This window comes from Oscillospiraceae bacterium CM (genome assembly GCA_022870705.1).
In the GTDB taxonomy this organism is placed as follows: domain Bacteria; phylum Bacillota; class Clostridia; order Oscillospirales; family Oscillospiraceae; genus Sporobacter.
This window is the reverse complement of the sequence record CP072107.1, coordinates 344,711-402,381: the sequence shown is the minus strand read 5'-3', so window position 1 is coordinate 402,381 and position 57,671 is coordinate 344,711. Positions and strand designations below refer to the sequence as shown.

The following is a 57,671-nucleotide window of genomic DNA, read 5'->3' as shown; positions in this document are numbered from 1 at the left end:
AGATGCGCATCGAAAACGGCATGCTGTGGGATCCTAAGTATTACACACTCATCTGGGACAGCCAGCTTTTCATGTATAATTACCACAGCAAGCTCGTGGCGACGCACGCCTATTCCTCAACCTGGTGGCAATGGATTTTAGATGTTCGCCCCATTCTCTATTACCTTGACACGTCCATGGGCGGCGGCCTCAAGTCGGCTTTTGCTGCGTTCGGCAATCCCGTTGTCTGGTGGGGTGGCATTTTAGCCGTCATTGCGATGGCCTATCAGGCCTTTGTCCGGCGGGACGGGAAAGCCCTGTTCATCCTCATCGGCTATCTGGCCCAGCTTGTACCCTGGCTGTTCGTTTCACGGATTGTCTTCATTTACCACTACTTCCCCAGCACCTTATTCCTTGTCCTCGCCCTGGCACATGTTTTTAATACGATCTGGGAGCGGGCGCAGGGCCGGTATAAGCTTGCCGTTTTTGGTTACACCGGTTCGGCCGTTTTGCTCTTCACCGCGTTTTATCCCGTTTTAACAGGCCTTGCCGTCTCAAAGCTATACACAACCTTTTTCCTCGAATGGCTGCCCACCAAGTGGCCGTTTTAACAATTATCATTTTCCGGAGGTGCTTTTATGCTTGCTCTCGGCTGTGACCACGGCGGCTTTTGCCTGCTGCGCGACGTGATGGCCTATCTCGACGCGCACAATATCCCCTATAAGGACTTTGGGACGTTTTCGGAAGACAGCTGCGATTACCCTGTGATCGCCGAACCTGTCGCGCGGGCCGTGGCGGACAGGTCATATGAAAAAGGCATCCTGATCTGCGGTACCGGGATCGGTATGTCGATAGCGGCCAATAAAATTCCCGGCATTCGGGCCGCGCTGTGCGGTGACACCTACTCGGCTGAGATGACGCGCCGGCATAACGACGCTAATATTCTAGCTCTCGGCGCGCGTGTCATCGGTACCGGCCTTGCCCTGAAAATTGTGGAGACGTTTCTGGAAACGCCTTTTGAAGGCGGTCGCCACCAGCGCCGCATTGACATTCTCCGCACGCTGGAAACCGGGAAGTGAGGCCGTCGCATGAAGCGCAATTACCCAAAAACGTATAAAAGCCACCGCCTCTTAAAAATCGTCATCGTCGTGGTCGTCTCTTTACTGCTTGTCTTTGTCATCACTACCGTCTCTCTTTTTTTCGGCCTGCGCCGCTATATCGTCTACACGCCGGACGGGAACCTGCACCTTGAAATCCCCTGGCTTGACGAGACGACAAGCGCTCCCTGACAGTCGGCGCCGGTTGACATATTCCCTCAACAAAAAAACAGACGCATGATAGCGTCTGTTTTTTCTAATCTGGGGGCTGTCACGTTTTCTTGACGAAACGCTCGCCGCATTTTGGGCAGGTGATCTGCATTTTGCCCTTCCCGCGCGGCACGCGCAAAAGATTCCGGCAGCTTGGGCAATGGAAAAACTTATGTGTTCTGCGGCTTTTCAGCCGTTGGAAAAACACTTTTATTTTCTGCTTGATCGGCCAGTAATACCGGATAAACCTGTCGTTTTCGGCGCGGCGGCGGACGATGTCGCGAGAGAGCATGCGATAAACAACGAGCGCCAAGATGAAATACGACAGAAAAACAAGGATGGAGAGATTGACAAAACGGGATATAAGGCTGATGACAAGCGCTAAGAGGATCATCGCCGTGTTGAGATGATCCGGGCCGTATCGCCCTGCCATGAATTTTCGAAGAAAGTTCATGATCACGTGTATTCCTCCATCAAAGCTCTGTCAAAATTATAGCACGGCCTGCGCAAAAAGATATCCGTGTCACAGTAATTTTACAACTTTCAGTAGGTAAAGCTGCTGCCGCCGATAAATTCGCGCAGGATGGAATCAGCCGGGATGGCCGCGTCGTCAATCTCCTCAAAGCGGGGGAAGGCGTTCATAACCTGGTCAAGCTCCTTGAAATGCTCTGTCCCTTCGTCCACCTTGTCGAAAACGCCGCGTGAAAACCGTTTCATAACGGATATTTCATAAGGCAGGGCAGAGTCAATTTTCAGATCAGCGGCGTCTTTAAAGGGAATAATATTCAGCTGCTCGCCGCGGCGGACATTTTTCCACATCTGCAGCGTAAATTCCGGCTCGGCGCCGCGGAAAAAAGCGTCGCGGACAAGCCGCCGGACGAGGCGAAGCCCCGCGCCTTCAACGATCACATTACCGTTATCGACTATGTCCGTCATGGTACTGACGTAAATTTTAAAAGCATTTGGATGCTCAAATGTGATACAGTCGTTCAGCGCGTGAATTCCTTCAAAAATCACCATCTCATTGTGATTAAGCTTCATTGGCACGACACGGCCGTCAATGCGTTCCTGTTCCTGAAAGCTGAAATGCGGAATGGCGATTTCCTCACCAGCCGCCAACTGCGCAAAATGCTTGTTCAACAGGTCCATATCCAGGCATTTCGGAGACTCATAATCGATCTCGCCCTCCGGTGTCTTCGGGGCCGTTTCAGCATTAATCGTCAAAAAGTAATTATCCAGCGAGACGTTGTGGGCGGTGATACCAAGCTGTTCGAGCGCGTTTGTAATCTTCTTGGCCGTTGTCGTCTTGCCGGAGCCGGACGGGCCGGATAACAGAATAATCGGGCTCCTGCCGAGATTCTGGGCGGCCACCTGTGCCGCCGCCTCAACACTTTTGTTGAAGGTTTCTTCACAGGCATTGATGAATGCCGACGGCGCGCTGCTGATTTTACTGTTGATGACTGACAGTTCGTAACCCATATTACTCCGTTTGCCGCGGTGCGCAAGGCGCCCCGCGTCTGCCGCTTTACCGGCGCGCGGCCCGCCGAGTTTTACAGGACGGATGGCCAGGCCGTACGATAAAAAGCCTCAATGCGGCTTTTGTCGGCTGCCACGCGTTCCTGATGATCAATATATTCATATGGATATTTATAGTTGAATATCCGTTCGATCCGGCCTGTCTCCGGGCGGACAAGCTTGGTCACGCCGCCGCCGCCGAGCGCCAGTATGGTGCAAAGCTCCTCCATGATAAGGATGTTATAAAGGCTTTCCATACCGGGGCGGCACCAGCCGACGTTTTCAAACCCACCCGACATAAATTTCTGCCGGTATAAGTAATACGGGCGGTATCCGGCCCCGCGCAGCGTTTTTTCAGCATAATCAAGCATCCCGGAAACAGCGCCTGCCCCCGGTATCGACGTCTGCTCTAGCGTCACGCGCGTCCCCTTTTTCAGCGACAGCGTGTGAACCGTTACATTTTCAGGCGACAGCGTCAAAACGCTGTCGAGCGATTCACGGAAACCCTGTTCCGTGTCGCCGGGCAGACCGGCGATGAGATCCATATTGACGGCGTCAAACCGGGATTTTCTTGCTTGCCGCATGGCCTCCAGCACGTCTTCTGAAGAATGACGGCGGCCAATAGCGTGCAGGACGTCGTTTGACATTGTCTGCGGGTTAATACTGATGCGCCCGGCACCGTTGCGGCGCAAAACAGACAGCTTTTCCGGTGTGATTGTGTCGGGCCGCCCCGCTTCCACCGTGTATTCACGAACGCCAGAGAGGTCAAGCGACCTGCCTAGCGTCTGCATCAGCTGCTCAAGCGCTTCCGGTGAGAGCGTCGTGGGCGTGCCGCCGCCGATATAGACGGCAATGATACGAAGGCCAAGCGCCCGCACCGTTTGTGACAGCGCATTGATTTCATGCATCAGCGCATCCAGAAACGGCACAATCAACTTCATTGATTTTTCAACGCTGTGGCTGACAAAGCTGCAGTAATGGCAGCGCGTCGGGCAAAACGGGATGCCGATATAAAGCGCTACGTCCTTCTCGCATAACGTTTTTTTGACAAGGAGGGCTGCCCGCGCCGTATCAATGCAGAGAGAGGCCCGCTCCGGCATAGCGCCGTATTCCCGCGTATAGACACCGCGAATGTGATGCTCGGTTCGTCCGCTTTCAAAGAGGGCCGTTGCCAGCTTCCCCGGTCTAATACCAGTCAGTGCTCCCCAGACGGGGCTTTTTCCCGTTTCGGCCGTTGCCGCTTTAAAAAAAGAGAGCTTAATGATTTTTTGGAGCAACCGGTCGGTCGTCAGCTTGTCGGTCAGTAAAGCGCGCCTAGCGCGGGATGTCCCTCGAAAACGGCCCTTGTCCGAAACAATGTGCGTCACGGCAACGGCATACGTCCCGCCGAAAGTGAGCGTCACGCAAGCCGACAGGCCGGAAGGCTCCGTCGCGTCATAGCGCGGCTTTTCCGCCGGATACATCATCAGTAAAATCTGCTCAACGGCGTATCGATAATCATGGCCTGTCAGCGTCAGCGTCATGGGCGGCCGTATTCCTCTTTGGCATATTTCATATACGTATTAAAAGCGCGCTCCCGCACAAGCGTTGTTGCGTCCATATGACCGGGATAGACCTCATAGTCCCCCTCGAGCGCATAAAGCCGGTATAAAGATCGCATGAGCACTTTGACGTCGCCCTCCCCTAAATCTGTTCTGCCGCAGCTGTCACGAAAGAGCGTGTCGCCGGTGAATAGGGCGTTTTCACAGCGGAGTGTGACGGAGCCCGGCGAATGGCCGGGCGTCTCCATAACGGAAAAAACGAGACCGCCGACCGTCACCGTGTCGCCTTCGCCATAAAACAACACGTTATCGCTGACCGTCAGCTTAAAGATGTCGCCGCCTTCCGGCAGCGCATCGCGGCGGCAGACCCAAATGGGCGCGCCCGTCTCCTCGGCGATGGCTTCGGCGGCCAGCTGATGGTCAAAGTGGCCGTGCGTCAGCAAAATAGCCGACACCTGCAGCCGGTTCGATTCAAGGTAATCAAGAATGATCGTCGATTCATCACCCGGGTCGATCACCGCACATTTGAGCGTCGGCTCGTCGGTTACGATATAGCAGTTTGTCTCAATCTGACCGACGGTCAGTGTTTTTATCAGCATTGTCAGGCTCCTTCGAAATTCGTAAGTTAATTTGCAGCTGTGTCCAGTACAAGCGTCACAGGCCCGTCATTAACGGACATAACGGCCATATCGGCACCGAAAATGCCCGTTTCGGTCTGATAGCCCGCCTGTCGGCACTGCGCAATAAAATACTCATATAGCGCCATAGCAATATCAGGCTTTGCCGCACCGGAAAAACCCGGCCGGCGGCTTTTGAGGTCGGCAAACAGCGTAAACTGTGAAACGACGAGCAAGCCGCCGCCGACTGCGGAGAGATTTAAGTTCATTTTTCCGCGGTCATCCTCAAAAATCCGAAGTCCCGTGATTTTATCGGCAAGGCGCGCGGCTTCATTGGCCGTGTCGTTTGGCGCAACGCCAAGCAATACCAAAAGCCCTTTGTCAATCCGGCCCGTCACGGCGCCGTCAGCGGTGACGGACGCCGAACTGACGCGTGTTACAACAGCGCGCAACACTCATCCGTCCTTTCCTCAGCCGTCACCGCGTTTGATTTCAATGACTCCCGGCACGGTTGCCAGGCGCGCGATGGCCGTATTCAAATCGTCACGGTTTTTAACCTCGATGACAATCGACACCGTTGTGACATCACCGACATCCTTGGCCGCTATCGATGTCATCTTAATTTTCAGGGCGTTTAAAATCGTCGTCACGTCGAGGACAACGCCGCTGCGCTCTCTGACAACTAAATAAAGCACTGTTGAGTAAACGTCCGTCTCCGCGTTGGCCCAAGCGACGCGTACCCACCGCCCAGACTCGTCTGGCTCTTCAATCGATTTAAGATAATTTTTACAGTCTTTGCGGTGCACGGACACGCCGAAGCCGCGCGTGATAAAGCCGATAGCCTCGTCGCCGGGTACTGGCGCACAGCACCGCGCGAACTTGACAAGGCAGTTGTCAATACCCTCCACAAGGATGCCGTGAATCGGCTTGAGCTTTTTATCCGGCCGCGCCTCAAACGATAAAGGATCCGTCTCATCCTTTTTCTTGACGCGATCCATTGTGCGCAGCTCGTCCCGAATCCGGTTAACCGCCTTTTGCGATGTGATACCCCCGTAACCAATGGCGGCGTACAGCTCGTCAAGTGACGCGAAAGAAAGCTTTTTAAGAAGCTTCGGCAGCACATCCTCGCGCATGATATCCGCCATGGGCAGCGCCACGCGCTTGAGCTCGGACTCGAAGGCCATTTTGCCGTGCGTAATATTCTCTTCGCGCTTTTCTTTTTTAAACCACTGGCGGATTTTATTCCGCGCTTCCGGGCTTTTGACGATGTTCAGCCAGTCACGGCTTGGCCCTTTGGAGGAATTTGAGGTCAGCACCTCGACAATATCGCCATTTGCGAGGATGTGGTTATAGGGCACAATGCGCCCGTTGACAATGGCCCCCGTCATCCTGTTGCCGACGGCCGAGTGGATATTATAGGCAAAGTCAATCGGCGTTGCGCCTGCGGGCAGGTTAATAACGTCACCGCGCGGCGTGAAGACGAAGACCTCATCGGAAAACATATCAATCTTCAGTTCCTGGAAGAAGTCCTGCGCATCAGTATCCTGCTGTGTTTCTAAAAGGCGCCTGATCCAGGCAAATTTCTCTTCATCGGCATTCTTGCCGCTGATACCCTGCTTATACTTCCAGTGGGCGGCGATACCGTATTCCGCCGTGTGGTGCATCTCCCACGTGCGGATCTGAACCTCAAACGGAATGCCTTCGCTGCCGAGGACCGTTGTGTGAAGGCTTTGATACATGTTTGGCTTCGGCGTGCCGATATAATCTTTAAAATGGCCGGGAATCGGGCGGAACATCTCGTGAATATAGCCGAGAACATTGTAGCAATCGGCAATATCGCCCACGATGACACGGAAAGCGTAAAGGTCCAGCACTTCCGAGAGCGTTTTGTTCTGGCTGTACATTTTGCGATAAATGCTGTAGATATGCTTAATGCGCCCATAAACATCACAAGAGATGCCGTTTTCATGGAGGCGGTCGGCAATTCTTTGCTGAATGGACTGAATAAACGTCTCATTTGAAATGCGGATGCGGCGCAGGCCTTCCTCAATCTCCGCATAACCGATGGGGTCGAGGTAATAAATTGACCGGTCTTCAAGCTCCCATTTGATTTTCTGCATACCAAGGCGGTGTGCGAGCGGCGCGTATATCTCCATTGTTTCAAGGGCTTTTTCTTTTTGCTTGTCCGCCGTCTGATATTCCATCGTGCGCATATTATGCAGCCGGTCGGCCATTTTGATCAGGATAACCCGGATATCCTTGGCCATCGCCAGAAGCATTTTGCGCAGATTTTCCATCTGCTCTTCTTCCTTGCTCGTATACGTCACGCGGGAGAGCTTCGTCACACCCTCGACGATGTCGGCAACACTCGCACCGAAGCGCTTGGCAATCTCCTCATGTGTGACACCGGTGTCCTCGATACAGTCATGGAGAAGCGCTGCAATAATCGCCTCTTCGTCAAGACCCATTTCGGCAATGATCGCGGCGGCGGCCAGCGGATGGGAGATATAGGGCGTGCCGTCCTTGCGCTGCTGCTCCTGATGGGCATTTTGGGCAAAATCGTAAGCAGCCCGGATGCGCGCCAAATCGGCAGCCGGGTTGTTTTCCCTGATAATCGACTCAAAATGCCGATATTTTTCCTCGAGTTCTTCCATCATTAGCCCAACTCCATATGCGGCCGGATATCGAGAACATGCAGCTGAACACTCCGCCAGGCGCGGTATTCATTAACCTGCGCCTCGAAAGCGAGGTCAACAAGCGCCCCACGGCTGACACTCAGATCATCGGCCGACGTGCCGAAAAGAATACAGTCAAAGACCTTGCCGTTCTTCAAAACACGCATTTTTGTGTGCTTGCCGCCACCGACAGGCGTTACCGAGGTCAGCGTCGCCGCCCGCAGGCAGAAAACCGGCATCAGAAACCCATTGCCAAATGGTTCAAAGCGCTCAAGTGCCGTGATATTTTCAAGCGATAAAAGCTCGGGCTTGATGACCTCAAAATCAATAAAGAGCGACGAGACGCATGGCTGCGTCACCATCTGGCTATATATGGCCAGCAATCGCTCGCGAAAGGCGTCAATATTTTCTTCGGCAATCGTGAGCCCAGCGGCCATTTCGTGGCCGCCGTAGTTTTCCAGCAGGTCGCTGCAGCTTTCTAGCGCTGCATACATGCAGAATCTGCCGATGCTGCGGCAGGAGCCACGGCCCATCCCGTCGTCATCAACGCTGATCATGATGGTAGGATAAAAAAACTGCTCGGCAATCCGCGCCGCCACGATGCCCATAACGCCCTGATACCAGCCCCTGTTTGCCAGTACCACAGGGCCAACCGGGCGGGATGCCGCCAGCGCCGCCTGCGCCTGTTCAAAGATATCCGCTTCAAGCTGCCGTCGTTCACTGTTGAGGCCGGTCAATTCCGATGCCAGTCGGTCGGCCTCGTCTTCACTCTCCGTCAGCAGCAAATCGACGGTCAAAGATGTCCGCCCCATTCGACCGGCCGCATTCAGACGCGGTGCCAAATTATAGCCAATCATGGAAACGCTGACGGCACGGCTTTCCAATCCAGCCACCCGCATCAAGCGTCGCAGGCCTGGTCGTGTTTTTTTGTTCAGTGCCATCATGCCACGTCGGATTAACACGCGGTTTTCGCCGACGACGGGCATCACGTCGGCAATCGTACCGATGGCCACAAGATCGCCGTATGTCTCAAGCAGATACTCCATGCTCCGGCTTTTTTCCAGCGCACAGACGAGCATAAAGGCAACACCGACACCTGCAAGTGATTTATTGGGAGACGGGCAGTCCTGCTGCTTGGGGTCAACGACGGCAACGGCCTGAGGCATCTCGCTTTTACAGGCATGATGGTCTGTAATGATGAGGTCAAGCCCAATTGAACGGGCGTAATCGGCCTCGCGGCAGGCCGTAATGCCGCAATCGACCGTAATAACAAGCGTCACGCCGCGCGCAGCCAGCGCGTCCAGCGCGGCGGCGTTCAAGCCATATCCCTCGTCCATGCGGCCGGGAATATAAATTTCAGCCTCAACGCCTTTTGCGCGGAAAAAGCTGGCCAGAAGGCAGCTGGACGTCATGCCGTCAACATCGTAGTCGCCATAAATCGCGATATGCTCGCCGTTATTAATAGCCTTTTGAATCCGGTCAACGGCGCGGTCCATATCCTTGAGGAGAAATGGGTCTGCAATCAGGCTGAAGTCATCGCACTGGAATGCCTCAGCCTCTTCGGTCGTCGTGATCCCGCGGGATGCGAGGGTGACGGCGACAAGCGGGTTTAAACCGCTTCGAGTCATACGGGCGGCGACCGCTCTGTCGTACCCTTTTATCTCCCACTTTTCGAATTTCATAGTAAACCACGAACCATTCCCGTTTGTATCTTTCAACTATATCAAAATATGACATTTTAAACAATAGAATTCTTAACGGTTTTACAGCTGTTTTTCACATCGCCCTCTAAGAATTTGCTAAAAAACAGGCAAAATGCCGACACTCAAGCAGCCATCCAATTAAGCGTCCGTATTGTACGCCCTGTTTGTCTGTGTTATAGTTAGGGCAACGAGCATAAATTTTGACGGAGGACGTCGGACATGGCTGAAATCACGCCGATGATGCGGCAGTATTTTGATATAAAAGAGCAAAATACAGACTGCATCCTCTTTTTCCGTCTTGGCGATTTTTATGAAATGTTTGGGGACGATGCGCTGACGGCGTCGAAAGAGCTCGATTTAACGCTCACCTCACGCGACAGACGGACGGAAGACCCCGACGAGCGGATACCGATGTGCGGCGTGCCATACCACTCGGCTGAGGCATACATCGCGCGTCTCGTCGCCAAGGGGTATAAAATTGCCATCTGCGAGCAGATGGAAGATCCGGCGCTTGCCAAAGGGCTCGTCGATAGGGATATTGTCCGCATCATCACACCGGGGACGCTGATTGAAACGTCGATGCTGGACGAAGGGCGGTCAAATTATCTGTGCGCCGTCTGCGTGCTACACGCGGAAAACGCCGTCTGTTATGCCGATGTGTCGACCGGTGAGATCGGTGTTTCGTTCTTTGACGGCAGCGACACCGCCCATGTGCTCAACGAACTGAGCGCGTTTTCGCCGGCTGAGGCCGTTTTAAACGTCGGCGCTTATGATAACAGCGATATTTTAAGCCTCCTGACCGATAAGCTTGGCTGTCTGGTGCAGCAGAGCGAGGCGCGATTTGATTTTATGCAGGCTGCTATGCGCCTTTGCGCACAGTTTAACGTCTCAAGTCTGGACGCGCTTGGCCTTGGCGGCAGCAGTGCCGCCGTCAGCGCCGTCGGTGCCTTGCTGTCGTATATGACGGACACGCAGAAAACAGACCTCTCCCACCTGAACACCTTACGTATGAACACCGCCGGCAAATTTATGGAGCTCGATCTTCAAACAATCAGAAACCTCGAGCTTGTCGCGTCGCAGAAGACTGGTGAAAAGCGCGGCAGCCTCCTTTGGGTGCTCGACAGAACAAAAACGCCGATGGGTCGGCGTCTCCTCCGAGCTTGGGTTCTCCGCCCGCTTTTGCACACGGCGGAAATCAAACGGCGGCAAGCCGCCGTTTGTGAATTGTTTTCAGACACCGTTACCCGCTCGGAACTTCTGAATATCCTGCGTGATGTGGGCGATATGGAGCGCCTTGTCGGCAGAATCACCTACGGCAGCGCGGGTTGCCGGGATTTAAAGGCTCTGGAATCAGCCCTCCGGCACCTGCCGTCTATCCTGTCGCTTTTGGCACCCATGCACACGCCGCTTTTAGCGGAGCTTCGAAAAATTGATAACTTGGCCGACATTGAAAGACGCATCCGGGAAACGATTGAAGACGAGCCGCCGTTTTCCGTCCGGGAGGGCGGTTTTATCCGGCGGGGCGTCAGCGAGGACGTTGACTATCTGCGCGGGCTATTAAAGGACAGTACGGGCGCGATGGCCGCCATTGAAGCCAAAGAGCGTGAGCGAACCGGCAAAAAGCTCAAGGTTGGTTACAACAAGGTCTTCGGCTATTACATTGAAATTCCGCGCTCAGCCTCCGACAATGTCCCAGATGATTACATCCGAAAACAAACACTCACAAGCTGCGAGCGCTTTATCACGCAAGAGCTCAAAGAGCTTGAGACGGCGCTTTTAACGGCGAAGGACAAGCTGTCCGCTCTTGAATACGCTCTTTTCGAAGATTTGAGAACAGCCGTTGCCAAAGAGGTCGGGCGTCTTCAGGCCGCGTCTTTTACCGTCGCCGCCGTTGACGTTTTGTGCGCGCTCGCGGAAGTGGCCGTTAAAAACAATTACTGCATGCCGGAGACAGACGTTTCCGGTGTGATAAACATTCAAGATGGCCGTCATCCCGTCGTTGAGAAGATGCAGACGGAAACACTTTTCGTGCCCAACGATACGCATCTCGATACGGATAACGCGCGGACGCTGATCATCACGGGCCCGAACATGGCCGGTAAATCGACATACATGCGCCAGACGGCCCTCATCGTTTTAATGGCGCAAATCGGCTCATTTGTGCCCGCCAAAAGCGCCCGTCTCGGGCTTGTTGACCGTGTATTCACGCGCATCGGTGCCTCAGACGATCTCGCGTCCGGCAAGTCGACCTTCATGGTGGAGATGACTGAGGTCGCCGAGATCTTAAAGGCAGCGACAAGCCGAAGCCTTCTCATTTTAGATGAAATCGGGCGCGGCACATCCACGTATGACGGGATGTCGATCGCCCGAGCCGTTTTAGAACACTGCGCCGACAAGAAAAAGCTCGGCGCAAAAACGCTTTTTTCTACGCACTACCATGAGCTGACGGTTCTGGAAAATGAGACGCCCGGCGTTAAAAACTACAACATATCGGCCAAAAAACGTGGTGGGGACATCATCTTTTTGCGAAAAATCGTCCCCGGCGGCGCGGACGACAGCTATGGCATCGAGGTCGCCAGTCTTGCCGGTGTCTCGGAGAGCATCATCCGCCGTGCCAAAACCGTCCTGTCCGACTTAGAGGCACAAAATGGCACGAAGACGCAAGCCACCGTCTCAGAAAACGACGATCAGCTGTCACTGTTGGATATGGCAGGCAGCCAAATTGCCCAATCGCTGAAAAAGACCGATTTAAACACGCTGACACCGCTTGAGGCGCTCAATCTCCTGTATGAACTGAAAAAAAATCTATGACGGCCGTCAAAAGGATGATATGGTGAAGCAGCAGTTTGTATCCCCGATGTCAACATCTGAACGTGTGCTCGGTCTTGGATATATCCCCATTCACGTCTTCTTCTTGCCGTGGCTTCTCAATTACACCTACACCAATGTTCTGCGAAACATGAACGTTGTGCTGACCGGGCCGAGCATCGATCTCATTTATTATATCGTCAGCTTTCTTTTTATTTTATTTTTCCTGTTCCGCTTTATGAAAGCGTCTTTTTTGACCTTTCTGGACGATTTTTTAAAGGGGCTTTTTTCGGCGGCTGTCGGCATTTTGTTCAGCTTTATCCTCATGGGCCTAATCTCTCTGCTGCTGCTTGTTTTTAACTTGGAGGGCGCAAACCCAAACACGGCGCAGGTCATCAGCCAGACGCGCCAGAACGCCGGTACCATCATCCTCATTGCCGTTGTCCTCGCGCCGATCGTGGAGGAAACGCTTTTTCGCGGCGCGCTTTTCGGCACGCTGCTGGAAAAAAACAGACTGCTCGCCTATATCATTTCCGCACTTTTATTTGCCGTCTATCATCTGTGGCAATACGTCTATACAACAGGCTTTGACTGGAAGATGCTTTTATATGTTTTGGAGTATCTGCCGCCGGCCCTTGCCCTGTGCTGGTGTTATGAGCGCACCGGCAGCGTATGGCCGCCTGTTTTGCTGCACGCAGCCATAAACCTCGTCTCAGCCCTTATCCTGCTTGATTGACGCATCCAATCTGCCGTGTCTATACGTAAATAAAAAGATTCTTCGTTTCGAAACAGGAAACGAAGAATCTTATTATTATTTATAGTAACGGCTTACAGCCGTTTTTTTCTGTCTTCATCCTTACGCATAAAAAGTGTGATTGCCGATGGTCATCGCATAAGGTCTCGTTTTGGCGGCCCAGCAATTCTTGGTGCTGGCGAAGTAGAGGGCATTACCCGCCGTATTCCCGCCATCCAGAACAATTTTTGCCGCGATGATGCTCTCTGCCGACGGCGTGTTGTAGATCGCACCGGAATATGCCGGGGTGAACTGGACGCCACTGCGTCTGTCGAAGATAACATCATGGATGGTGCTCGGGAATTTTGAAGAGGCGACACGGTTCATGATGACACCGCCAACGGCGATTTTTCCGGTCATGCTTTCGCCCCGCGCTTCCGCGTTAATAATGCGAGAGAGCCATTTCAGGTCGGTCTCGTCATAAAATTCGCTGCCGGGCTTAATCGCGCCGGTGCCTTTCGTCACAAAGACTGCTTGTGTTGCCGCATCCCAGGAGACTGTTGCGTCAAAGGCTTTGGCGAGAACGCGAACCGGTGCCATTAGACTGTTGCTGATGATAAAACAGCCCTTCGGTACAAAGAGGTATCTGCCGTTTGCTTCGATATAAATGCTGCCCGCCGTCGCTTTTAAAGTGAGGCCGGGTGCTGTGACGGTGGCGGTGCCGCTGTCCCAGGTGACGCTGTCTGCACCCATTGCCTCAGAGAAGGCGCGGACGGAGACATACGTTGTGGAAGCGACGACAAAGGGGTCTGTGCCAAGCTGGGTCGGCTGCCCGTCAATATAGAAGGCGGCGCGCTCCGGTTGTGTGTCGGGCGTTATAACTTCCGCCGACGCCAGTGACATGGATGTCAGAAGTGTCAGAATCAGAATGCCAGACACGAGTAGGTGCTTTTTCATGATAATTACTTTCCTTTCGTTTTTACCAGGCACCGAGAGGAAGTGGACGGCACCTGATATCCATGCCCGGCGCGAATGAGCGCCGTCACAGAGGTTGATTGTGATGCACACGGGATTTTAGATTTCAGCTTTCGCCGAGATCCCGTCTGTGCGGTTTATCATCAAAAACGTCAAAGACGTTTTGATTACACAAGTGAAATAATATTAACCGAGCCGTTTTCTTTAAAATAATCGGCTTCTCTCCGATGGCAGGAGAACAGAAGAATCTGCCGCTCGTTTGACAGCCCAAGGAGATAGTCGAGGGCAAGTGCCGCGCGCCGGTCGTCAAAGTTTGACAGCGCGTCGTCAAGAATCAGCGGCGCGGTCTTGCCGCTTGGCATAATGAGTGCGCTGACGGCAAGGCGGAGCGCTAAGTAAATCTGATCGGCCGTCCCGGCGCTCAGCGCCAGAACATTGCGGCTGACTGCTTCATCGGCCGTTCTGGCCGACGCATCAAGCGCCCGGTCAAAGGCCAGCTTTTCATACCGTCCGGCCGTCATCTTGCTGATAATCGCACCGGCTGTTTCACTCAAAAGCGGCGAAAAGCGTGTCTGTAGCTCGGCGTTAGCGCGATGGAGCGTCTCAACGGCGAGCGTCAGGGCTTCATACTGGGCCCGCTGTTCCGAAAGGGCTGACTCGGCCGCAATTTTGTCGCTCCCGAGTATCAAGGGGTCTCCCAAGGCGCGCGTTTCGCCGAGCATCATGTTATAGCGGTTTGTGAGGTCTGATAAACGCTGAGAGACGATCTGGAGTTCATTTTGCAGCGCCGGTCGGGAGTACTCCGGTTTCGCCATACCATCTATGAGGGGGGCGGCCTCTCTCGCCGTGCGGCCGGCGGCCAGTGTGTCGGCAACGCCTTGCGCGGCGCGCCAGGCAGCCTCTGCGGCACTGCGCTTTAATAGGAGCGCTTCAACGGCTGCCAGCGTCGCCTCCGCGTTGTCAATAGCTGCGTCCGGCGACAGGGCACGAAGCGATTTTAAGAGGCTTTCACGCACAGCGTCCAAAGAAGCCTCGGACGCCAGTACGGATTTCTCGGCGGCTACAACGTCTCCTTTTGCCTCTTGGCACCATTTGACCGTTTCGTTATAGCGGTTAAATTTGCTTTCGAGTTCCGAAGCTGATTGGACGCCGTAAGGCTCAAAGAGGGCCCGGCGCTTTTTCTTCAACCCATTTTCTCGGGCATAGAGCCAGATGAGCAAAATGACGCCGATAATCCCCGCCAGAGCGGCTGCCCATCGCAGGGGGCCGGGAAGAAAAACCGCAACGAGTGCGCCTGCCACTGTCAGAAGCCCCAGCAGCATAACGCCAAGGCGTCGCGCGGCATGATGACGGGGGGTGCGCTCAAAGGCCGCAGCCGCGTCGACATCGGCGGCACCACCACGCGCGTTAAAGGGGTCTTTTCGGCATTCTGCCTCGGCGGCAGTCAATCGGGCCCGCGCTTCATCAAGTCGCAGCCGGTCGTTTTCCGCCACAGCTTTTAAAGCTTCGAGGGCTTTTAAATCGCCGCGGACGGCGGCAATCGCTTCCGCCGGGGCTGGTCCGGCGCCACTGAGCGCCCGGACGCTATCATCAAAGGCCGCTTTGGCGCTTTGGAGCTTTTCCGATGCCTGTCGAAGGGCTTGAGACGCGTCAAAATCGTCCCATGCTTTTAAGGCATTTTTGAGCGCGGTCTGCCGTTTTTGAAGGTTTTCGGCCTCAAGGCGCGCATCGGCGGCACGTTCCAGATTTTCTTCAATCCGTGACAAGTTTTTGTCGAGCGCCGATATCTTCTCTTCAAGGGCCGGTATGGTACCGGATTTATTAAAACGGCGTTTCCTCAGCCATTGGCGCAAGCGCTCGTCACTTTCGCTGAAGGAATCTGTCTCATCGCCGGTTGTGACAAGGGCTGAAATGCGCTTTTCAAGTTCCGGCGTCTGGCCGATGCGCATACCGGCCTGTGAGATAAATGCGCTGCGCTCAAAGACGGCTTCGCCGACGCCTGTCAGCGTCTCCCCAGCCGTATCGGGAAAAAGGCCGGGAAACGGTTCGTTTGTTCCCGTAAAAACAGCAGAAAAGTCTTTCATCGGGAGTCTGCCGCTTGACGTGCGCTGGATTGTGACGGCCCGGCCGTCAATCTCAAGTTCCATCGTCCCTTCCATGGCTGTGCCGCTCCAGGGGCGGTAGCGCGTCTTGTCGGAGAGATATCCCGCCTTGTCGCGGTCGGCCGTTTTCAGGCCGTACAGCATCGTCCGGATAAAAGCGCACCATGTGGATTTTCCGGATTCGTTCGGCGCGTAAATGATATTCAGCCCGTCTTCTAAAAGAAGCTTTTTATTCTGTAAAAGCCCAAACGAGGCAGATAATCGTTTGATAATCATACCGGCTCCTCCCCGTTATTGAGGGCTGATATGCCATAGCGCAAAGCACGCAAGATGGTATCTTTCGCCGGTTCGTCGGCGGCATCATAGGCATTTTTGAGTTCCCGCAGGAAAATGCCGCGCAGAGTGTCGTCCCCCGCCGAGGCCCAGATGTCACGGGCGGGTTTTGTCATATTTTTAATCGCCAGGTCAAAAAACCGTTCAGCCAACTGGCTTTTGAGCGTCGCCAGATCAATTATCCTGTCTGTTGCGCCGGTGAGGATCAGCTTGTATATATCGCGGCTTGTCTCGTTCGGCAAAGCGCTAATAACGGCCTCCTTTGCGTCAAGCGCCCCTGTGAGGTCAACTGTTTGGATTTTATAAGCTCTGCCGCCAAGCGGCTTGAATCGGAGATCACAGCCGTCCTTTGACACGCTGCCGAGAATGACGCCTTTTTCCCCCGTCTCATCAAAGCCTCTCCCCTCCGGGCAGCCTGGATAGGCGTATGTTGTTTTTCCGGCCGTCTGAAAGCCGCTGAAAACGTGGATATGACCAAGCGCAAGATAATCAAGATTCGATGCGGCAATTTCCGCTTCGCGGATCGGGTTGTACGTATCACCGGCCGTATCGCCGTGCAGGGTCATAATATTTAAATAATCACTGTCCGGTGCTGTAAAACCGCTCAGAAGCGGCCTGCTGCACGTATCATTGAATCCGGCGCCCCAGACGCGGCAGCCAAGCTCCGGCAGGTCGACAAAGCGGATCAGCGGCGATGTGAAGATGTGAACGTTTTCCGGGAATCGGACATAGGCATAAGGCGATTTGGGGCAGTAATAGTCATGATTGCCCGGCGCAATAAAAACGTGCGCCTTCATGCGGGAGAACGCCTGCTGCAGAACCTCCTGCGTTTCATAGTAGGAGTTCGAGCTGTCCAACAGGTCGCCCGATAACAGCACGAGCGACACGCCCTCCTCTTCCGTAAGGTCTGCTATCTTGTCAAGGAGCGTGCGCTGCTCGCGGCGCCTGATCGCCGCCATCTCGTCTGTGAGCGCTTCGAAGGGTGAATCCATATGAAGGTCGGCGGCATGCAGAATCTTGACAGGCATCTCGTCACCTCATAAATGGTAACAATAAGTTACAAATTTTCGTTTCTTCGAGCTATTATAGAGCAATTGATTACAAAAAGAAACACTAATTTTGCCTCCCTTCCTAAAGTTTGGTAGGTTTGACACAAACAATGTGCTAAACGCTCTGATATGCCCCTGCCATTTTGTATAATATAGATAAATAAAATGGCCGTTATAACGGTGCCGCCGGGGCCCTTTCCTGTGGCCTCGCCGTTCTTAAACCACGAATTTTGGCACTAATTCTCTAAAAATACGGCTTTTTGAGGTACAATTTTACACTGTAATTTTAGCGCCCGCTCAAAAGGGCGGGCGCTTAGAACGTGTCGTTTTTTAAGGGCGTTATGCCGACGCGCCGGTGCTGGTGTATAGCTTATACAGGTATTTAAAGTCGGGCCGTCCGGCTGCATCCAGAAGTGATGCGTCGCGGTCGGCGTCCTCCCGCCTATTTTCATTGAGCGCCTCGATAATCGTGTCGGCGTCATATTTGCCAATGCCGTGACCGTAATAGAGCCCGCCGCCCAAGTCGATAACGTTTTCACCTTGCCACTCCGGTGTCTTGGGGTCGACGTCTGGGTTAGTAAAATAACGGCGGTCACCAGGAAAATAGTCCTTCTCCCGGTGCATCGCACCTGTCTCGCGCAGCGCGGCGCTTAAGTCGTGCCAGTTCATCAGCGTGATATTTTTAAAAGTTTTATTGAACGCATCTGGACCGAAAACCGCCGCCAGCGCTTTATAATAGATGATCTGGATGGCCGTGGCACATTCTGTTCCATAGTCCTGCCCGTTTTTGTAAATATCCGTGATGGCATCATACGGCTTTACGCCGCTCTTCAGCTCAAAGCCGCCGTCTCCGCGCCGTCTCCAGAAGGCCGGATTAGCTTTTGATTCTCTGAAAACTTCAAAGTCCATACCGCTTCTGCCGAGCTCGTCAGCTGCATTGATGATTTCGTGTCGCATCCGCAGCTCAAATTTCAGTTGTTCAATCGTGTCATAGTCATATGTCTCCGCGCTGGACAACATGGTGTTGAGGATATGACGTTCTGTACTGCCTTCGGGGTAGGTGTTCACAAAAGTGCCATCGAGCGGCTTGTGATCAATCATTATCATCAAATCGCCTCCGTCCGCTCTCCGGCGGCAATGACCTGCTCGGCCGTCTCTTTTTGTAGCCATACATCCCATAAGCGCATATCGCGACCGCGCAGCTGATAAGAGTAATCCGTCAGAATCTGCTGCTCGTCATCGTTTGCCTCTCTATAACGGCTCAAGCAGGCGCGCTCCGCCGTACTCAGCGGCTCCAGCGGTGCTCTGTACCGAGGGGAAATTTCTTTATTAAGGTATTTAGCTTCCCTGTCACAGCGCAAGTGGACGGGGTTTGTGATCTGCTGGAGGTGCTCTCCCGTCAAATAGAGATATGGCCCGTTTTGCCGGATCCAGTCGGTTACACGCCTGTGCAGTGCTCGTTTGTTCTCCCCGGGGTCGGCCGCCTCTACGTGCAAAATCTTTTGCGCCAGCGCCGCGTCCTTCGGGTTTGAGGAAAGCAGATAGTCGGCGATATGTAGCAGCGTTGCGGTATCCAGCGTCTGAAAAAAGCTCCAGACGAGGTCGTGTATGAGAAGCCCTTGTCTGTTACGCCGAAATATAAGATCGGCAACCAGTGCCAGCGCAGTCTTATCGTCAAATTTGATAATAAGAAGCGCCGCTACGTAGTCGATAACGGCATCAAACTCGTTTCTGAAGCTGGGGTCTGTCGGCTCGTTTTTGCCTGTCTCCAGCATCCAGCGCAATGTTAATTCAAGTGCGTCACCATCAGCCTCTTCCGCCGCCGTTCTCAGCCCAGAAAGGTTTTTTATTTTATCGGCGCAGAGCCCATAGGCAATCGCGTTGCGCCCGTTCAAATCACCGCACATATCGTGCGCGGCAACATCGCGCAGCAAGAGGAAAAATACCGGGAAAAGAAGGCTGTCGTCATCGAGCTGATTCAGCGCCTCCTGCTTATCATGACTAACAGCGTCATTAAAAACACGCCGGAGCAGATGAGTCCCGCCCGTCTGATAAGCCTTATTTAAATAGTTAAAGTCGTGGGTGCGCATAAAACTCCTGTTCTCCTTCAAATACCGAATAAAGTATCGGTTTAACATATATTATTGAGAACAGTCATTTTTGTTGCAGGCGACTCTTGTCTTATGTTGCAGATGCCTCTTGTCCAATATGGTGCGACCACCCCCGAACTTTTTGTTGATTTTGCCTCACCAGCCTTGACATTATGGATCGATTGTGTTAGTATTAAGTTCACCTCTTGCAAGAGTTAATATCGCGGAGTGGAGCAGTCCGGTAGCTCGTCGGGCTCATAACCCGAAGGTCGTAGGTTCAAATCCTGCCTCCGCAACCATATTGTGCAAGTAAAAAAGATAACTTGCCGGAAAGCCCAGAAACCGCAACGGTTTCTGGGCTTTTTCGTGTCTGCTTTTTCAAGTGCAAAAAAAAGATAACTCTGGCGGTTCCACCCCGTTGGTAGGGACTTGAACTAAATCCGAGGCATTTTTAAGCACTTTTTCGGAATGATTTTCCCGTTTATCCTCGATTGAGCAAAAATAATTTCTTAATTTTCTGTGTCTGTTTTGGTCTGTATCAAAATGTGATACAGACCAAAACATAATCAATACGTTTTTGAAGGCCGGCATTCAGTTATGAGTGCCGGCCTTTTTTGTTGTCAACTGAAAGGAGCAAAGCCAGATGAGCAAAGATAATCCAACCGCCTATTTCGATGAGCTGACCCAGCGCTTCCAGAGAGAACGCATCGCCTTCGCCCAACCCGAGGGCGACCGCCTCCCCATTCTCCTTGATGACCGAGAAATTGGTATTGTGACGCCCAGTGGATCAATGAGAGTTCGTGGTGAGTGTATTGATGATCCGGCAGTCAGTGACCTCTATCACCGTGCAGGAGCTGTAGCGGCGGAAGTGCATGAGTATATTGGCGGAGTTGGAGCAGGACGCGAAGCTCCATCTGGCGCTGGTCTATCGCGGCGTACAGGAAACAGCCGCAGAGTTTATAGCAGCGCAGGATGCGCTGATTGAGGAGCTCTACGCCGAGCCGGAGAAAGATACCGAGGAAAACTCGGAAAGTGAGGTCGCCGATCCTGCGTCTGAGAACACCCCGGAAAGCGAGGTAACTCAGGACAATGAACTTTAAGAAAAAGAGCATCTTCCACCGCGACGAGGATGACGATTATGAGCAGGAGGCGCAGGTCGAAAGCGGCGGTATTCTCGCCGTCTGGGGCAGCCCCGGCAGCGGCAAGACCGTCACGGCGGTCAAGCTGGCAAAGGCGCTGGCGGATAAAAAGAAGAATGTGGCACTGCTCATGTGCGACATGACTGCGCCCATGCTGCCTTGCATCTGCCCACCCTCCGAGCTGGAGTGTGAACGCTCCCTCGGCGGCATCCTCGCCGTGCCGCATATCACTTATGCGCTCATCAAGAACAACTGCGTCACCCACAAACGGATGTCCTACCTGACCTTCCTCGGCATGAAAAAAGGTGAAAACGAATACACATATCCGCCCTACACCGAACGACAGGCAACAGAGCTGTTGGACGGCCTTCGGGAGCTGGCTCCGTACATCATCGTAGACTGCGGCAGCTATATCGCCAACGACATCCTCTCTGCCGTTGCGCTGATGGAGGCCGACAGCGTTCTGCGCCTTGCCAACTGCGACCTCAAGTCTGTGGGCTACTTCTCCAGTCAGCTCCCACTGCTCAAAGATACCAAATGGGACGCGGACAAGCAGTACAAGGTCGCATCCAATGTGAAGCCACAGCAGGCCGCCGAGCATATTGGCAAGGTGCTGGGCTCTGTGTCCTTCAAGTTGCCATATTCGCTGGAGCTGGAGGAACAGTATCTGGCGGGAAGCCTTCTCTCCGACCTCTCCATGAAGGATAGCCTACCGTTCAGAAAAGAGCTCGACAGGATACTGAAGGAGGTGTTCGGATGTTAGGTCAGAAAAGAAATGTCTCTATGTTTACCCCGGCAGAGCCTCAGCCTCCCATGCGGGAGTATGCTGAACCCGCACCTGAAAAGATGCAAGCGCCTATAATTTCCAGCGAAATCATTGCACCCGAAGAAGATGCGCCCCCGGTCGTGACGAATCCCGTAACGACCGGCAGGGCGCATTCTTTGTTTTTCGCCCCGGAGGACGACAGCCGTGAGTTCTCTGACGTCTGCCGCGAGGTGCAGGGCTATATCGCCTCAAATTACTCCACACTCATGACCGGGGGCGGCACGGACAGCCGTGATCAGATCCGGCGCTATGCCGCAAAGTACATCCAGGACAAGCGGATCGCCGTCAAAGGGATGAGTCCAGACGAGCTGGTGGACGCCATCTATTCGGAGATGGCGGAGTATGGCTTCCTCACCAAATACATCTTCGGCCACGGCATCGAGGAAATTGACATCAACTCATGGCGGGATATCGAGGTGCAGTATTCAAGCGGCCTGACGGAAAAGCTCAAGGAACACTTCGACTCGCCCGAGCACGCTATCAATGTGGTACGCCGTATGCTCCATGCCTCCGGCGTCATTCTGGATAACGCCAGCCCAGCAGTCATCGGCACACTGACGCAGAATATTCGTATCGCCGCGCTGAAAACGCCGGTGGTGGATAAGGAGGTGGGCGTTTCCGCCTCCATCCGTATCGTCAACCCACAGGATATGGAGAAGCAGGACTTTGTAAACGGCGGGACAGCCACAGATGAAATGCTGGATTTCCTCGCCGCCTGTCTGCACTACGGTATTTCCATCTGCGTGGCGGGCGCAACCAGCTCCGGCAAGACAACCATGGCGAACTGGCTGCTAACCACGATCCCCAACAACAAACGCATTTTCACCATTGAGAACGGCTCTCGCGAGGTAGCCCTCATCCGTGAGGAAAACGGTCAGGTGATCAATTCGGTCGTCAACACTCTGACACGTGACAGTGAGAACGAGCGCCAGTGCATAACACAGATAAGCCTGCTGGACATCGCTTTGCGCTTCAACCCCGACCTCATTTTTGTGGGCGAGATGCGCGGAGCCGAAGCAAACGCGGCGCAGGAGGCTGCGCGAACCGGCGTCGCCGTTCTGACCACCATCCATTCCAATTCCTGTGAAGCGACCTACCGACGCATGGTCTCCTTGTGCAAGCGCGCCGTGGATATGTCCGACGCCACACTCATGGACTATGTCACGGAAGCGTACCCGCTTGTGGTTTTCTGCAAGCAGCTTGAAAACAAACAGCGCCGCCTTATGGAAATCATGGAGTGCGAGATCCTGCCGAACGGGACGCGGCAGTATAACCCAATCTTCCAATATCACATTACGGAGAACCGCTATGAAGATGGAAGATACATCATCGACGGTTGCCACGAACAGGTACAGGACCTGTCCCACAGCCTGCAAAAGCGGCTGATCGACAACGGTATGCCGCAAAGCCAACTCAATCAATTTATCAGAAAGGAGGCAGGCGGCGAGTCGCCGCTGACAATTCGCGCACCTAACCCGGTGAGTGACATGAATGAAACGCCCGCGTCCAAATCCGAATATAGAGGGGAGGCTGTTTGAACTTGACCACATTACTCTTAGTCGCCAGCGTCGGCATGATTGTCGGCGCTTTTCTTATCCTTCGCATTTCACCCATGGACTTCACGCAAGGCATATTCCAACGTCTGACCTCCGCACCCAAAAGCATCCGCTCTGAGATCAACGAAAGCACCCACCGCAAAAAGAAATCCTTCCTGCGCCGGGAAATTGAGGACGCGCAGACAATCCTAAAGGCCACAGGCAAGGAAGCCCGCTTCCCCATGATCTGCGCCGTGTCCTTTCTGTTGTTCGCTATCGGCGCGGGGATTGCCATCGTCATGGGCAACTTCTTCCTTGTGCCGGTGATGGCGGTCGGGATGATGTTCATCCCGTTTTGGTATGTGAAGCTGACTGCTGGCCATTTCAAAAAAGATGTGTCCTCCGAGCTGGAAACGGCACTAAGCATCATTACCACAGCCTATCTCCGAAGCGAGGACTTTCTGACTGCCGTGGAGGAAAACATCAGCTACCTGAACCAGCCGGTCTGCGGCGTATTTCAGAGCTATCTCACCCGTGTGCGAAGCATCGACCCCGACATGGAAGCCGCTATTGCCGAGCTGCGAGGCTCCATCGACAACGAAGTGTTCGGTGAATGGTGCGATGCGGTTTTGGCGTGCCAGTATGATCGTGGGCTGAAAACCACCCTTACACCCATTGTGGCCAAGCTCTCGGATATGCGGATCGTCAGCGGCGAGCTGGAGAACCTCGTGTTCGGCCCCCGCAAGGAGTTCATCACCATGGCGGCGCTGGTGGTGCTGAACATCCCTCTGCTCAAGTTCATCAACGCCGACTGGTACGCTGTCCTGATGCACAGCATCCCCGGACAAATCGTGCTTGCCATCTGCGCCGGAGCGATCTTTATTTCCTTCGCTTTTGTCGTAAAGCTCACGCAACCCATTGAGTATAGGAGGTGACGGGCGTGACATTTTTGCTATTTTTATTTGGATGCGCCCTCGCTGCCGGGCTGTTCTTCATCACAGCAGACATCCTCAAACTGCCCAAAATCTCCACCGAGAGAGCCCTGCTATCGGCGGGAAAGGCGGAAGCAAAGCGCATGAAGTCGCTGGATGCGCTGTTCCTCGGCTGGTCGATCAAGCTCTCGAAGTTCATCCACATGGACGAGTACAAGAGGGCTCGGATGGTTCGGACGCTGAACGCGGCAGGGCTGGACATGACCCCGGAGGTCTACACGGCATATACCATCATCAAGCCCTGTTCCATGCTCCTGCTAGTAATACCGTGCCTGCTCATCTTTCCGCTTCTCGCGCTGGTAGTCGTCGTTCTCGCCATTCTCGTCTACTTTAAGGAAACTCGCAAGGCGGACGAAAAGGTGGCGGAGCGCCGTGACAAGATCGAAGCGGAGTTGCCGCGATTTGTGGCGACGGTTGAGCAAGAGTTGGCGTCCAGCCGCGACGTACTGACGATTCTCGAAAACTATAAGCACCATGCTGGTGCGGAGTTTGCGGCAGAACTCGATGTGCTGACCGCAGATATGCGCTCGTCCTCCTATGAGGCGGCGCTGGTTCGCTTCGAGGGCAGAATCGCTTCGCCCATGCTCTCGGATATTACGAGAGGGCTCATCGGCGTACTGCGCGGCGATGACGGACGGTTATACTTCCAGATGCTCAGTCACGACCTCAAGCAGCAGGAGCTGCAGCGGCTCAAGGCAAAGGCGGCAAAGATCCCGCCGAAGATCCGCGTGTTCAGCTTTATCATGCTTGCGTGTTTCATGCTGACCTATGTGGTCGTCCTCGCCATGGTCATCCTTGATTCCATGACGCTGCTGTTTTAGGGAGGTGCGCTGTGCTGAAGAAACTGAAAGCCGGGAAACCCGGCGAAGGGTATATCGACGTGGTCGTGCTGATCCTCTGTGCCATGCTGGTGATTGGTCTTGCCGTGAAGGTGATGCCGGTTTACATTGCCAAGCACAATCTCGACACCTATGCAACAGAACTGGTGCGGGAGGCGGAGATCGCCGGTCAGGTCGGCAGCGCCACCAGCACCCGTGCCTCTATCCTTTCGGAACGCCTTGGGATCTCTCCGCAGGTCTCATGGTCCAGGACCGGACGCATCCAGCTCAACGAGGAAGTAACCGTCACTTGTAGAATCACGATGGACATCGGCTTCGGCGGGCTCGGCTCCTTCCCAGTGGAACTGGTGGCACAGGCGACAGGCAAAAGCGAGGTGTATTGGAAATGAGCAAGATCATGCCGTACCCACTCCGCATCGCCAAGTGTACCAAGAAAGCCATCCAGAGGCCAACAAAAAAGCAGTCGGAATCCAAAAACAACAAGCACTTTCTTCTGAAAGGCAAGCGCGGCGATGGGTTCCCTCTGACCATCGCTGTCACACTCTGCCTTCTGCTCATCATCTGCGGCATTTCCGAATACTTTCGGGTGACCATTATTGCACAGGGCGTTCGGGACGCCGTGCAGCAGTCGGTCATCAGCACCGTCAACGACAATTATGACGACGTCTACCACGCCGTCCGGGAGGGCTACGCAGCGGGATACTCGCCGACCGATGACGAGTCGTGGGAGGAAACCATTGATACCGGAAACATCTACGCGCAGCTTGCCGTAACGCTCGGCCTGACAGCCAACGGCAGCGACAGCTATTGCAGCTACGCCGGCGACGAGCTGGAGTACACCATATCCAACCTGTCGGTGACGCTCTCCAACAACGGTCTTGCCAGCGGGGAGAGCGAGGGCTATCTGGCGGACGCAACGCTGGTGCTGGAGGTGCCGTCCGGCTTTGCGGGAACAGTTTTGCCGCCTGTTCGGATGCTGCTCAAGGTACAGGCAAAATATATCCCAAAGTTCTAATAATTCTTTGCTTTTCCAATAGACTTCCGCACCCTTCTGTGGTAGGGTGCGAATTAGAGGGATATCCACAGAGATAAGAAAAGGAGGCAAAAACTCTATGAAAGATAAGACAAAACGCACATGGCTCATCGTGCTGGGCGTATTGGTCTGCGTGGCGCTGGCGATAACGATAGCAGGGCGATTCGCCTCACCGACGGCCACCGACCCTGAGCTGAATGGTGATACCGCCACAAGCACCGACCCCGTGGTAAATATCGATACGCCGGATAGCTCTGGCGTGAATGTACAGATCAACACCGGAAATCCAGTGACCGATCCTGCGGCCGGAGCCGACAGCGAGGGCACCGAGCAGACCATTCAGGCAGCGCCGGTCAAGCCCGACGCACCGGAGAATCCAACGCCTGTCGAGGACGACCACGGCGACGAGGATGTGCCGGAGTCGGAGCGCAACACCGAAACGCCACCCACCTACGCACCGGAGCAGACAACAGTGACCACTCCGTCCGACCCGCAGGGCGGCAGCACGAATGCAAGCGGTGCTGTGTATGTACCCGGCTTCGGATATATTGAAAGCAGCGGCGAGGGTACGGCAATCCAAGATGACTCAATATATGAGAATGGCAACAAAGTCGGCATCATGGACTAAAACCAGAAAAGCAACTACTTGGGAGCGCAGTCGAGAGGCTGCGCTCCTTCTGCACTCTAAGGAGGTGTTCTATTGAAACGAATACTATCAGCCATCCTCTGTGTCGTGATGCTGCTGTGTTTGACCGTTCCTGCTTTTGCCACCGGCGACCCGAACATTGATACGGGCGGCGGTGGCCTCGGCAACGGTTCAGAGGGTAACATCTGGTATGGAGATTCCGGCGTCCGGGTGACTATCGTGGATGCGGAAAGCCACACGCCAGTCTCATCATCTGTTGACCTCATTAAGCCCCCGGAGTATGTGTTGGCATGGAATAAATCGAACATCATTCACTTCGGAAAAGTCAGCAAACTCGAATATAATGCTGGCACAGGGTTAAGCCCTACCGTTGGAAGCTACACTTATATTGTTCCGTCTCAGACGCTTCCCAAAATAATCGCCACAAACAGTGGAACCGGAAGTATTGCTGCTATCAAGAGCTATTTTTGTGATGAACAGGTCTTGCGCGGTATTTGCAGCTACACCAATTTTGCCTATGAGGATCTCATCAGCGGCGATTATAAGCTGGTCATCGAACCGCTTGCTGCTTTTCTGTATCGCAGCGCGGCATTTGTCATGACTGCCACCGAAGCTGCGCTCTACGACCAGCAGGTGGGAGGCAAACTGAACGCATTGATGGGCAAGCTGACGCACAAAAACCTGCCCCTTGCGCTGTTTCTCGATACTTCTGACCTTGGATACCCTGCATGGAGCGGCAGCACAACGCAGAAAGTCAGCAACTCCGACATTCTATCTTCCCTCGGTATAGGCATCGTTCGATTTAGTGACGATATTGACCCCTATGTGCCCTCAGAGTTTGACTACGAATACCGCGTGGATACCGACGTCATCACCTCCGTGGAGGTGGGCGGTGGTCAGTCGGACCCGGACAACCCCGTCAGCGTCCAGTTTACCATTGAAGGAAGAACCTATACCGTGAGCGAGGTGTACTACCCGGAGGGCGACAGCCAGCTTGCGTGGGTAAAATGGCACACGCCCGATGAGCCGTGCGTGATCACCATTGGCGTATCGACAAGCGGTGGAGGCTGGACGCAAAGCACAGTAGTCTGCAATATCACCGACCTTGACGGTAACGACCCGCCGAACCCAATCGCCACTGACCGCAATGATGGATATTCGGCAAGCACCATGCCGACCAACGCAGAGGTCACCTCGACGAGCTGGGGCATCTGGTCTCCGTGGTGGCATGAATATTGGGAATGGGTCCCCAAATGGGAGAAGTGCTGGCACAGCTCTTGGGTAGATACATCCTATACCGATGCGGATGGCAATAGGGTCAGCGATGGCTATTGGGACGACTGGTATCATTGGGTGGACAATGGCTGGTGGGAGGATCACGGCTGGTGGGAGTTTGATTATAACAGCTATACTGCCAGTCTTACCGCAACCATGAGCATAACGCCTGACGACAAATCTCCCACTGCGACTGCCAACACCACCAAAAGCGGCTATGGCATACAGCAGAGCGTGAGCGCCAGAGTTCGCACCGACCAGTCTGCGGCAACCACTGCAGCGCAGAACGCCGTGACTTACTTCCCGGAGTTCGGCTACGAAACCTATTGGCGGCTACTGGACAGGACGCTCACCGGCAGAAGCTCAGAGTTTGAGTTCAAGACGAATCGCTACTCCACCTATAATCGCCGCACCCATTTCACGCCGCTCTGGTTCCCTGACGGAGCGTACACGCCCTATACATGGCTCCTCGACTGCTGGACGCCTGCGGGGATGCTCAGTATGAACATGACCGACAGCGTCACCATCCGGGGGAACTTGTGGGAGGAATGGCACATCGCCCCGGCAAAACCGTAAGCGCATCAACAAGGCCACCGAGAAATCTGTATCTCGGCGGCCTTTATTATTTAGGAAAGGTTTGAAATTTATGAAAAGCAAAAAGAAGCTCATCGTCGCAATCTGCCTTGTCCTTCTGGTCACTCTGTGCATGGCGACACCCGCTCTCGCTACAGGCGATGTTGCCGGAGCCATTGAGGGAACATGGAGCGATGCTTCCGAGCAGATCAAGCAGGTGGTCAACAATGTGGTGTTTCCAGCCATTGACCTCATCCTCGCAGTTTTCTTCTTCGCCAAGCTCGGTATGGCGTACTTCGACTACAGAAAGCATGGTCAGTTTGAGTGGTCAGGCCCTGCGATTCTGTTCGCCTGCCTCGTGTTTACACTGACCGCACCTCTCTATGTGTGGGATATTCTTGGAATGTGAGGTGACCCTCTGAATGAGTCATATAACACTGACTACCCGCAATGGAGATACGCGAGAACTGTCCCTGCCGCTCCATGCGGAAGAATTTATGGCAGGGTCGGTTTCGTACTATCTCGCCTACGGACAGGCGAAGGCGCATTTCGATACGCCGGACAAAGAACTTAATGAGGCGCTGACAGACCGCTTGCCCGAAGAAGTCGAGGGCGGCGTAAAGGAGTTGAGTCTGCTGGCATACATCCTCGACAGGAAAGATGCGGAATGGCTGGCACAGCTTAGAGACAACCTGCCGGAGAGTCCCGGCAGCATCGGTGAGCTCGTCCAAAGCGCCTACTCATCCTTCGAATGGGATCACCTGATGGAGCGTTACACGCGAAAGCTGAATCAGGATATTGAGAGCCAGCGCATGACCGGCGGCGAGCTCTTTGACCATGTTATGCAGTGCGCCAGAGAGAACGGCGACCTCGCCAATTTTGACGACATCTGCGATTATGTCCTGCCGGATGACCGGCACAAAGAGAAGCTGTGCAGCTATGAGTTCGATATGCTTCCAATCGTCAATTTCGGAGGCTCGGAGGGCATCTACATCGACTGCGGTCTGCGGGGAAAGTTTGACGAAAGTGGACGCGACTCCATCAGCGTCGGCACGATCAAGACACTTTCCGCCAATCTGGACGCCTGCAAGATTATGGGCGAGCTGTGCGGCGTGCTCATGTATCACGAAAGCAAGTATGTTAATGAGCACCTCACGCTGTTCGACTCCTCGGAGTCCATTGAGCGTATGCTCACGAAGCCGCTCCTGCTGGAACAGACGCAGGCAGAAGCGCTGCAGATGAGTGGTCAGCAGATGTGAATGGAGGCGCGGAAAGAGAGGTGATTTAGCAATTGTTTATATGGGATTTTCTGCTCGGCGACGTCATGGATCAGATCATCGATTGGGTCTACGGGCAGATAATTGGTTTTCTCGGGGACTTCTTTGCCCAAATGGGCAACATGGGTGTCGAGCTGTTCGAGATGAGCTGGGTACAGAGTATTGTGCTGTTTTTCTCTTATCTGGCATGGGCGCTCTATGGCGTCGGCCTTGTGGTGGCGACGTTTGAATGCGGCATTGAATACCAGAACGGACGAGGCAGCGTCAAGGATTCTTTGCTCAATGCCCTCAAGGGCTTTATGGCGGTTAATCTGTTTACCATTGTCCCGGTGAGGCTGTTCGAACTGTCCGTCAATTTGCAGACCAGTCTGACCTCTGGCATCACTGGTTACGGTAGCGGTATCGACACGCTGGCGACACAGATCATTGACAGTCTCAGTACGGCGGGAACAGCCGAGGAAGCGCTCAGCGCCGGAGTGTTCGGTGGGCTCGGTGCGATCACAAGCCCGATCCTGCTGCTGTTCATCATCATTATGATGGGCTACGCCGTGATCAAGGTGTTCTTTTCAAACCTCAAGCGCGGCGGCATCCTGCTCATCCAGATCTCGGTGGGCTCTCTGTATATGTTCAGCGTTCCCCGCGGCTATATGGACGGCTTCATTCAGTGGTGCAAACAGATCATCGGTCTGTGCCTGACCACCTTCCTGCAAGCCACAATTTTGGTAGCGGGGCTGATGGTCATACCCGACCACTGCCTTCTGGGGCTTGGACTCATGCTCTCAGCCGGAGAGGTGCCGCGCATCTGCGGAGCGTTCGGTCTGGACACCAGCACCCGCGCCAATATCATGAGCGCGGTCTACACCGCACAGGCGGCGGTCAACACGACGCGCACCATCGTGCAGGCCGCACCAAAGTAAAGAAACGGAGGCAATATGAAACTCATTTATATAGCGTCCCCCTACGCCGGGGACGTTGAAGTCAATACGGAATTTGCCAAGGAAGCGTGCCGGTTCGTGATGAGCGAAGGGCACGCTTTTTTTGCGCCCCATCTGCTCTACTCGCAGGTGCTGGACGAGGGTAACCCCGCCGACAGACAGCTCGGCCTAACTATGGGGCAGGAAGCTCTTTCCAAGTGCGACGAGCTGTGGGTGTTCGGTGAAACCATCTCCGAGGGGATGCAGGGCGAGATTGACGAAGCGCGACTGCTCGGCATTCCCACAAGATATGTGCAGACACAGAGTATGGCAGAAAGAGAAAGGCCGTTTGCGGGAAGGCATCCCTTCTGCTCCATGCGTTTGTAAGCTATGCTGACGATGGGAAGCCTTTTCGATGGGATCGGAGGGTTTCCCTTGGCTGCGGTACGCAACGGAATAATACCCTTGTGGGCGAGTGAAATCGAAGCCTTTCCCATCGAGGTAACACAAGTGCGATTCCCTGACATGGTTCATGTCGGGGATATCACGAAGTTGGACGGAGCAATACTGCCACCCGTAGACATCATTTGCGGCGGAAGCCCGTGCCAGGACTTATCCGTAGCCGGAGCCAGAGCAGGACTTGCCGGTGCGCGATCCGGCCTCTTTATGGAGCAATGCCGCATCGTAAAGGAGATGAGAGATGCAGACATACAACGAGGTCGAACAGGTCAGTCTGTTCGACCCAGATTTATGGTCTGGGAAAACGTCCCCGGAGCCTTCTCCAGCGGGGTGCCAAAGGGCGAGGACTTCCGCATCGTCCTCGAGGAAATCGTCCGAATTAAAGTACCAGGCGTATATGTCCCTCGACCTGACGCCGGGAGCTGGGAATCTGCTGGGCGAATCATATTGGGAGATGCTTTCTCCCTGGCGTGGCGATGCCTTGATGCTCAACACTGGGGTGTCGCCCAGAGAAGAAAAAGAATCTTTCTTGTCGCAGATTTTGGAGGCCTCGCCGCAGAGAAAATACTATTTGACCAAGACAGCCTGTCTGGGAATCCTGCGCCGGGCCCGTGAGCGCGGCAAGGAGCTGCCGGAGCAGCTCAAGACGGCATTGGAGATACAAGCGCGAGTCACAGAAGAAGATATCGGAACAGATGAGCCGACCGGATTTGACGGATACAAAGGCAACCTCACAAGCGAAGTCTCTTCCACTCTTGGTGTGAACTGCGGGATGTCGACAGGGCGAAACGGCGTCATTGCCCCGGTTGCCTTTGCCGCCAACCAGCGTGATGAGGTGCGGGATCTCCATGACATTGCCGGTGCCTTGGGCGCTCAGCCGGGGATGAAGCAGCAGACCTTTGCTGTAGAAGGATGCCTGACCCCGTGGGACACTCAGCAGGAGCGCATCTTCACCCCGGAGAGCAAAGCGCCGACGCTGGCCGGAGCAGACGGTGGCGGCGGGAGAAATCCCGCAGGTCTGGTATTTGCGGCAGGCTTCTCCGCAGGTCAGGGTGCAGCGGCGGGAGGCATTGGGTATCAAGAGGAAATCGCGCCGACGCTCAAGGCTGCGGAAAGCGGCTCCAACATGGTGCCGTCCATCATGTGTCTGATGGATCAGGGCGGAGCACAAATGTCCTGCACCGAGGATAAAACAGGAACGCTGCGGGCACAGGAGCATGGTCACCAGCCACTCGTCTTTGAAAATCACGGCATCGACAGCCGCTACACCGGACCTCATGATGTCGCTCCGACCATGTCGGCCCGATACGGCACAGGTGGAAACAATGTGCCGCTCGTCAGTCAGGAGCCGGACAACTTCTGCATCGCCGGCAACATCATCGACAGGCAGGTCAAAAACGGCGGCAACGGTCTCGGTTGTCAGGAGGACATCGCATACACCCTGACTGCGACCGACCGCTTATCTGGATGTCCGGATAAGCGGTCTAATCCCGAGGGTTGACTTATCCCGATGTTGTCAGGTAAGGGCGGAGCTACTTGTTGAGAATCAAGTATGTGTTTTTCCGTTGTCATTATAAAACCTCCAGATAATAATATTAAAAGTGGTCGGGTAGGCTAATGCCGACTCGGCCACTTTTGGACTGAATCATATTGTTTCAACAGACTATGCAAGACCATACAAACGCTTGATCATCTGCTCGTCATTTTCCCAAATCGGCTCGATTGTAGCATTGGCTTCACATTTATCCGTAATTTTTTGTATGGCTTGCCTTTTCATTTCAGTATCGGCCCAGGCATAGATCCGAGTAGTGTTTACATCGGCATGTCCGAGAAACTCAGAAAGTAAAACCAAAGGCATGCCGCCCCGATACAAGTGCATCGCTCTGGAATGGCGTAGCTGGTGTGGGTGAACTCTATCCGGAATCTCTGAGCACATTTTTTTACCGGTCTCTCCGTATTTACGCATAAACAGAGAAACGGCATCCGAAGACATTTTGTTTCTGTGGCCATGAGAAATTGTGTAGAACAGAAAATCCTCATCTTTCCTTGATATTGCAGGATGAGCTGTATTAAGGTAATTCTTCAGGTGCCCAGCAACTTTGGTCGAAATTGGTAGTTTTCGCATTTTAGTCCCTTTACCTGTAAGATAAACAGACGGGGTATTTTGCTGCAATTCCAAATCGCCAATCCGCAAATCCAACAGTTCCTGACACCGTGCGGCAACGTCATACATTAAAATCATAAAACAAAAATCCCGAAAACCTGTTGTATTCTTAGTGTTAGGTTGCAGAAATAATGCTTCGAGAGCAGGCAAACTCATGAATTCCACTACCTTACCGTGGGCTTTTTTAACGGGTACGTTTGCTAACTCGACCTGGAAATAGACCTTTGCCGGATCGACAATGCTTGAATATTTCGCAAAAGAGCGGATCGCCATCAAGCGCAGATTTACAGTTTGAGGTGAGCATTCCCGCGAAACTGTGAGCCAATCCAAAAAGCCGCAGACATTTGTATAAGTCAGATCATCGAAACCTATCTGAGCATACCCAAGGCCAAGTTCTTCCTTAAAATATTGAAGCAGGAGACTCAATGATTCCCGATAGGATTTTTGCGTATTTTTGCTGTAGTTTTTTTGTTTGAGTAAATATATCTCAAGAAAATTTTTAATTGTTTTGAAAAAGCGTTCGTCTTTCATCAGCATCGCTCAACCTCCGGAATCATTTCTACGTAATCTTCAAGGTGAAGATCTGACATTTGTGGGAAAAATTCAGGCACCAGATGAATGTAATAGGCGGTGTCAGATAGATTTTTGTGTCCCATATACTCGCTGAGATAAGCAAGACAGGCATTGACATCCTGTCCTTCCTTCATCCATTGATACAAACGATGTGTGGCAAATGTATGGCGGAGATCATAAAGTCTGGGTTCGTTCCCTGCGCAATGGCGATATAGTCCGGCCTCAATCAAAAATTTCCTGAAGGTGGGAATGATCCACTCTTGGGAATACATCCCCTCTCCGCGACTGCTTGGACTGGGGAAGAAGAATCTTCTTCCCGGATAGATCAACCCAACTTTTTTAGAATACCGGCGGCACAATTCCAGTATTGAGCCCGAAAGCATGACGATGCGGTCTTTATGACCTTTGGATTCCAGTATTTTTACACAGCCAGTATTAAGATCAACATCTTCCGGACGTAGGCGACGAGCTTCAATTGGCCTTAATCCGCAGCAGTAAATCATTCTGAACATCACGGAAACAACTAAGTGCTTTGCTGGCGTTCGGGTTGATGGTTGGCATTGGTCAATCACACTAAAAATGGTAGATAGTTCCTCTTTGCCAAAGACTAACCAAACGGAGCAGAATCGGGGTAAGAACTATAAAAAGTAAGACGATTTCCGTACAGAGGGGCTTACAAATTGCCAGTAATTATATTATAATATGAGTAATTTTGCGTGATCCGGCCAGGAATCGCATAACATCGGGCCAAGGTTCGCATGACATCCGGCCAGCGTAGTGACACCCAAAACCGCGCCTTGTACAATGGACAAAACCAACGTACAGGGGGCAGGGTAATGAGGTGTACAGAGAAAATGAGAATTATGGAGATTTTGCGGCTGTGGGAGATGGGACTCACGCAGCGGGAGATCGCAGAAAGCGTTAAATGCGGGAAGAGTACCGTGGGCGAGATCCAGCACCGCTGTACGGAGGCAGGGCTGAACTATGACCATGCCACAACCATGACCAACAATGAAATCCGGGAACTGCTGTATCCGGATTCTTTCGGAAAGAAATCCAGCGTACCAGACCCGCCGTGGGAAGGCATCCACAAAGTCCTCCAAAGCCGAGACAACCGCAAAAACATGCGCTACATATGGGAGCAGGATTATGCCAGCTCCATGAGCTACAGTCAATTCTGCCGCCGATACAAGGACTGGAAGGACGAGGCCGGCAAGAATGTGGTTATGTCCATCAACCGTGAGCCCGGCAGAGAGCTTTTCGTGGACTGGGTCGGCGACACGCTGGACTGCGTAGTGGATGAATCCACGGGCGAGCTGCTTACCGCCCACTTCTTCATCACGACGCTTGGAGACAGCTCCTACCCGTTTGTGGAAGCCTTCCCGGATGAGAAGGCGGATAAGTGGATCAAAGGCCATGTAGATGCCTTGGGGTGGTATGGCGGCGTGCCGAAGATTATTGTCCCTGACAACACCAAAACGGCGGTTACCAGCGCCCGGTATTACGATCCGGAGATCAACAAGGCATATTGGAGTTTTGCACAGCACTATGCCGTTGCCGTCGTCCCCGCCCGGATTCGCAAGCCGCGGGACAAAGGTTCTGTTGAATCCGGCGTGGGCTGGCTGGAGATCTGGCTGCTGGAATGGCTTCGCGGCCAGGTGTTCTATTCGTTCCGGGAACTCAACGCAGCCATCAAGAAGCGGGTCAGACAGCTCGCTGCCAAACCGTTTCAAAAGAGACAGGGTTCCCGGGAGAGCGTATTTCTTGAGATAGACAAGCCGGCGCTTCGGCCTCTTCCGGCGCAGCCCTATGAGTTCGCCGAGTTCATTGACCGGCGGGTGCCGGACAACTACCACGTGGCGTGGGACGGCTTCTACTACTCGGTTCCCTACACCCTGTACAAGCAGACGGTGACACTGCGCATATCCGGCAATGTCATTGAAATTCTCGATGAAAACGGCGACAGAGTTGCCACCCATGAGCACCGCTATTCCGGAAGCCGTTATGTGACCATCTTGGAACATATGCCGCCCAACCACCAGCATCAGGTCAAGTTCAACGGTTTCGACGGTCGTAGATATTCCGACTGGGCCCAAAAGATCGGAGAAAACACCACCGCCGTCATAGACAGGCTTCTGAAACAGCAAGCCGTCGAAGAACAGGCGTATCGTTCCTGTATGGGCATCCTCCAGATGAGTCAAACTTACGGGAATGAGCGTCTCGAAGCCGCCTGTGCCATGGCGCTCGGTATGCATGCCGCCAACTACACCACCATCCGGAACATTCTGAAGAACGGACGGGATACCGGCAGCGTTCCCTCGGCAAAGCCAACCCCCGAACATGAAAATCTGCGCGGCAACGTGTGGCAGTGAGAGGGGGTGAGAAAATGATCAATCAGACTCTGGAGAAGCTTCAGGCCATGAAGCAGGCAGCTATGGTTGCCGAATACCGCCGCCAGCTCGAAACCGGCGCGATGAATGAGCTGAGCTTCGAAGAACGCCTCGCTATGATTGTGGATGCGCAGTGGCTGTCCCGGCAGAACGCCCGGTTAAAACGGCTGCTTCACACAGCGAACCTCCGCGATACTTCGGCGACGCTCTCCGACCTTTCCTACAAGCCGGAGCGAATGCTGGATAAGAATAAAGTGGCGCGGCTTTCGGATCTGCAATGGATACGGGAAGGGCGGAACCTGTTGGTTACCGGACCTACCGGAACGGGAAAGACCTATCTGGTCAGCGCCTTTGGGCGGGAAGCCTGCCGGGCGGGCATGACCGTCCGCTGTTACAAAATGAGCAGGCTGCTCCTGAACCTGTCTGTCGGGCGCGGCGACGGAAGCTATGAAAAGCTGATCGGCGATTTGAAGAAACCCGATCTTCTGATCCTGGACGATTTCGGGCTTGAAACGCTGCAGCCCCTGGCCTGCCTGGACTTGTATGAAGTCGTGGATGAACGAAGGGCTCAGAAAAAGGCAATCGCCATCTCGGCACAGTTTCCAGTCAGCATGTGGTACGGCACGTTTGCCGACAAGACTATTGCCGACGCCATTATGGACCGACTCGTTACCGGCTCTGTCCGGTTCGAGCTCGGCGGTCCGACCATGCGGGACGATCCTGCAAAATTATACTCCGCTGATGACACGGCCAACTGACCGTGCTATACTGCAAAAAACAATACAGCGTCACTATGCTAAACCGGCGGTCATTGCCGGCCGGATGTCATGCGACATCTGGCCGGATCAGATGCGAACCTTGGCCGGATGCCGGAGAATACGCAATAATACAAGCATAAAATTTTAGGTTGTTTTTATTATGTCAGTAAATTAATAATATTACTATTTAACATCATTGAAGGAGGATTAATATGGACAGGACAAAAAAAGCGTGGATTAATGGCATATTTTTGGTAGTCACTCTGATTATCAATACACTAGGTGCTATTGGTCTAATAAACGGTCTCTCACAAAAACAAATTTCGGACATGTATCTTACTCTAATAACACCTAGCCCTGCCACCTTCAGTATTTGGAGTGTAATCTATTCATTGCTCATTATCTCTATAATTGTAATGATCTTCAGAAAAAATGACCCATATTATCAGAGTGCTGTTGACCAGATTAGCACCCTTTTCTGTATTTCCTGTGCATTCAATATCGCTTGGATTATTTCTTTTTCCTTTGTGTTGGTTGAGTTATCTGTGCTTTTCATTCTTGCATTTGTCGTCACATTATCCTTGCTTTGCCAGAGGCTTCTAAAGATCCATGAAAAGAAGCGTTGGCTGCTGCCTTTAAGCTTCGGAATTTACACTGGCTGGTTGTTTATTGCGACTGTCGTTAATATTGCTGCGGCGCTCGTCAAGATGAATTGGAACGGATTTGGAATAGCCGACAATGTATGGGCAATTGTTATACTTATTATAGCAGTCTTATTGGTCATTGTGGCCCAATTAAAAAACCGTAGTGCTACTTTTTCGCTGCCAATTGCATGGGCTTATTTTGGTATCTATCAATTCTTGAAATCATCGGAAGGGTTTAAAGGAGAATTCGCTCCGCTGCAAACCACTGCGCTTGTAGGAATGGTTGTCTTGATAGGTGCGGCTGCCATCCGGCTATATCGAAATCATTTTTCGTTGCTCCCGGCGACAAATGACAACATCAAATAAAATAATAGGAATTGAGCAAATACTCCTGCTTATATTTATCTGCCAGCTTGAATAAAAACCGTTTCAAAGAAACCATTGATGAGCCACTTTTTTGACAAAGTTGCAAAAGGTTAAAAAATCGTTCTTTCTCTTTGGTGCTTGCCATGCCCTTGAAATAACCCCAGACATGTAATGCGGCATTGACCCCATTTCCTGTAACGGCCTCCTGCGCATAGGCATGTTCAATTGCTTGGTAAAACACAATTGCAGGGTATGAAGTTTTGTCCTTTAAAAGCTGCCTTATCTTTTTGTAATGATTTGGCGATTTCTCAAGTACAGCGTATTTATATCTACTCCACTCGAGCTCTAATATTTTTATGTTATTATATGACGTACAGTTAATGCATTTAATTGCCGAGAGGTTTTTATCCTTGACTTCAAGCATGATATCTGGTTTGTTTTCGCCAAGGCCTGCAAAAAAATCCAGGAACTCAGCTACGGAAATACTCTCGGAATGAGAACCAGAGCTTTTGTGTAAATCCTGCTGCGAATAGTGAACTTTTTGTCTGCCAGCCTCATGCTTCCAAGATGCTGAACACTGTGAAATCCAATAGTAATCTTTTTTTGAAGGGTCGCAGCAATTGACCTTATTATGAAGATTATCATAAACGACGGGAATCCCAAGGCGTGAACCCAGCTCCATTACATCGCCGATATGGTAGGCCTTGTCGTCATTTTCTATTACTAGACGCCGTTTGATAGAATCATCCAGATCTTTATAACGTTCCGAAAAACGCATCATTGCCTCTTTTTTGTTTCCGTACGCGCCTCCAACATGTAGAATGATTTTATTGGTGAAATCTACTTCCAGACTGTCCATGAGCGCTGAATGATAAGCGAGGTCATCAACCGCACGTTCTGCCACCTGCTTGTCTGACGAATTCAGTACAGTATATTGCCCTGGATGCATTGAAACCCGAATGCCTGCTTTTCTGACACGGCTCCCGAGTCTGGAAATCTCTTCCTTAAAAACGCTCCTCCATTGCAGCGCGTTGGCCGGACTTGAACCGAAGGGGATAATATCAGAGCTGATCCGGAAAAGGCGGACGTTATTCGCATCATTATACTCAATGATGTTTTTAAGAGACGTTAAATTATGCCGAATCAATTCGGCCAGCTTTTCATCATTGGCGTTTTTCAGCAGACATCCTTTTATGCTAGTGTTTGGTACACCAACGGCCAGGCAAGCATAACCAATACTCATGATTTACCTCATAATAACTTATTAACAAGCAACTTTTTCATACAACTACCAGAATGGCGAAGGAAGCCACATTCCTTCGCCATTCAAACTGTTCGTCCCAGGTAGGCTATACGATTTGGATTTTCTTACCCTTCGGGTCTCCTTTGAAAGCTTCTATCGCATGCTCCCAAGCCTCAAGGCCAATATCCTCATTATAGTATAAAGGAACTTCGTTCAGATGAGCTAGTGCAATCTTTCCCGTCATAAGCGGGTCATCACTGGTTACATTGGTTTCAAAATCAACAACACCATGCTCAAGTTCTATGTTCAAGCCTTCCAAATACTCTTCGGGTGTAAACTTTACTTTGCTGAAATCAATCCCCAGCTTGGCTGCAATTTCATTTGCTTCAGTTAATGTGAACTTCTTCATTTTAAAATCTCTTTTCTGTGGTTATTTCTTTTCCTTATTGAAGCAAAGGAACCAGTCGAGACAGTATTTATTCTCGTCCTTGCTCTCCATTCTTTCCTTTGCAACACCGCAAGAGCCGGGGGTCGGGATAATGGTATCGTCACCGGGTCTCCAGTTTGCGGGTGTTGCAACCGAGTCCTTATCAGCCTTTTGAAGCCCGAGAATAATTCTCTTGATCTCTTCAAAATTTCTGCCAAGAGAGGCAGGGTAATAAAGGATAGTACGAATAATACCCTTCGGGTCAATAAAGAATACTGCTCGTACAGCTTGTGTTGTCGACTGGGACTGTATCATTCCGTACTTTTTGGCTACATCCATTTTAATATCTTCAATGAGTGGGAATTTAACCTCAACGTTTTTCATACCCTTCCACTCAAGTTCCTGAATCTTTCGAAGCCATGCGATGTGCGCATATAAGGAATCAACCGAAAGACCTACAAGCTCAGTGTTCAATTCCTTGAACTCGTCCGCCATTGATGCAAAGGTCATGAATTCAGTGGTGCAGACAGGGGTAAAATCTGCCGGGTGTGAGAAAAGAATAACCCATTTCCCTTTGAAATCTTCCGGGAACTTGATCGGCCCCTGGGTGGTCACAGCTTCAAAAGCTGGAGCAGTGTCACCGATTAAAGGCATTCTGTAATTAGTATCCTCCAAGATATAACATCTCCTTTTCATTTAATAAACGGGAGTTAATATCTGTGATGCTATGCTTCCGCCACTTCTGCCCGTCACGGCTAAAACAATTTCTTAATAGAACCCAGCAGGCCGCCCGCCTGATCTAAAGATACCTTTGCCTTTACGCCATCAATGAGAGCTTTAATCTGATCATCGGGTAGATCGATCCCAAGAACAGATTCGATTGCCTTCACCGGATCACTGGAGAACTTGGATGCAAAGTCATTGTCCGACTTAACCTTGTCCACAAGCTTTTCTATTTTTCCTTTTATGTCCATGTTTCCTACTCCTTACTGTTTTGTTCTCAGCAGGTCGCGAATTTCTTCAAGTAATAGAACTTCCGGAGCAGGTGCCGGCGGAGCCGAGGGTGCTTCTGCTTCTTTCTTTTTTCTGGATGCTAGGAGTTTAATAAACAGGAAAATAGAAAAAGCAATAATAAGGAAATCTACGATTGCTTGAATGAACGAACCGTAAAGGATAGCCACTTCTGCAATATCGCCGCTTGCAGGTGTGATAACATATTTTAAATCAGTGAAGCTTACCCCACCCAAAATAACGCCAATTACAGGCATGAGGATATCATTTACTAGAGATGAGACGATTTTGCCGAACGCTCCACCAATGATTACGCCAACGGCCAGGTCGATGACATTTCCTTTTAATGCAAACTCTTTGAATTCTTTCAGCATTTGAACACCCTCTTGATTTTTTTAGTACTGCAGAATACGGGGCAGCGCTGCCGCTTGTTTTACCCAATCTTCAACCTGCGCCTCTGTAGGCAATTTCCTTACGAGAGATTTGGCATCGTTGGTTTCCTGCATCTTTTTGAAAAGGTTTTCAGCTTTGCGCATTGCCAGCTCGGGGACGGTATCAACGCCGGCAGCTTCCAGCAATTCAGCATATTCTCCGCCGATGCCCTTGATACGGGCAAGATCGGCATGGTTTGCCCACTTGAGAATCAGCTTTTCAGAAATCCCTGTTTTTTCAGCGAGTTCAGTTCTTCCGTTTTTTGTCGCGCAAGTATCCAGTAGTGCTTCGATTGACTTTACTCCAGCCGCTTCCAACTTGGTCTCATAGGTCTCTCCGATTCCCTCAATAATGCTTAGCTTTGACATCTTTCTTACCCCTTTCAAAATTATTTTGTATTTTATGCCGAATAATGTAACCTAAGCACATCATAACACAAGCATAATAAACAATCCATCCAAATATGTAATTCATGAACTTTAATTTAATGAGGAAACAGTATTTCTGCTGCTATCCAAAGAACAACCAATAGGCCAAGGACAACAGAGAGCAGTGTCAGCAAAGATCTGTCTTTGTTTATTATCATTGAGCTAGTTCCTAAAACAAAGCCTATCACTCCTAGGCCGGCGATAGCTGGAGTTGGGAAAGGAATGCTGTAAGTATAATATTTTAAGATCATCATGACAATAAAAAGCAGAGTAAAACATGACGCATATTTTCCTGCTTTCGCTTTTGGCCAAAGCCGAATATTCACAACTCATCACCGCCTTTTTTTGGATTTTCCACGCATGTATTTACTGCATCGTGCAATTTTTTCCGTTTCTTTTAGCTTCGTACATTTTTTTATCAGCGAAAGATATTACTTCAGCCGCAGTCATTTCTTTTTGCCCGGAATATATGCCTAGCGAAACGGTCGTCCCTATTTTCTTATTTTGCAAAATAACTAGTTCAGCTACTTTATTTCGTACTCTTTCAGCAATTTCAAATGCCTCATTTGCATCGGTTTTGTTTAGGCAAATCAAAAATTCATCGCCGCCATATCGAGCCACCCAATCGGTATCAGAACGGATTGATCGCATTATGATATCAGCAACGTCTATCAGGACTTTATCTCCGAATGCATGTCCTAGTGAATCATTTATTTCTTTCAAATTATCAACATCCAAAAATATTACTGACATTGGCAACTGCTCGACAAAAGCCTTCACAATATCTTTCGATAGACGCTCATCGACATACCGCCTGTTAAATAAGTTCGTCAGTTCATCCTTCAAAGCCAAACTGTTGCTTGGATCAGAATAATCTTTAGGGTTAATGGACAGGCTGTTGGAAACATTCTTTAACAACTCAATTACCAATTTTTCACCTGAGATTTCTATTGGAAAAGCGGTAATAAGAAAAGTGGGACCACCCATATGCACCAATCTCATAACACACGTATTTTCTTGAAATGCTTTTGTTGCAATGGAGTCATCACTTATCAAGTCGTACGTCCAATAGTCAAAAGAAATATTGCCCAATCCATAATCGGAATTGTCAGAGCGACCAATTGTTCTTTTATTAACAGGGTCAATTATTCTTAGGGCATCGTAAAGTTTGCGATACCGTTCAAGCTCGTCTTCTATTTTAGATAGTAAGATATCATTAGTCATGGGGAATTCTTCTTTCTGCAACAGATGTTAGATATTGTTATGTGGGAACAGCAATGAGAGGCTATAAAAAGCTCCTCTAACTGCTGTTCCCGTTGCTGCTTGCTTGATTCTAACCACCATACAATAACATACCTACAGCCTGTGGTTTAATGGAAAACAGCTGTCGGCAAATCATTAATCTATCGCGTTATAGGTTCTTACAGTCATAAGGATTGCCGCCTCCCGAGCAGCCATCCCGAAGCCGGCTGTGGTCTGCGCCACGGTAATTGGCTTCGGCATGAAGTTGCCCGCAGTGTCGCCCTTGATGATGCCGAGCTTCGACATGTACTTGGCTCCATCCACAGCCCAAGTGGAAATGTCCTTTTGATCGGGGAAATCATTCACACCCAAAACGCTGTAATCGGCGTTTGGCGCGATGGCTTTGATGGCCCTGAACAGCATTGTGGCGCACTGTTCTCTATTGATCAGCGTTTTGGGGGAGAAAGTCGTGGCCGATGTGCCCGTCGTGATGCCCAGCTTATAGGCCTTAAGGATTTGGCTGTTCGTCGTATCTGTAAAGGGGTTCGGAGTCATAGGAGATGCTGTCGTTCCCGTCATCTTTTCATACAGCAACACAGCAAGTTCACAGAATTCCTCACGGGTAATGGATTTGGTCATATCGGCGCCTTTAAGAATATCGGGAATAAGACCCAGCCCGTTTGCCTCCTTCAGTTCGGGTACGGCCCATGCGCTGGCGTTGGAGTAAAAGCTGTCAGTGCCGGGTAAGATTGGAAGCACTTCCTTCGGAAGCAGGTCGGGGGCTTCGTCCTCTGTAGGCGCCGGTATCAATGGCAAGGTAAAATCCGGCCTGGGAATTGTCAGAGGAGGAGTCTGTGGATCTGATGAGGGAATCGGGAACGTGATGGGTGTCCGGACCTTAATAATAGGCAGATCAGAATACGCAAGGTACCCTTTTGTGGGATATCCGTACCATGTCGGTGTAGTCCAGCCTTCTTTCCCAAAAGGATAGTAAATGGTAAAGCCTTCGGATGTGTTCCAAAAGAGTTCAATGCCGATTGACGGCGCGTTGCCGGTGAATCTTGCGTCGGCGAGATTTGAGCAGCTCTGAAATGCTTTTTTGCCTATCTTGGCAACGTTGGACGGGATCGTAACAGTGGACAGATTGGAACAGCCAGAAAAAGCATAGTTGTTGATCAGTTCAACAGTCTCGGGTATTGCTATAGACGAAAGCGCAGTGCATCCGGAGAAAGTACCACTTTGGATTTCTTTGAGGCCAGCCGGAAGGTTGATCGACGCTAGATTTATGCATTCTGAAAAAGCGTTATGTTCGATTGTTTTCACTGTAGAAGGGATCACAATGCTTTTCAGACTGGAACATTTATAGAAAGCTTCTGCCGGAATCAGTTCCAGCTTGGCTGGCAAAGTAACATTTGTCAACATCTTGCTGCCCTTAAAGCAATCAACGTATAGTTTTGTCGTGCTTCCCAAGAATTCAACCGTGGTCAAGCTTTCGCAATAGCGAAAAGAACCATATACGAAAACTACACTCGCAGGCACGGTTACCTTTTGTAAATACCGGCTCCCGGAAAATGCACCATGAGAAAGATACAAGACGCCATCGGGAACGCTGAAGGTTATATCTGGTTTTGCCGGAGGATACAGGAGAAGGTCTTTTTTATCCTTAGTGTATAGCACCCTGTCGATGCTTGCGAAAGCGGGATTTTCCGGCACAACATTGATTGCTTTCAGATTATTGGTTTCATGAAAGAATAAAAAATCCGTTAGGTTTTTGGGGAAGGTTATGGAGGTCAACCCAGAGCCATGAAAAGCATAGGAATCCAAAAAAGTGAGGTTATCCGGAAGAGTGATACTTGTAAGTTTTGAGCATAATGCGAAAGACTCACCCTCCAACCTTGTTAGTGTCGAGGGAAGGGTTACATTGACAAGGTTTGTGCAATTATAGAAAGACATGTCTTTAAGCGTGGTGACTCCCTCGGGGATAACTACATCAGTAAGTGTTTTATTCCCGTTGAATGCCATGATGCCGATTACTTTGACCGGACTTCCGCCTAATTGTGACGGGATCACTACTTTTGAAGCGGTTCCTTTGTATTTCGTAATCGTTGCGGCACCATTGGATAAAGTAAAATCATACTCCGGGGAAATTAAAGGCGGCAATGTCGTACCGTCGCCCGGCTGAATCGGAGTTATTGGAGTAATCGGCGTAATTGGTGTTATCGGCTGAGTCGGTGTGATTGGCGTAATTGTAATGCCATATGCAGGGGTAACAAGTGCTGAGAAAAGCAGCAGTGTGGATATCAACAATACAGTGTACCGTTTTAGGGACAGATTAATCATTTTCATGGCACAGCTCCTTTCGATCATATACATTCACCTATATAGCATTTAATGAGGAAAATCATCTTTCAAATATATTAAAACACTTTGTTCATGTGGGAACAGCAGTAAGAGGCTAACGTAGCACATCTGACTGCTGTTCCCGTTGTTGCTTCTTACTGCATCTTATTTTACAACATTCTCAATGAATCTCATAAGCATCGCCGCGACTTGTGCCCGGGTGGCGTTACCTTGGGGATCAAGTTTTGCTGCATCGCCTTGCATAATGCCTGCGCCGCAAGCCCATTGGACTGCGGGAATAGCATATTCGGAAATGTTGAAAGCATCCTCATAGGAAAGGATGTTGGTGTCTTCGCCAACGATTACGTCGTAGCCTTTATATTGAGCATAACGGTACAAAATTGTGGCAAGCTGTTCACGGGTGATGAAATCATTCGTACCAAAGGTATCCGAGTCATACCCCTTGACAATGCCTTTTACGTTTGCCCAGACAACGGCGTTAGTATACCATTTTCCGGAAGCTACATCGGAGAAAGTATTACCTGTAGCCGCCGGAGTTCCTTCGAGACGGTGGAGGACGGTGACCAGCATCGCTCTTGTCATAGAGGTATTTGGCTCAAACGTCGTTGCAGAGGTCCCTTTGAACAGGCCGGCAAGCAACACATAGTCAATCCCTTCATGGTACCACTGCGTGATGTCCACATCGGTAAACGGCTTACTCGGGCAATCATGCGCAAAAATTGCTTCGATCGTATGATTCGATCTGACGGAAGAAAAGGTGTATGTTGTCACTGTACCGATGCTAGCTCCGTCAACGAGTACATCTTTGATGATGTAGTTTTTATCCGGCTTGATCGTAAATGTGATGCTGCCGTATTCCGTCACAATAGAATTTCCGGCCGGAGTTATTGCCCCGCCCACATTGGCTGTCGAGGTAATCCGGTATGTGCTTGGAGTGTAGGAGCTGCCTCCGCTGGGAGGAGTTGGGGTATACGGCAAGCCCCGCAGGACGGGATAGCTATCAGCCGCCGCGAATCGCCAGGGATCCGTAGAACTGTAGTACGCAGGCTCCGTGCCGCCGCTGGTATACCACTGCCAGCTATCACCGTAGAAGGATTTCGTTTGAAGCTGAGCAGCCGTAGCGCCTTCAGCTTCCCCCGCCAAATCTGCTTGGAGAACAATTGCCATGCTGGAGTCAACGGCACCGCCGATTCCCACAGCGACGTTTGCATTGGTTTCGTAATAGTCTTCACTTAGCATTGTACCCCAGATCAGGCCGGCGATGCCGCCCTCATAGGCGTCCTCGCCTGTCGTGGCTGTTGCGGAAATATCTGCCGCAGAAGAATAGCAGTTCTGAACTCTGATTCCGCCGGCAGCGCCGATAATACCGCCCGCAGTGACGCCCGTACAGTATTCCGGCCCTTTATTCCAGTTAAAATTAAGCATATCGCTAATTACATTGCTGCGATTATAGCAGTTTTCAATTTTGATATTGGTCTGCGGGACAAAGCGGGCAGAGCCGGCAATGCCCCCGGTCAAGGTAGAGGGCGCTTTTGTATAAACCTGCTTATCCTTGCTGATATTTGCGCAGTTTCTTATGATGACCGATTGTGCCGAATCATTCCAATAGATATGTCCAACAATTCCTCCGGCATAAGCCCGGTAGGTATTTTCGACGTCGCAGTTGTTGATGCTTTCAATGTCAGCATCGTTTTGGCAGTTTTCAATGATCGTATCGGTTGAGGAGTCGACAGCGTAACCGACAATACCGCCGACATAGACCCTACGGGTATAGGTATCGCTGGCAGCCTCTGCATGCAGCTTACCGCTGTTATCCGAATTCAGAACATTTCCGCTGGTATAGCCAGCAATTCCGCCAACAAAAGCTTCTTTGCCCCGTGCTGCAACAGTCACGGTGCTTGCCGTAGAAGTGGCTGTACTGCAGTCGCTGATATTGCCGCTGTTATAGCCCGCGATGCCGCCCACATAGACATTTCCGCCGTCACTGGTTGCAGAAACATTTCCGTTTAAGCTGACATGGCAGTCCTCAATCGTCGCTGTAGATCGGTGGGTAGCCGCGATTCCACCCAGGTATACTTCCCCATAGGCTAGGAAACCCTGGGCTGCTGACATGCTATCAATCTCTAGATTGATTCCCTCGATATGTGCTGATGGAGAGGTTAAGCCGAACAATCCTGCATAGATGATTGATCCGTCGGGACTGGTCACATCTATTTTCATATTCTCGATCTTGTGGCCGTCTCCCAGATATCGGCCTGTAAACCAGTCGCTTCCTAGATATCCACCGATCGGATTCCATAACCCTCCGTTATATTGGGCAAGGTCGATGTCCGCGGTCTGGATGTAATTCAGGTCTAGGTGTTCGTTTATGTGCGCCAGCTGAGCCGCTGTGGAGATGTGATAATATTTTTCATCTCCGATCATCGTGAATTCCGTAAACCCACCGTCATCGGTGGAGGTTGTGCAGCCGGGGACGATGCAGTCTGTATCCGTAGCTGGAATATATGGAATTGCAAAACTATCTACTTCTATATTTCCATCGAATGCGTATTTTAGTGTTGCAAGCCCAGTTGATGTGTTAATGATGTATAAACCGTGAGATCCACCATCATAAGCATAAAGCGTACCATATAATACGCCGTTATCCCTGTCATAAGCAATATCTTGGGCATAATTTATATTTAATCCAAGGCTCCCAATTTGGGTAACTGCCGCAGTACTCGGATTAATGGATAGCAGAGCGTCATTATTAATATCCAGTCCGTACAGGTTGCCAGCATTATCTACCGCAATATCTACGATGAGATATGGACCGTCTAATATGCCCATAGGCGTTGAGACGCCGGTCTCGAGGTCGACGGTATATAAGTAGTTGTACGTATTGACTTGACCGATTGCATAGGCCACCTGGTTTTGTGCATCATAAGTAAATCCAGTCAGGGACGAGCCGGTGTAGTCAACCAGTTCATATTCACCGGTTTGCTCATTAATTTTGTATAAACCCGAATTACCTTCGCCGTAACTTACTCCATAGAGCTGGGTTCCAACGAAATCCGCTCCGGACATCCAGAAACCTTCTGCTACATTGCGAATGGAGGTCAGCGGACCGTCCGGTATTCCCAACTTCGCCGGCCCGGTGGCGATTTCGGCACCTTGATTAGTAACAACCCAGACAAAAGCACTAAACTGGTTCTTGACCCAGACCGTGCTGGCCGGGTCTCCGTAGGAATATGTAAGATACCCTGCTTTTGCTGGTGATTCATCGGTCTGATTCGGGGTTCTTACGTTACCGCCGACGCTGATGTAGGTTGCAGCATCGATTGTTCCATCAATTGTGATTTCGCCACCGTAGTCATATCCAATGGCATATACGCCATAGCATCCTGTACCGGTCGCGCTCACATCACCGCCTACCGTGACAACGCCGCCGTTATTGGCCAGAGCTCCGTAGCCATAGCTGCCCGTCACTGTTGCGTTGCCGCCGACTGCCACGCTGCTGCCGTTTCCCTCAGCTGCTGCCGCCGCCGAGTATTGGGGTGAGAGATTTCCGAACGCCGTGACATTTCCACTAACCGATATAGTTCCTGCGTACATTGCCAGAGCTCCATATCGGCCACCAGAGACGTTTCCATTTATAGTAATTTCGCCACCGCTATTCGCTTCCAATCCTTCGCTGTCTACACCTGTTGCTGTAATATTGCCCGTGAATGTAATCAGGCTTGCGGTATCTCCAGACATTCCGTAGGTATATATGCCATATGTATCTGAAGTAATATTGCCACTGCCTATTTCTACACTTCCTCCGTTATAAGCAGATACACCCTTACTGTTATCACCGGTTGCGGTGATAGTTGTTGTGACGCTGGAGTCCACCAAAACACTGCTTCCAATCCCGACTGCTGTTACGCCAGTTGGAGCCGAATCACCGGATGTCGTAGTTAAAATGAGTGTTCCTCCGCCGGGTTCCGAGCTGTCTGTCACTAAGATGTCGTATCCGTCTATCGCAGCAATAGGTACTTCGACATTAGATATATCGAGTTCATATCCGTTCAGGTCAAGGCTCAGCGAGGGGCGATAACTGGAGCCTGCCCAAATTCTTTCATTGTATGTAATATCGCTAAGCAATGTGATTGTTTGTCCGCTCGTCAATTCGTCCAGTGCATCAGCCAGCGATGTATACTTGGTATCTCCTATTTGGCAGACATCTACGGTAAAAGAATCGATATCCATTTTTATGATTGGACCTATGTTGCCGGCAAAATCTTTCGCTTGTAAATATATATCACACGCTCCCGCCGTAAGACTATCCAGATGCAGTGTTGTTTCACCGTTACAGTAATCGCCGCTGCCAGACGTGTCAATGTCCGGAGTTGCCGCGCCATCAGCCGTCACTTCAAAGAAGACTCCGGCAAATTCATCGCAGGTAAATGTAATATCCGCCTGAGAATCGGAATTTCTTTCCACCGTGCCGGCAGTTAACTGTGGCTGGACTGCGTCGGATGCATATTTCCAGCTTAAATTATCGTCCTGCCTAATAATTTGCATACCCGTCTCAAGAGGGTAGAGCACAAAATATCCCGAGGCGCTTTCCTCCATTGAGGTAACAACTGCTTCATTGGTCGCGATCCCGTTTAAGTCATAAGCGAATACGCCTGTGACCGAGCCTGCAATGCTTGTAACCTGACCGGAAGCGGCAACTAAACGACCGCCGGCGGAAAAGGCTTCTCCTTCGCTTGTCTTTAATATGGCATTGATGTCATAGGACGCGCCGGCACCGTGGCTGGCTGATAGATTACCGCCGCTGAAATTTAAGATTGGAAGAGGATTATACTCGGAATAGTAGCCGCTGCCGATTCCACAGGCATCTTCACCGCCATTCGAAATTACTGTTCCCCCGCTAATGTTAATAACAGTGGTACCATCATCATAATCGCCTATGCCGGGGCTTCTGTATCTACCATTTGCCGTGACTGTGCCGCCTTCGATATTTATTATGCCACCGCCGCCGCCGATAGCGGCCGCATAGAGCCCGCTGCTAGCCGTCACAGTTGTGCCCGCTCCGCGTATGGTGATTGTGCCTGTGGATCCGTAACAACCGCCGATGCCCGGACAGTCATATTTTCCGTAGGCGGTTACAGCCCCACCGTCTATGAGAATTTCGCCGTTGTAGCCTTCGTCGCCGCTGCCGATTCCGCTGCCTCCGTCATAGGAAGCTTCATTGCCGGTGCTGCTAGCGACAACGGTTCCTCCGTGAATATGGATTCTGCCAACATCTCCGCTTCCGCCTGAACCAATTCCGGCTCCTGCACCGGAACCGTTTGCCGTAATACTGCCACCATTGATTGTGATATTGCAGTCGTCGCCATAAAGTCCGCTGCCGATACCTGATCCAGCACCATAGCTTGCGTTGGCGTTGATTATTCCGTTATTAATGATGATAACGCCGCCGCTGTGCTGGTAAGCGCCGCCAATTCCTGCTCCATAGTTTCCGCTGTAAGAATTAAGAATCCCCGCATTATCTGCATCAGAATCAATTGTCAATTGAGCCAAATCTGCCACCTGTAATCCGGCCTTGTACTCGCCGCTAAGCAAAGTGTTTTCGGATCCCGCAGCAAGAACAACACTGATTTGAGCTGTTCCTTGGATATCAAAAGCACAGGCGTTACTGGTACCGCTGACATTGATATTAATATCATCAAGAACGATATTTGCTGTTACACCTGTGTTTACCACAATTGTGTTTGCGGTGGAGGCGCCAGTGCCATATATTCGATAATCACCATTAGCAGAAATAATTACTGCGCCAGCTTCGATATTATATTCTGTATAGCTGGCTGCAGATGCGGTTAGCGGCACTGATCCAAAAATTGACAGAACCATAGAGACTGCCAACAACCATGAAAGTACTTTTTTTCTCACATCAATTTCCTCCCTCATATTCACAAACTATCTTCTTGTTAATGTTTTCTTTTAGATCGCCGAGTAGTTTCTCATACTCCGCCTTGTTGTCAAATACGCCCTGATAAATCTTGTCCCATGTCTGAATTTCAATTTCTAAAGACTTCACGTTCTTTAATGTAATATTCAGGATATCTTTCTCAGATATTGTGATTACCTGGTCTTCAGCTTCTGAAGGCGAAAGTATTAATTTTCCTTTACTGATAAGCAAATCAAACGGTTTTGTTTCGAAGAAACCCGTTTTTAGACGGAATTCGAAGCCCAACACAGTCACCTCGTTTCAATCTTGTTTTTTCCCTCTATTTAGGAATTATATCTGATTCTAAAATCTGGATGAATAGTTTTATAGAAACTGGCAATGCCAAATTGTGTGGCATGAATCATGACAAAAGAATTGATTTCCAATAATACCTCTGATAAACTGAAACAGGGGTGGTTGTGATGCAGTTTTATGAAAAACTTGATTTTCTTATGAATATAACAAGAACAAGCAATAGCGCGCTAGGGCAGAAGATTAAACTGGATGCATCCTATATCAGTCGCCTTCGAAAAGGGCAGCGGGGCGCATTAAAAGATATCGCCTGCATAAAGTCTATGGCTGAGTACTTTGCGAGAAACGGCAAAGAGGATTATCAGCGCAAAGCTATGGCCGAAGCGCTAAAACTTAGTTCTTCTGCGGCAGACAGTGGGGAGCTTTCTAAACATATATCAAAATGGCTGATTGATGAACAGGTGGAAGATACGGAATACGTCGGGAGTTTTCTTGCCGGGTTTTCAAATTCCAATACCATACAAGTAAATCCAGATATTTTTCAACAGTTGAAAGCAAAAGCCGAATATCCGCAAGAAGATATTTCTGTTTACTATGGCGTGGATGGAAAGCGTCAAGCAGCCTTATATTTTCTTTCTGAAGTAATTGCACAAAGCAAGCCTCAGACTTTGCTGTTATTTAGTGATGAGACAACCGACTGGATGACGGCAGATCGTGATTTCGCATCGCAATGGGCTTCCTTGATGGTACAACTGCTTTCTAAAGGAAACAGGATAAAAATCATTCATACAGTTAGTCGTGACCTGGATGAAATGTTGAACGCAATAAGTCAATGGATGCCCCTTTACATGACTGGGTTGATTGAGCCGTATTTCTATCCCAAAAAGAGGGATGGAATATTCAAAAAAACACTGTTTATTTCCCCCGGTGTCACCGCTGTTATTTCGAGCTCTATTGGAAATTCGATCGAGCACGCTGCAAATATGCTTATAAGAAACGGCAAAATGATTAGTACATATGCTGAAGAGTTCAACCAGTATTTGAGCCTCTGTAAACCGCTAATGCGAACATTTACTGTTAAAGACAAAGAGGCGTATTTAAATACTTTAATTGAATATGAAAAAGAAAAAAGTAATTCCATTATAAAAACAGAATCACTATCCATTCTGACAATGCCTGACAACATAGTTTCAGGGATAATTGCCCGTATCGGAAATAAAGATGTTGATTACAATAATATACGGGATCAAAGAACACGGCTTTTCGAAAACAATTTAAAGGTCAACTCATGTGCGGAGATCATAAATCTTTTTGACGCTGATTATGCCAAGAGCGGGAAAATTAAAGTTGCTTTTTCGGAGATGTTGCTCGGAGATACAGTCTACTACACTTTGGAGGAATATATCCTGCATCTAGAATACATATTGCTTCTCCTCGAGAAATATGAAAATTTCCATGTTTATTTCACAAATGGAGAAACAGAAGCCCAGTATATCGTATATGCAAGAGAAGAGCTTGGCGCAATAGTCGCTAAAACATCTACTCCTCCAGTTGTTTTGGCAATTAATGAGGCTAACTTAGCAACTGCCTTTTGGGATTTTTTGCGCAGTATGATCGCAGAAAAACCATATCAATACCCAAATAATAAAGAATCTGCAAAAATGTTGGCTGATTATATTCAGCGTATAAAGCAAAGCCAAGAATGAAATAAACGGCATTTTCATACTTTTATTGCAAAAACTTTAAAGCAGTCCTGATAAATAGATGCCCTTGGCAGCCGACTTCATTCGACCGCCAAGGGCGTCGCTTTACTCTGTATAGTCCTGCTCTATTACGACGCCGCATTGGAAGTGAATCTCCATGCTGGTGTCACCGATGATGATCTGCTCGACCATCTGCTTCATAATGATTCCGTCATGTACGTTCATGATTGCACCGGTTTTGATGTGTTCCTCGAAAGCAGCCAGCCATGCTCTGACTTCGGCGTACCGAATGCCTGTTGTCTGCAGCACAGCTTGCTTCTCTTCAAGCGCATCCATCTGCTCTTTGTAGCTCCGTACCTGAGCTGCGCAGTCTGCCTCACTGATTGCCATCCGCTGCTTTGCCTTGTGCAGCTCCAACGCCGCTGCCTGCAGGTCGATGATCTGCTGTTCAACCTTATTGAGAGCATTGCGGTTATCTGGCTCCATGATTAAACCTGCGCTTTCACACACGGCGCTCACGATTTCCTCTGCGCTGTCGATCATCTCTCTGATCGCTGCGAGGTATGTACGCTGCAGCTGATCTTCATTAATATGGTGCGAATTGCAGACGTTTCTACCATTTTCGATTCTATTGGCACAGCCCCACGCCGGCACCTTGGCGCCGCTTCCTACTGTACGCACATGGCGTCTAAGCCTATGGCCGCAGATCCCACATATTAGCAGGCCGCTTAACGGGTATTTACTGGTGTATCGACTGCTGCCAATCGCGTTGTTCCTATCATCTCTTCGTCGTTGCATCTCTTTCTTTGCCATTTCATACATCTCTTTATCGATTATGGCCGGGTGCGTTCCTTCTGCGTAGTACATCGGGGCTTGTCCTTTGTTCTTTTGCCTGTATTTTGAGAGCACATCAGGCTTGAAAGTTTTCCCGAGGATCGCGTTGCCGGTGTATTTTTCGTTGCCTAGGATACTTATTACCACGTTGCTGTGCCAATGCTTTTTACCAAGCTTTGTCAGTATAGCGTCCGATTCCAGCCCTCTACATATCTGTGTTACTGTAATCCCTGCAAGGTATTCGCGGTAAATTCGCCGAACGATCTTGGCCTCTTCTTCGTTGATTACATATTCGCCGTCGCCGACTTTCGTGTATCCGAGCATCAGTCCAGTATTGAGGACGACCTCACCGTTTTTGAATTTCTTTTGGTACGTCCATTTTATATTAGTGCTCATCGTGCGGGATTCCTGTTCCGCCATTGCTGCCAGTATGGTAATTAAGACCTCGCCTCCAGGTGTTAGCGTGTCTATATTCTCATTTTCGAAGTATATGCTGATCCCCATGTCTTTCAGTTCACGGATATAGTTCAAAGCATCCACAGTATTAATACACGTTCCATACTGCCTTTATGCTGCGGCGCAACAAACAGCAGAAATCCACTGACCAATTTAAGCGTTATCGTTTTGGGTGAGGAATGCCCATTCATTTCGAGATATCTGAAAAATTTACGCGCTATCCCAACAAAACTTTGGATTCCTTTAGGAGTACGCACCTTCCTTTCTTCTTCCCAAGATTTAAATCCCAGTATGATGTATTCATAATAGGCAGATAGCTGAATAGCGGGACAAGGCTTTATTCTATGCCACACGATGCAACGGTTTAAAGAATATTCCTCCATCAATGCTGCCATCTTACGAATGTGCATGCTTATGTGATTCCCAACAAGACCTTCTTGAAATTGCTTCTGGATATCAAGAACCACCTCGTTTGTAAACACAGGATCATATAACTCTTTCCCGGCTTTTCGGTACGCCTTAATGAGAGGCCACATGCCCTCATAGTAATAGTTACGAAGGCTGTATTTTCCCAGCCCCATCTCGCGTAACGCATCGAGCAGTCCGTCGCAAAGACATTTTAGTTCAATTTCTTTTTGCATAACAAAGCACCTCCATAATGTTGTGGGTCGGCCGATAACCGTCAACTTCATTATAGAGGTGCTTTCAATATATTTAGTTATTGAAACCATGCGAGTAAAAAGAAGGTTTAAACTCCTAATTTAGTTGTCACTAATATTCATCTGCAGAAAAAGAGATTGCCTTGACCGGGCATGCGTTGACTGCCTTCATAAGCTTCTCTTGATCGATCTCTTTACTGATTGTTTTGAGAGAAGCCTTTTTGTTCTGAATCTCAAATAACTCCGGGTAATTTTTTGTACACAAAGAGCACCCCATACAGGCGGATTTGTTGATGGAAGGGCCGCTCTGATTTGCCTTGAGCTGAGGCAGGTCATCATCCTTTACAATTTTCGCTGTGATCCATGAAAATACAACGATAGCAATGACAGTCAAAACCCAGCGAACCGCCATAAACTTAAATCCCAGGAATTTCAACTCATTTAATAGCATCGGGACTTTTATCACGGCCCAAGCGCTTAATATTATCACAAGATTTCTGACTGAAGCGCCTTTCTTATGCAGCATCACGCACAGCGGAAACGCTGCGTAGATTGGGCCTGCAGATATACTTCCAAGCGCAAGAGAAAGAACGACGCCTTTTACTTTTGCTTCTTTTCCAAGATATTTCATGATTTTTTCCTTGGGAACCCATAAATCCAGGAGAGCAGTCAAAACAAATATGACCGGCATGATCATAATCATTTCTTTTATATAATAAAAGCTGTTCTTGACAGAGGCAATCCCCATGTTCTGGTTTATAATAAACATGGCAATGTAAGCTGCCGCGATGAACAGGATAAACAGGTTTTCTTTTGCTTTTCGCAGAACCTTCATACAATCACCCCCATAACAAGCGCAATAATAATCGCAAATATAAAACTCAGCCCGTTTCTCACGGCGGTAAATTTTAAGCCAAACTCACGCCTTTCCAGCGGAAATGTGACGATACCGACCATCGTAAGCGTTGTCAGAAAAGCGACGGAGGGAACTATCCCCACGCCTGCGTGCACAAGCGTACCGACAAGCGGGAAAGCGATAAATGCCGGAATCAAGGTAATTGCTCCGAACGCGGCAGCAATTACAGTGGCCAAAAGTACCGACTGCTTACCGACGAATTCGGCAATGTTTTCAGGCGGGAATACAGTCAAGATCAAACCAATCAAAAAAATAATGGACAAAATACTGCCCAGCATTCCTTTGCCCATGCCAAACGCCATTTTGAGGGCCTGCTTTGTTTTTCCCTTATCCTTGGCAAAAGAAAACATTAGGAATATGGCGGTTCCGATCCACATTGCCAAAGTCAATACATCCATGTGATACCTCCTATAATCTGTTTGATTTGATTATAGTGGGTATTATTCAATTGAAATAGACACCTATGTTTCTTTTTGCTATAATATTCAAAAAGGAGCGGTCTATATGATAATTGAGAAAATACGGCATATTCCCTTGCTTTCGGAAATGGATACCGCCGTTTTGGATAGATGTGTTACGGAAAATCAGCTGTTTGTAAGGCATTACTCGAAGGGCGCGACGGTACACCATCAGCATGAAGCCTGTTCTGTGCTCGACGTTGTTTTATCAGGAAAGCTTGTTGCGTATTCCTTGTCGGAAAACGGTTCAGCGATTACAATGTTCGAGTTTCAAAAAGACAGTATCATCGGAGCCAATTTGCTGTTTGGAGAAAACACCATATATCCATTAAATATTTACGGCGTAACACCTTGCGACGTGCTTCATATATCAAAAGATGCGGTTATGGAATTTCTGCATGAATATCACTTTGTCATGCGGTATATAAAATCTTTGTCTCTGAATTCCCAAGGCATGAATCGAAAGATTACGATGCTAACCCAAAAAACGCTGCGTGAGAATTTAATGGACTATCTCAAGCAACAATCCATTATTCAAGGCTCTTCGAAAATCGTCCTCCCTTTCAGTAAAAAAGAACTGGCAGATTACTTGGGCGTTCAACGACCGTCGTTGTTCAGGGAACTGAAAAAAATGAAGGACGAGGGAATCATTGAAATTGGTAACCGTACGATACAGCTATAACAGATCGAACTGGTTTTTGTGAAACTTTAGAACGCCGTCATCCCTGAGCTTTGAAAGCTCGGCCGACATGGCGCTGCGCTCGACGGAAAGGTAGTCCGCCAGTTCCTGCCGGTTGAATGGAATGCAAAAGTGACTGCTTCCCGATTTCTTGGCCTCAGTCGCAAGGTAGGCCAGGAGCTTTTCACGGGTGGTGCGTTTTGAGGTAAATTCAATTTTCTGTGTCAGCGATATATTTTTCATGGATACGATACTCAACATATTCTGAATGAGCCTGCTGTGAAAACCACATGCCTTGGCGCACGGGACGGCAAGCCTGTGACAGTCGATAAATAGCAGTTCACTTTCGGTCGTTGTGATTACACTGACCGGAAGCGTTTTTATTTCCGCGCAGGCAAAGGATTCCCCGAACAGGTTCCCAATGTCAATTTTTCCGAGTATGCTTCTGTTTCCGTAATAGTCATCCTGAACGACCTGGACCTGTCCCGATAGAACAATGCCGAATTTTTCGATGCTTTCGCCGCTGGAAAACACGGTTTGACCTTTCTCAAAACGAACCGATTTCGCGGCCAGGCACGATAAAAGCGGCTGTAAATCAGCCTCTTCAATACCCTTGAATAATCGTACTGTTTTCAGCACATCCATATAATTTTTCATTAAATCCTCTTTCGTTGGAATTCCAACCGACTTATTGACTTAAGAATAGTAAACTCAAGACATAAAGTCAACAATAATATGAAATAACGCACTCCGAAAAAGAGGT

Annotated in this window: 53 protein-coding genes, 1 tRNA gene and 2 pseudogenes (1 of these 56 cut by a window edge); 26 read left to right on the top strand and 30 right to left on the bottom strand. The window is 50.4% G+C overall.

All coding sequences use genetic code 11. The features are described from left to right. The 3 genes in view from IZU99_02070 to IZU99_02060 are tightly spaced (at most 27 nt apart) and all read left to right on the top strand, a layout consistent with a single transcriptional unit that may run on beyond the window. A protein-coding gene (locus IZU99_02070) for a phospholipid carrier-dependent glycosyltransferase (protein ID UOO38075.1) crosses the window boundary here: on the top strand, positions 1–590 show its 3' end. The gene continues 1,348 nt to the left of window position 1, outside the view; only the last 590 of its 1,938 coding nucleotides appear in the window; the start codon falls outside the window, past its left edge; it ends in the stop codon at positions 588–590. Between the two features lie 27 nt (positions 591–617). After that, positions 618–1,058, top strand: coding sequence for a ribose 5-phosphate isomerase B (gene rpiB / locus IZU99_02065; GenBank protein ID UOO38074.1), 441 nt, complete (start codon positions 618–620; stop codon positions 1,056–1,058). A gap of 9 nt (positions 1,059–1,067) precedes the next feature. After that, complete coding sequence (locus IZU99_02060; protein UOO38073.1) at positions 1,068–1,268, top strand: hypothetical protein; 201 nt, start codon at positions 1,068–1,070, stop codon at positions 1,266–1,268. Positions 1,269–1,347: 79 nt separating this feature from the next. Here IZU99_02060 and IZU99_02055 read toward each other — a convergent pair whose 3' ends face one another. From IZU99_02055 to recJ, 7 genes are all read right to left on the bottom strand, one after another. Further along, positions 1,348–1,746, bottom strand: a complete 399-nt coding sequence (locus IZU99_02055; protein UOO38072.1) for a hypothetical protein — start codon at positions 1,744–1,746, stop codon at positions 1,348–1,350. Between the two features lie 83 nt (positions 1,747–1,829). After that, complete coding sequence (locus IZU99_02050; protein ID UOO38071.1) at positions 1,830–2,765, bottom strand: nucleoside kinase; 936 nt, start codon at positions 2,763–2,765, stop codon at positions 1,830–1,832. Between the two features lie 71 nt (positions 2,766–2,836). After that, positions 2,837–4,324, bottom strand: coding sequence for a coproporphyrinogen dehydrogenase HemZ (gene hemZ, locus IZU99_02045; protein UOO38070.1), 1,488 nt, complete (start codon positions 4,322–4,324; stop codon positions 2,837–2,839). After that, complete coding sequence (locus IZU99_02040) at positions 4,321–4,941, bottom strand: MBL fold metallo-hydrolase (GenBank protein UOO38069.1); 621 nt, start codon at positions 4,939–4,941, stop codon at positions 4,321–4,323. Before IZU99_02040 ends, hemZ begins: the two co-directional genes overlap by 4 nt. Before the next feature lie 26 nt (positions 4,942–4,967). Next, a complete protein-coding gene (locus tag IZU99_02035; protein ID UOO38068.1) occupies positions 4,968–5,411 on the bottom strand; it encodes a D-tyrosyl-tRNA(Tyr) deacylase in 444 nt (147 codons plus the stop codon). Between the two features lie 18 nt (positions 5,412–5,429). After that, positions 5,430–7,613, bottom strand: a complete 2,184-nt coding sequence (locus IZU99_02030; protein UOO38716.1) for a bifunctional (p)ppGpp synthetase/guanosine-3',5'-bis(diphosphate) 3'-pyrophosphohydrolase — start codon at positions 7,611–7,613, stop codon at positions 5,430–5,432. 2 nt (positions 7,614–7,615) lie between these two features. Then, positions 7,616–9,316 carry a single-stranded-DNA-specific exonuclease RecJ gene (gene recJ / locus IZU99_02025; GenBank protein ID UOO38067.1) on the bottom strand — a complete coding sequence of 567 codons (1,701 nt, stop codon included), beginning with the start codon at positions 9,314–9,316 and terminating at the stop codon, positions 7,616–7,618. Positions 9,317–9,556: 240 nt separating this feature from the next. Between recJ and mutS the strand changes: the two genes are divergently transcribed. Together mutS and IZU99_02015 are read left to right on the top strand one after the other, a co-directional pair. After that, positions 9,557–12,148, top strand: a complete 2,592-nt coding sequence (gene mutS / locus IZU99_02020) for a DNA mismatch repair protein MutS (GenBank protein ID UOO38066.1) — start codon at positions 9,557–9,559, stop codon at positions 12,146–12,148. 19 nt (positions 12,149–12,167) lie between these two features. Next, positions 12,168–12,881, top strand: coding sequence for a CPBP family intramembrane metalloprotease (locus IZU99_02015; GenBank protein UOO38065.1), 714 nt, complete (start codon positions 12,168–12,170; stop codon positions 12,879–12,881). A gap of 120 nt (positions 12,882–13,001) precedes the next feature. Here the strand turns inward: IZU99_02015 and IZU99_02010 are convergent, their stop codons facing one another. From IZU99_02010 to IZU99_01990, 5 genes are all read right to left on the bottom strand, one after another. Further along, positions 13,002–13,835: a cell wall hydrolase gene (locus IZU99_02010; GenBank protein UOO38064.1), complete on the bottom strand. Its 834-nt coding sequence runs from the start codon at positions 13,833–13,835 to the stop codon at positions 13,002–13,004. 185 nt (positions 13,836–14,020) lie between these two features. After that, on the bottom strand, positions 14,021–16,231 hold the full coding sequence (locus IZU99_02005) for an AAA family ATPase (GenBank protein UOO38063.1): 2,211 nt from the start codon (positions 16,229–16,231) through the stop codon (positions 14,021–14,023). Continuing rightward, a complete protein-coding gene (locus IZU99_02000) occupies positions 16,228–17,316 on the bottom strand; it encodes a DNA repair exonuclease (GenBank protein UOO38062.1) in 1,089 nt (362 codons plus the stop codon). The genes IZU99_02005 and IZU99_02000 overlap by 4 nt, the downstream gene beginning before the upstream one ends. Positions 17,317–17,676: 360 nt before the next feature. Further along, on the bottom strand, positions 17,677–18,444 hold the full coding sequence (locus IZU99_01995; GenBank protein UOO38061.1) for a protein-glutamine gamma-glutamyltransferase: 768 nt from the start codon (positions 18,442–18,444) through the stop codon (positions 17,677–17,679). Then, positions 18,444–19,427 carry a hypothetical protein gene (locus tag IZU99_01990; GenBank protein ID UOO38060.1) on the bottom strand — a complete coding sequence of 328 codons (984 nt, stop codon included), beginning with the start codon at positions 19,425–19,427 and terminating at the stop codon, positions 18,444–18,446. Before IZU99_01990 ends, IZU99_01995 begins: the two co-directional genes overlap by 1 nt. Before the next feature lie 222 nt (positions 19,428–19,649). Between IZU99_01990 and IZU99_01985 the strand changes: the two genes are divergently transcribed. The 16 genes and pseudogenes from IZU99_01985 (at position 19,650) to IZU99_01910 (ending at position 32,394) form a co-directional block, all read left to right on the top strand. After that, positions 19,650–19,726: transfer RNA gene (locus IZU99_01985), tRNA-Met, on the top strand. A 573-nt stretch (positions 19,727–20,299) separates the two neighbouring features. Continuing rightward, entirely contained in the window at positions 20,300–20,527 is a 228-nt protein-coding gene (locus IZU99_01980) for a hypothetical protein (GenBank protein ID UOO38059.1), read from the top strand. Then, positions 20,517–21,329 (top strand): ParA family protein, encoded by an 813-nt coding sequence (locus IZU99_01975; protein ID UOO38058.1) that lies wholly within the window; start codon positions 20,517–20,519, stop codon positions 21,327–21,329. Before IZU99_01980 ends, IZU99_01975 begins: the two co-directional genes overlap by 11 nt. Next, complete coding sequence (locus tag IZU99_01970; GenBank protein UOO38057.1) at positions 21,323–22,930, top strand: CpaF family protein; 1,608 nt, start codon at positions 21,323–21,325, stop codon at positions 22,928–22,930. Before IZU99_01975 ends, IZU99_01970 begins: the two co-directional genes overlap by 7 nt. Before the next feature lie 2 nt (positions 22,931–22,932). Next, the gene (locus IZU99_01965) at positions 22,933–23,862 is read left to right on the top strand and encodes a hypothetical protein (GenBank protein UOO38056.1); all 930 of its coding nucleotides are present in this window, start codon (positions 22,933–22,935) and stop codon (positions 23,860–23,862) included. A gap of 5 nt (positions 23,863–23,867) precedes the next feature. Next, the gene (locus IZU99_01960; protein UOO38055.1) at positions 23,868–24,740 is read left to right on the top strand and encodes a secretion protein F; all 873 of its coding nucleotides are present in this window, start codon (positions 23,868–23,870) and stop codon (positions 24,738–24,740) included. 11 nt (positions 24,741–24,751) lie between these two features. Continuing rightward, positions 24,752–25,147 (top strand): DUF4320 family protein, encoded by a 396-nt coding sequence (locus IZU99_01955; protein ID UOO38054.1) that lies wholly within the window; start codon positions 24,752–24,754, stop codon positions 25,145–25,147. A 50-nt stretch (positions 25,148–25,197) separates the two neighbouring features. Beyond that, positions 25,198–25,773: a hypothetical protein gene (locus tag IZU99_01950; protein UOO38715.1), complete on the top strand. Its 576-nt coding sequence runs from the start codon at positions 25,198–25,200 to the stop codon at positions 25,771–25,773. Positions 25,774–25,870: 97 nt separating this feature from the next. Beyond that, entirely contained in the window at positions 25,871–26,419 is a 549-nt protein-coding gene (locus IZU99_01945) for a hypothetical protein (protein UOO38053.1), read from the top strand. Between the two features lie 72 nt (positions 26,420–26,491). Continuing rightward, entirely contained in the window at positions 26,492–28,288 is a 1,797-nt protein-coding gene (locus IZU99_01940) for a hypothetical protein (GenBank protein ID UOO38052.1), read from the top strand. A 70-nt stretch (positions 28,289–28,358) separates the two neighbouring features. Continuing rightward, a complete protein-coding gene (locus IZU99_01935; GenBank protein UOO38051.1) occupies positions 28,359–28,694 on the top strand; it encodes a DUF3852 domain-containing protein in 336 nt (111 codons plus the stop codon). A gap of 13 nt (positions 28,695–28,707) precedes the next feature. Then, a complete protein-coding gene (locus tag IZU99_01930) occupies positions 28,708–29,544 on the top strand; it encodes a hypothetical protein (protein ID UOO38050.1) in 837 nt (278 codons plus the stop codon). A 32-nt stretch (positions 29,545–29,576) separates the two neighbouring features. Next, on the top strand, positions 29,577–30,479 hold the full coding sequence (locus IZU99_01925) for a hypothetical protein (GenBank protein ID UOO38049.1): 903 nt from the start codon (positions 29,577–29,579) through the stop codon (positions 30,477–30,479). Between the two features lie 15 nt (positions 30,480–30,494). Further along, a complete protein-coding gene (locus tag IZU99_01920) occupies positions 30,495–30,863 on the top strand; it encodes a DUF4406 domain-containing protein (protein ID UOO38048.1) in 369 nt (122 codons plus the stop codon). 12 nt (positions 30,864–30,875) lie between these two features. Further along, positions 30,876–31,550, top strand: a complete 675-nt coding sequence (locus IZU99_01915) for a DNA cytosine methyltransferase (protein UOO38714.1) — start codon at positions 30,876–30,878, stop codon at positions 31,548–31,550. A 187-nt stretch (positions 31,551–31,737) separates the two neighbouring features. After that, positions 31,738–32,394, top strand: a pseudogene (locus tag IZU99_01910) (cytosine methyltransferase). A gap of 204 nt (positions 32,395–32,598) precedes the next feature. On the opposite strand, the gene IZU99_01905 reads toward IZU99_01910, so the two are convergent. Together IZU99_01905 and IZU99_01900 are read right to left on the bottom strand one after the other, a co-directional pair. Further along, entirely contained in the window at positions 32,599–33,636 is a 1,038-nt protein-coding gene (locus IZU99_01905) for a tyrosine-type recombinase/integrase (protein ID UOO38047.1), read from the bottom strand. Then, positions 33,630–34,244, bottom strand: coding sequence for a tyrosine-type recombinase/integrase (locus tag IZU99_01900; protein UOO38046.1), 615 nt, complete (start codon positions 34,242–34,244; stop codon positions 33,630–33,632). The genes IZU99_01905 and IZU99_01900 overlap by 7 nt, the downstream gene beginning before the upstream one ends. A 264-nt stretch (positions 34,245–34,508) precedes the next feature. Here IZU99_01900 and istA point away from each other — a divergent pair, with 264 nt between their 5' ends. The 3 genes from istA to IZU99_01885 all read left to right on the top strand — a co-directional run bounded on the left by istA (position 34,509) and on the right by IZU99_01885 (position 37,830). Then, positions 34,509–36,044: an IS21 family transposase gene (gene istA, locus IZU99_01895; GenBank protein ID UOO38045.1), complete on the top strand. Its 1,536-nt coding sequence runs from the start codon at positions 34,509–34,511 to the stop codon at positions 36,042–36,044. A 14-nt stretch (positions 36,045–36,058) separates the two neighbouring features. Then, complete coding sequence (locus IZU99_01890; protein UOO38044.1) at positions 36,059–36,820, top strand: ATP-binding protein; 762 nt, start codon at positions 36,059–36,061, stop codon at positions 36,818–36,820. A gap of 212 nt (positions 36,821–37,032) precedes the next feature. Continuing rightward, positions 37,033–37,830 carry a tryptophan-rich sensory protein gene (locus IZU99_01885; protein ID UOO38043.1) on the top strand — a complete coding sequence of 266 codons (798 nt, stop codon included), beginning with the start codon at positions 37,033–37,035 and terminating at the stop codon, positions 37,828–37,830. Here the strand turns inward: IZU99_01885 and uvsE are convergent. From uvsE to IZU99_01830, 11 genes and pseudogenes are all read right to left on the bottom strand, one after another. Then, positions 37,823–39,073: a UV DNA damage repair endonuclease UvsE gene (uvsE, locus tag IZU99_01880; protein ID UOO38042.1), complete on the bottom strand. Its 1,251-nt coding sequence runs from the start codon at positions 39,071–39,073 to the stop codon at positions 37,823–37,825. The two genes, IZU99_01885 and uvsE, sit on opposite strands and share 8 nt — an antisense overlap. 193 nt (positions 39,074–39,266) lie before the next feature. Continuing rightward, positions 39,267–39,482, bottom strand: a pseudogene (locus tag IZU99_01875) (hypothetical protein). Between the two features lie 21 nt (positions 39,483–39,503). Next, complete coding sequence (locus IZU99_01870; GenBank protein UOO38713.1) at positions 39,504–40,154, bottom strand: peroxiredoxin; 651 nt, start codon at positions 40,152–40,154, stop codon at positions 39,504–39,506. 101 nt (positions 40,155–40,255) lie between these two features. Next, positions 40,256–40,474, bottom strand: a complete 219-nt coding sequence (locus IZU99_01865) for a hypothetical protein (protein ID UOO38041.1) — start codon at positions 40,472–40,474, stop codon at positions 40,256–40,258. 12 nt (positions 40,475–40,486) lie between these two features. Further along, positions 40,487–40,885, bottom strand: a complete 399-nt coding sequence (gene mscL, locus IZU99_01860; protein ID UOO38040.1) for a large-conductance mechanosensitive channel protein MscL — start codon at positions 40,883–40,885, stop codon at positions 40,487–40,489. A gap of 21 nt (positions 40,886–40,906) precedes the next feature. Next, positions 40,907–41,311 (bottom strand): DUF4332 domain-containing protein, encoded by a 405-nt coding sequence (locus tag IZU99_01855; GenBank protein ID UOO38039.1) that lies wholly within the window; start codon positions 41,309–41,311, stop codon positions 40,907–40,909. A gap of 116 nt (positions 41,312–41,427) precedes the next feature. Continuing rightward, a complete protein-coding gene (locus IZU99_01850) occupies positions 41,428–41,697 on the bottom strand; it encodes a hypothetical protein (GenBank protein UOO38038.1) in 270 nt (89 codons plus the stop codon). Between the two features lie 40 nt (positions 41,698–41,737). After that, on the bottom strand, positions 41,738–42,595 hold the full coding sequence (locus IZU99_01845; GenBank protein UOO38037.1) for a GGDEF domain-containing protein: 858 nt from the start codon (positions 42,593–42,595) through the stop codon (positions 41,738–41,740). Between the two features lie 174 nt (positions 42,596–42,769). Beyond that, positions 42,770–44,959, bottom strand: coding sequence for a leucine-rich repeat protein (locus IZU99_01840; GenBank protein ID UOO38036.1), 2,190 nt, complete (start codon positions 44,957–44,959; stop codon positions 42,770–42,772). A gap of 159 nt (positions 44,960–45,118) precedes the next feature. After that, the gene (locus IZU99_01835) at positions 45,119–50,893 is read right to left on the bottom strand and encodes an S-layer homology domain-containing protein (protein UOO38035.1); all 5,775 of its coding nucleotides are present in this window, start codon (positions 50,891–50,893) and stop codon (positions 45,119–45,121) included. 1 nt (position 50,894) lies between these two features. Then, complete coding sequence (locus IZU99_01830; GenBank protein ID UOO38034.1) at positions 50,895–51,197, bottom strand: hypothetical protein; 303 nt, start codon at positions 51,195–51,197, stop codon at positions 50,895–50,897. A 176-nt stretch (positions 51,198–51,373) separates the two neighbouring features. On the opposite strand from IZU99_01830, the gene IZU99_01825 reads away from it, so the two are divergent. Then, positions 51,374–52,909, top strand: coding sequence for a transcriptional regulator (locus IZU99_01825; GenBank protein ID UOO38033.1), 1,536 nt, complete (start codon positions 51,374–51,376; stop codon positions 52,907–52,909). 102 nt (positions 52,910–53,011) lie between these two features. On the opposite strand, the gene IZU99_01820 is transcribed toward IZU99_01825, so the two are convergent. The 4 genes from IZU99_01820 to IZU99_01805 form a co-directional block, all read right to left on the bottom strand. Further along, entirely contained in the window at positions 53,012–54,271 is a 1,260-nt protein-coding gene (locus tag IZU99_01820; protein ID UOO38032.1) for a recombinase family protein, read from the bottom strand. Beyond that, positions 54,268–54,837: a hypothetical protein gene (locus IZU99_01815; GenBank protein ID UOO38031.1), complete on the bottom strand. Its 570-nt coding sequence runs from the start codon at positions 54,835–54,837 to the stop codon at positions 54,268–54,270. The genes IZU99_01820 and IZU99_01815 overlap by 4 nt, the downstream gene beginning before the upstream one ends. 130 nt (positions 54,838–54,967) lie before the next feature. Then, positions 54,968–55,690 (bottom strand): permease, encoded by a 723-nt coding sequence (locus IZU99_01810; protein ID UOO38030.1) that lies wholly within the window; start codon positions 55,688–55,690, stop codon positions 54,968–54,970. Next, positions 55,687–56,169: a permease gene (locus tag IZU99_01805; protein ID UOO38029.1), complete on the bottom strand. Its 483-nt coding sequence runs from the start codon at positions 56,167–56,169 to the stop codon at positions 55,687–55,689. Before IZU99_01805 ends, IZU99_01810 begins: the two co-directional genes overlap by 4 nt. Before the next feature lie 106 nt (positions 56,170–56,275). On the opposite strand from IZU99_01805, the gene IZU99_01800 reads away from it, so the two are divergent. Then, complete coding sequence (locus tag IZU99_01800) at positions 56,276–56,911, top strand: Crp/Fnr family transcriptional regulator (protein ID UOO38028.1); 636 nt, start codon at positions 56,276–56,278, stop codon at positions 56,909–56,911. Here the strand turns inward: IZU99_01800 and IZU99_01795 are convergent. Continuing rightward, positions 56,906–57,565 (bottom strand): Crp/Fnr family transcriptional regulator, encoded by a 660-nt coding sequence (locus IZU99_01795; GenBank protein ID UOO38027.1) that lies wholly within the window; start codon positions 57,563–57,565, stop codon positions 56,906–56,908. The two genes, IZU99_01800 and IZU99_01795, sit on opposite strands and share 6 nt — an antisense overlap. Positions 57,566–57,671 lie beyond the last annotated feature (106 nt).

Coding starts and splice junctions, on each gene's coding strand:
- IZU99_01800 (UOO38028.1), top strand. CDS start 56,276: ATGATAATTGAGAAAATACGGCATATTCCCTTGCTTTCGGAAATGGAT.
- IZU99_02000 (UOO38062.1), bottom strand. CDS start 17,316: ATGCCTGTCAAGATTCTGCATGCCGCCGACCTTCATATGGATTCACCC.
- IZU99_01845 (UOO38037.1), bottom strand. CDS start 42,595: ATGACTAATGATATCTTACTATCTAAAATAGAAGACGAGCTTGAACGG.
- IZU99_01915 (UOO38714.1), top strand. CDS start 30,876: ATGGGAAGCCTTTTCGATGGGATCGGAGGGTTTCCCTTGGCTGCGGTA.
- IZU99_01795 (UOO38027.1), bottom strand. CDS start 57,565: ATGAAAAATTATATGGATGTGCTGAAAACAGTACGATTATTCAAGGGT.
- recJ (UOO38067.1), bottom strand. CDS start 9,316: ATGAAATTCGAAAAGTGGGAGATAAAAGGGTACGACAGAGCGGTCGCC.
- IZU99_01855 (UOO38039.1), bottom strand. CDS start 41,311: ATGTCAAAGCTAAGCATTATTGAGGGAATCGGAGAGACCTATGAGACC.
- IZU99_01810 (UOO38030.1), bottom strand. CDS start 55,690: ATGAAGGTTCTGCGAAAAGCAAAAGAAAACCTGTTTATCCTGTTCATC.
- IZU99_01995 (UOO38061.1), bottom strand. CDS start 18,444: ATGATAATGATTGATCACAAGCCGCTCGATGGCACTTTTGTGAACACC.
- IZU99_02040 (UOO38069.1), bottom strand. CDS start 4,941: ATGCTGATAAAAACACTGACCGTCGGTCAGATTGAGACAAACTGCTAT.
- IZU99_01885 (UOO38043.1), top strand. CDS start 37,033: ATGGACAGGACAAAAAAAGCGTGGATTAATGGCATATTTTTGGTAGTC.
- IZU99_02030 (UOO38716.1), bottom strand. CDS start 7,613: ATGGAAGAACTCGAGGAAAAATATCGGCATTTTGAGTCGATTATCAGG.
- istA (UOO38045.1), top strand. CDS start 34,509: ATGAGGTGTACAGAGAAAATGAGAATTATGGAGATTTTGCGGCTGTGG.
- hemZ (UOO38070.1), bottom strand. CDS start 4,324: ATGACGCTGACGCTGACAGGCCATGATTATCGATACGCCGTTGAGCAG.
- mutS (UOO38066.1), top strand. CDS start 9,557: ATGGCTGAAATCACGCCGATGATGCGGCAGTATTTTGATATAAAAGAG.
- IZU99_02015 (UOO38065.1), top strand. CDS start 12,168: ATGGTGAAGCAGCAGTTTGTATCCCCGATGTCAACATCTGAACGTGTG.
- IZU99_02010 (UOO38064.1), bottom strand. CDS start 13,835: ATGAAAAAGCACCTACTCGTGTCTGGCATTCTGATTCTGACACTTCTG.
- IZU99_01890 (UOO38044.1), top strand. CDS start 36,059: ATGATCAATCAGACTCTGGAGAAGCTTCAGGCCATGAAGCAGGCAGCT.
- IZU99_01970 (UOO38057.1), top strand. CDS start 21,323: ATGTTAGGTCAGAAAAGAAATGTCTCTATGTTTACCCCGGCAGAGCCT.
- IZU99_01825 (UOO38033.1), top strand. CDS start 51,374: ATGCAGTTTTATGAAAAACTTGATTTTCTTATGAATATAACAAGAACA.
- IZU99_01840 (UOO38036.1), bottom strand. CDS start 44,959: ATGAAAATGATTAATCTGTCCCTAAAACGGTACACTGTATTGTTGATA.
- IZU99_02050 (UOO38071.1), bottom strand. CDS start 2,765: ATGGGTTACGAACTGTCAGTCATCAACAGTAAAATCAGCAGCGCGCCG.
- IZU99_01930 (UOO38050.1), top strand. CDS start 28,708: ATGAGTCATATAACACTGACTACCCGCAATGGAGATACGCGAGAACTG.
- IZU99_01980 (UOO38059.1), top strand. CDS start 20,300: ATGAGTATATTGGCGGAGTTGGAGCAGGACGCGAAGCTCCATCTGGCG.
- IZU99_01805 (UOO38029.1), bottom strand. CDS start 56,169: ATGGATGTATTGACTTTGGCAATGTGGATCGGAACCGCCATATTCCTA.
- uvsE (UOO38042.1), bottom strand. CDS start 39,073: ATGAGTATTGGTTATGCTTGCCTGGCCGTTGGTGTACCAAACACTAGC.
- IZU99_01920 (UOO38048.1), top strand. CDS start 30,495: ATGAAACTCATTTATATAGCGTCCCCCTACGCCGGGGACGTTGAAGTC.
- IZU99_01815 (UOO38031.1), bottom strand. CDS start 54,837: ATGCAAAAAGAAATTGAACTAAAATGTCTTTGCGACGGACTGCTCGAT.
- IZU99_01935 (UOO38051.1), top strand. CDS start 28,359: ATGAAAAGCAAAAAGAAGCTCATCGTCGCAATCTGCCTTGTCCTTCTG.
- IZU99_01905 (UOO38047.1), bottom strand. CDS start 33,636: ATGCTGATGAAAGACGAACGCTTTTTCAAAACAATTAAAAATTTTCTT.
- IZU99_02060 (UOO38073.1), top strand. CDS start 1,068: ATGAAGCGCAATTACCCAAAAACGTATAAAAGCCACCGCCTCTTAAAA.
- IZU99_01990 (UOO38060.1), bottom strand. CDS start 19,427: ATGCGCACCCACGACTTTAACTATTTAAATAAGGCTTATCAGACGGGC.
- IZU99_01975 (UOO38058.1), top strand. CDS start 20,517: ATGAACTTTAAGAAAAAGAGCATCTTCCACCGCGACGAGGATGACGAT.
- IZU99_02005 (UOO38063.1), bottom strand. CDS start 16,231: ATGATTATCAAACGATTATCTGCCTCGTTTGGGCTTTTACAGAATAAA.
- IZU99_01945 (UOO38053.1), top strand. CDS start 25,871: ATGAAAGATAAGACAAAACGCACATGGCTCATCGTGCTGGGCGTATTG.
- IZU99_01865 (UOO38041.1), bottom strand. CDS start 40,474: ATGGACATAAAAGGAAAAATAGAAAAGCTTGTGGACAAGGTTAAGTCG.
- rpiB (UOO38074.1), top strand. CDS start 618: ATGCTTGCTCTCGGCTGTGACCACGGCGGCTTTTGCCTGCTGCGCGAC.
- mscL (UOO38040.1), bottom strand. CDS start 40,885: ATGCTGAAAGAATTCAAAGAGTTTGCATTAAAAGGAAATGTCATCGAC.
- IZU99_01870 (UOO38713.1), bottom strand. CDS start 40,154: ATGCCTTTAATCGGTGACACTGCTCCAGCTTTTGAAGCTGTGACCACC.